This window comes from Streptomyces sp. NPDC001732 (genome assembly GCF_053596315.1).
Genome location: NZ_JBSFFY010000013.1, coordinates 1 through 57348, shown reverse-complemented (window position 1 = coordinate 57348; position 57348 = coordinate 1). Strand labels below are relative to the sequence as shown.

Sequence of the window (57348 nt, the reverse complement as noted above, 5' to 3'; positions counted from 1 at the left end):
CGCCTCCACCGGCAGCTCGTCGAGCGCGGTGGCCGGGTCCTCGCCCCGGTTGACGTGGTTGGTGTGCAGATTGGCGACGTCGATCAGCAGCCGGACCCCGGTGCGTTCTACCAGCTCCGCGAGGAACTGCCCCTCGGTCAGCTCCTCGTCGGGCCAGGAGATCAGCGCCGCGATGTTCTCCAGGGCCAGCGGCACCGGCAGCGCGTCCTGCGCGATGCGCACGTTCTCGCACAGCACGGCCAGGGCGTCCCGGGTGCGCGGCACGGGCAGCAGATGGCCGGCCTCCAGACCGGCCGAAGCGGTGCGCGGCCCCCCGGCCCGTACGAACGCGATGTGCTCGGTCACCAGGGGCGCCCCGAGCAGTTCGGCCCTGGCGGCGAGATCGGCGAGCCGGCCCGGGTCGGGGCGGTCGGCCCCGCCGAGCCCCAGCGAGACGCCGTGCGGGACGACGGCGACACCGCGTTCCCGGAGCCGCGCCAGCGAGTCGGGCAGATGGCCGACGCAGATGTTCTCGGCGACCGCCTCCACCCAGTCGATCCCCGGCAGCGCCTCGACGGCGCCCGCGATCTCCGGCCGCCATCCGATGCCGATTCCCAGCTTCATGTCGTCCCCCTCCTCCGCTCCGTGCAGGGCTGATGGCCCCGCCGGGCGGTGGTGAATCCGGGAAGGAGGACGTTCAGAGGATGATTTGAGGTTCCGGATCGGGCGAGGTGGGGGCAGCGGCCGGGCGTCGCCCGGCCACGCGGGATGGTTGGCGACCGCCTCGAACGACCCCTGGATTCCCTACCGGCTCCCCGGGACCGGCCGGAGCGCGACCCAGTAGCGCCGTGCGGGGCCGTGCTCGGTGTCCCGTACGCCTTCGAGGACGCCGCCGTGGCGTTCGATCGTCCTCGCCGACGCGAGGTTGTCGGCCGCGCAGACGATCAGCAACCGGTCCATGCCCCGTGCCCGCGCCTCGTCGAGCATCCGGCCCAGCGCCCAGGTGGCCAGTCCGCGCCGCCGCGCGGACGGCCGGATGCCGTATCCGATGTGACCGAACCGCGGCACGAAGCCATCGGGCCCGTGCCGCAGCGCGATTCCGCCGAGCACCCGGCCGTCCTCGACGATCCACCGGTACGTACAGCCCGGCCGGCCGGCCTCCGTCGTCCCGGCCGGAGCCGATTCCCCGGCCAGCCGCGCCACCCAGGCCGCGAACCCGGCCGGTGAACCGACCTCGTCGGACGGCTCCAGCCCGAACCCGTCCTCGTGGAGACCGGGACCCCACTCGCTCCGTGCCTCGGTCCAGGCGGAGTGCAGAAGGGCGGTGGGCGCGATCAGTTCGGGCATACGGCGACGCTACCGACTCCCGGGACCTCCCGGACCGCTCGGGCTCAGGTGTCGTAGTAACCGTCCCAAGGAGCGTGGAAGCCCAGGCAGTCGGGGTAGAACTCCGCCCGCACGACATCCGACTCCTCGTCCTTCTCCGGGACCAGGCCGAACAGGATGCCCTCGGACCGGACGGCGAAGGGGGCGATCGCGATGTCCTCGTAGCGCCGCTCCGGCAGGGCGTCCAGCCATTCGTCGAGCAGACACCGGGCGGCGGCGACCGCCTCCCGTTCGCCGTCCGCCGTGGTGCCGGTGACCTGGATGCGCGAGTCCAGGTGTCGGCCGGCCTCGTCGAACCGGTGGAGCACGGCGCACCAGTACTTCCGGGACTGCCAGTCGTCGCTGCTCCACTCCTCGGCCTCGGGGAAGGCCGCGGTGACCGAGGCGAAGAACTGGCCGTCCCGCCAGCGCCCGATGGTGCTCGTGCGGTAGTCGGCCTCGTGCTTGATCGGAACGATCTCGGGAACGGTCATGCGCGGAACCATAGGTGCCGCCTGTGACAACGGGCGGCGCTCAGCCGCGCAGCGCGGGGTGCTCGGCGACCACCGTGCACGACCCCGGGGCGATCTCGGTGAACCCGGCGTCACGCACCACCGGCAGCCCGCCCGCCGTCAGCTCCCGCCAGCGGCCCGGTTCCGCGGTGGCCACGGAGAGCGGGAAGCCCGCCTCGCGCCACGCCTTGCGCTCCGTCTCCGAGAGCTCCCACCAGGCGAGCTGCGCACCGTGCCCGACCTGCGCCATCGCCTTGCCCGCCGACATGTCCAGTTCCGGGTTCAGCCACAGCACCGGCTCCCCGGGGGCGGGCACGGGCGGCGGCTCCGGGTCTTCCAGGTCCGTTCCCGACACCTGGAGCTTCGCCAGCTCCTTCGGCCAGCCGTCCAGGGGCACCGGCGGGAAGACCCGCACCTCGGCGCCCTCGCCGGTCACCGTGATGCCCGGCAGCTCCGAGGCCCTGCGCCACTCCGCGCCGCGCGCCCGCCGCACCACCTTGCGGATCCGGGCGTCCTGCCAGTCCCGCATCGCCCGCGCCCACTCGCCCTCACCGGTCGAGCGTTCGTCGGAGAGCATCACGAGCACCGCGCGGGCAGCGGTCCGCAACGCGTCGGTACGGGCCGGGGGAGCCGTCTTCTCGATGTGCACGACCAGCGGCAGGACGTACTGCGGGGCCTCGTCGCGGTTCGTCCGCTCCGGCCGGAACGGGCTGTCCCCGGCAGGAGGGCGGTCCACCGCGGGAGGGCCGTCCGCCGCGGGCGGGTGGGAAATGGCCGGGGACTCGGGGATGTCATCGCTGCTCACCGCCCCAGTCTGCCAGCCGCCCGAGCCGCGTTTCTTGGCGGAAGGGGACGCTCCGGGTGAGGATGCACCGCATGAAGAGCGATCTCTTTTCCAGCGAGAACCTGGCACAGCAGGCGACGGTCCCCGGGATGACCCTGCAGAACGCCAAATCCATCAAGTACGCGGTCAACGGCGAAATGCACGCCCGCCAGGGGGCGATGATCGCCTTCCGCGGCGATCTGCAGTTCGAGCGCAAGGGCCAGGGCATAGGGGGCATGCTGAAGCGCGCCGTCACCGGCGAGGGGCTGCCGCTGATGGCGGTCCGCGGCCAGGGCGAGGCGTGGTTCGCGCACGAGGCCGCCAACTGCTTCATCGTGGAGATGGAGCACGGCGACGTCCTCACGATCAACGGCCGCAACGTGCTCTGCTTCGACCCCACGATCTCCTACGAGATCAAGACCGTGAAGGGCGCCGGGATGACCGGCGGCGGGCTCTTCAACAGCGTCTTCACCGGCTACGGCAAGCTCGGCCTGATGTGCGAGGGCCACCCCATCGTGATTCCCGTCACGCCGCAGCAGCCGGTGTGCGTCGACACGGACGCGGTGGTCGGCTGGAGCGCCAACCTGACCACCTCGCTGCACCGTTCGCAGAGCTTCGGCTCGATGATCCGCGGCGGTTCCGGCGAGGCCGTCCAACTGCGGCTGGACGGCGAGGGGTTCGTGATCGTACGGCCCAGCGAGGCCAAGCCCGAGAAGGCGACGGCCAACTGAGGCTGAACGGCGTCGGCCGGCGCTACGGCCTCGGCGGTCCCTGGGTGCTGCGTGGGATCGATCTCGACCTGCCCACGCACACCCTGATCCGGATCGAGGGGGCCAACGGCACCGGAAAGTCGACCCTGTTGCGGCTGCTCGCAGGGATCGACGCCCCCACGGAGGGCCGGATCACCGGCCGTCGGCCGCGTACGGCGTACGTCCCCGAACGCTTCTCGGCGGCGCTGCCGTTCACCGCGGCCGGCTACCTCGTCCACCTCGGCCGCGTCCACGGTCTGCGGTCCGCCGAGGCGGCGGACCGCGCGCGGGCGTGGCTCGACCGCTTCGGGGCCGCCGGCCACGCCCGCACCCCGCTGCCGGAGCTCTCCAAGGGCACCAGCCAGAAGGTCGCCGTGGCCCAGGCGCTCCTGGCCGAGCCGGAGTTGCTGATCCTGGACGAGGCGTGGACCGGGCTGGACACGGTGGCCCGCGACGAACTGGACCGGGCCGTGGCCGAGCGGGTCGCGGCGGGCTCCACCGTCGTCTTCGTCGACCACGACCCGCGCAGGCTCGCCGGGTCGGTCGACGCCGTCCACCGGGTGGAGGGGCAGGGACTCGTCGCCGTGCCCGCAGGGGGAACGGCGCAGACGGGGCCACGGGTACGGATCGAGGCGACGGGCCCGGCGGGGGCCGTGCTGCCCGCGGGACTGCCGGGCGCACCGGAGCACACACCCCTGGCCGACGGCGTACGGCTCACCGTCGTGGCGGCGCACTCCGACGCGCTGCTGCGCGCCCTGCTCACGGCCCGCCCGCCCTGGCACGTCCGCCACCTGGCCACCGTCGCCGACCCCGCCGGGCCCGACGACCCCGACACCGCCCCCGGCCGCCCCGTCACCGCACCCTCGTCCGGCACCGCCCCGCATCCCCACGGCCGTACGTCCCCCGAGGCATCATGACCGCGCTCCTCCGTTACCGGGTCGCCCTGCTGGTCCGCTCCCAGCACTGGCTCGCCCCCGTGCTGCTGTACGCGGCCTTCCTCGGCATCGGCGTGCAGTGGGGACAGCCCGTCCTCGACTCGCTCGGCTACGCCGCCGCCGGGCTGCTGCCCGTCACCGCCTGGCTCGTGCGGCTCTGCGTCAACCAGGAACCGCCCGCCGCCCGCACCGTCGTCGCCGCCGCGGCCGGACCGGCGCGGGCCCATCTGGCGGCGCTGCTCACCGCACTCGGCTGCGCCGGGCTGCTCGGCACGGCCGGCACCGCGATCGTGCTGGTGATCAGCAAGCCGGCCGGTGCCGACAACGCCGTCCGGGTGCCGCTGCTGCCCGCCGGGGTCGCCGGGCTGCTCGCCGCCGCCTGCTGCGCGCTGCTGGGGGCGGCCGTCGGCGCGCTGTGCACCCGGCCGCTGCTGCACCGGCGCGGCTGGTCCGTCGTCGCCACCGTGGCGGCCGTGCTGCCGGCCCTGGTGGCCGACGGCTCGCCCGCGAACTCCGCCGTGACGGGCCTGGTCACCGGCTCGCGGACGGGCGCGGTGCACATGCCGGTCCCGGCCGTCGTCGTCGCCGCCGCCCTCGCCGCCGCCGCGGCGGCGCTCACCTGCAGGCTCGCCCCGCTGCGCGACTGAGCGGGGGCTGTCCCGCGATGCCCGGCGGGACGGTCCCCGGGCTCCTCGGCCGGGGCCCGTCGGCCCGTCAGGAGGGGCGGGCCCGCATCAGCTCGGAGACCTTGACGAAGCGGTAGCCGCGCTCGCGGAGTTCCGGGACCACCCGGCGCACCGCCTCGTCCGTGACCGGCGCCGCGCTGCGGGTGCAGTGCATGACGACCAGCGACCCCGGCGCCACCCCGGCCAGCACCTGCTCGGCCACCGCGTCCGCGTCCGTCGCGAAGGCGTCGCCGCTGACGACGTCCCACTGCACCGCCGTCGTCCTCGCCGGGGCGAGGGCACGCAGTGACGCGTCGTCGTAACAGCCTCCGGGGAAGCGGAAGTACGGCACCGTATTGCGCACCCCGGCCCGCCGGAACGCGGCAAGGGCCCGCTCCACGTCGGCGCGCACGTCGTCCTTCGCCACGGTCGGCAGCCCGTAGCAGGGGGACGTGAAGGCGTAGTGGCTGTACGAGTGGTTGGCGACCTCGAACAGCGGATCGGTGCCGATCGACCTGGCCTGCTCCGGGTACTCCTCGGCCCATCGCCCCGTCATGAACACGGTCGAGGGCACCTTCAGCCGGCGCAGCAGCGCGATCAGCCCGGGGTTGTCGAAATGCTCGCCCGCCTTCGCGCAGGGACCCTCGTCGGCCGTCATGTCGGCGTCGAAGGTGAGGGCCACGACCTTGTCCGCGGTCCTGGGGCCCCGCTCGAAGACCGGCGTCCGCCCGGCCGCTTCCGGGGCCGGGGTGGGCGGCCCGGACGGGGCCGGGGTCGGCTTCACGGACGGCGACGGCGGAACCGGCGGGGGAGTGCGCTGCGGGGCATGGGCCCGGACGTCTGCCGCGCCGCTCCCCGTCACGGCGCCGCCCGTCCCGCAACCGGTCAGAACAGTGCCCAGTACGGCACCAAGAGCCGCCGTCACCGTAAGTCTTCGTGCAGAGTTGGTCACTTGCGGAACGTAGACGATCACCCGAGCCGTGGTCGCCGACGGCACTCCGGCCGGGGGCGGACAAACATGCCGCTACCCCCGGCCGGCCCAGTGCCTCCGTTCCGGACGGGCCCGTCAGCCCGCCGGGTCCGTCAGCGCCACGGCCCCGTCACCGCGAACGTCGTCCCCGGCGTGTAGCAGTTCACGAACATCGTCCCGCCGTCCGGGGAGAACGTGACCCCGGCGAACTCGCCCCACTCGGGCTTCTCCGGCGTCCCGATGTTCTGCCGGCCCCGCGCCATGGCGTACACCTCACCACGCCGCGTCAGCCCGAACACGTGCTGCGCGCCGTCGCCGTCCTCGCACACCATCAGGCCGCCGTCGGCGGCGAGACAGATGTTGTCGGGGGACTCGCCGGGCAGCTGGACGTCCTTGTCGGGGCCGAAGACGATCACCAGCGTGAGGCGGCGCCGCTGCGGTTCGTACCGCCACACCTGGCCGTGGTGGTCGGCGGCCGACCCCTCCGCGCTGCGCGCGAAACTGGAGACGAAGTAGACCGAGGACCCGCCCCAGTAGCAGCCCTCCAGCTTCTGCGCGTGCGTGATGCCCTTCGGGCCGAAGTCCTGGAACCGGATCGGTGTTTCGGCCGCCAGCGGGTCCGGTACGGGCACCCACTCGACGCCCTCGAAGCACGCACCGGTCTCCTGGATCGCCGAGAGGTCGGGGACGCCCGGCACGCGCATGGCCTCCAGACGGCCGCCGGCCCGCAGCGAGCCCGTACCGCCGAGCGGTTTCTCCGGCAGGAAGCGGTAGAAGAGCCCGAACGGCCTGTCGAACGCGTCCTCCGTCTCGTAGACGATGCCGTTCCCCGGGTCGATCGCGATCGCCTCGTGCTGGAAGCGGCCCATCGCGGTGAGCGGCACGGCCCCGGTGCGGCGCGGGTCGGCGCCGTCCACCTCGAAGATGAAGCCGTGGTCCTTGGCGTAGCCGTTGGTACCGGCCTTGTCCTCGGTCTCCTCGCAGGTCAGCCAGGTGTTCCAGGGGGTGCGGCCACCCGCGCAGTTCACCGCCGTACCGGCGATGGCGACGCGTTCGCCGAGGACGTTGTTGCGGCCGTCCAGTTCCAGGGCCGTGCAGCCGCCCTTGCCCATCGGGTCGTAGGTGAGGCCCTCGACGACCGGCACCGGGATCCTTCCCGTGACCCGGTTCTCGTGGTTGCGCACCAGGTGGACCCGTCCGTGACGGCCCGCGAAGGCGGCCATGCCGTCGTGGTTGCTGGGCACCCGGCCCTCGCCGGAGCGGAGCTGCTCGCCCTCCCGGGACAGGACCCGGTAGCGGAAGCCCTTCGGCAGGTCGAGCAGGCCGTCGGGGTCGGGCACGAGCGGGCCGTAGCCACTGTGCCCCCGGGCGGCGGCGGTGCCCGCGAAGAGTTCGGAGAACGCCCCCGTGAAGGCGATGGAGGCGACGGCCGCGCCGCTGCCGGCCAGGACCTGGCGACGGGTGGCGGACCGGCGTGACGTTTCTGATGACATGAGGCAACTCCCTGCTGGCGGACAGGAGAAGTGACCCGCATGTATCTATCACGCGCATTGCCGCGCGGGAACCATGCGGGTCACTGAGCCCCATGTGTGCCCCGGGCCGGAAGTGACCCCTGGGACGTCAGACCAGCGAGGCGGAGAGGGTGATCGTCGTGCCGGTCAGCGCCTGGCTGACCGGGCAGTTCACCTTGGCGTTCTCGGCCGCCGCGACGAAGCCCGCCTCGTCGAGACCGGGAACCTCGCCCTGGACGACGAGGTGGATGCCGGTGATGCCGGTGCCGGGCTGGAAGGTGACGTCGGCCGTGGTGGTCAGCTGGGTCGGCGGGGTGCCGGCCGCGGTCAGGCCGTGGGACAGCGCCATCGAGAAGCAGCTGGAGTGGGCCGCCGCGATGAGCTCCTCGGGGCTGGTCTTTCCGTTCGCCTTCTCCGCGCGCGACGGCCAGGAGACGTCGTAGGAGCCGATGCCGGAGGAGTCGAGGGTGACGACCCCCTTGCCCTCGACCAGGTTGCCTTCCCAGACCGTGTGCGCCTGACGCGTGGTTGCCATGCTGATTCCCTTCAAACGGTGTGCGCGGTTGATGCGGGAGCACCGGGGCGCCCTCGGGTGCCCCGGTGGTACGTCCCGAACCTACTTCGCCACCAGGTCCTTCGCGTCGCGAGCCAGCGCCGTCAGCCGCGAGATCGCCCGGAAGTACTTCTTCCGGTACCCGCCGTTCAGCATCTCCTCGCTGAACAGCCGGTCGAACGGCAGCCCCGAGGCGAGCACCGGGACCTCCCGGTCGTACAGCCGGTCCGCGAGGACGACGAGCCGCAGCGCGGTCGACTGGTCGGGCACCGGCTGGACCTCGGTGAGGCAGACCGCCCGCAGGTCGTCCGTCAGCGCGCCGTAACGGCTCGGATGGACGCGGGCCAGATGGTCGAGCAACGCGGGGAAGTCGTCCAGGCTGGCCCCCTCGGTGGCGTACGCGGCCCGGGTGACCTGCTCGTCGGAGTACGGGGGAGGGGCCTCGGGCAGCCCGCGGTGGCGGTAGTCCTCGCCGTCGATCCGCAGCGGGCGGAAGTGCGAGGACAGCCCCTGGATCTCCCGCAGGAAGTCGGCGGCGGCGAACCGGCCCTCGCCGAGCTTGCCGGGCAGGGTGTTGGAGGTGGCGGCGAGCGCGACCCCCGCCTCCACCAGCCTGCTGAGCAGCGACGACACCAGCACGGTGTCGCCCGGGTCGTCCAGCTCGAATTCGTCGATGCACAGGAGCCGGTGCCCGCTCAGCGTCTTCACGGTCTGCTGGAAGCCCAGCGCCCCCACCAGGTTCGTCAGCTCCACGAAGGTGCCGAACGCCTTCAGCGAGGGCTCGGCGGGCGTGGCGTGCCAGAGGGACGCCAGCAGATGGGTCTTGCCGACCCCGTAGCCACCGTCCAGATAGACCCCGAGAGGAGCGGACGGCGCCGACGACCTCTTCCCGAACCGCCCGCCCGTCGCCCGCCACCACCCCTCGAAGGATGCGCTTCGCGCTCTTCCGCTTTTGCCCGACCCACTCGCATGTGCCCCCCCGAGCCCGGCCGCGAAGCCGCTCAGGACCTTGACCGCCTCGATCTGGCTCCGCTGGTTGGGGTCCGGCACATAGGTGTCGAAGCGTACGGAGTCGAAGCGCGGCGGCGGCACCATCTCGGCGACCAGCCGGTCGGCCGGTACATGGGGCTCACGTGCACACAGGGACAGGGGAGCTGTTTCGGCTATGGGGCTCTGCCCCGAAAGGGCTGTGGAGGACGACACAACTCTCAACCTTAAGCGCCGTGCCAGACTGCAGGACATGCGACGCCTCTTCCCTGTGACCGACCTGACACCGGCCGACGACGAGGGGGAGTGGAGTCTGGACGCCCTGGCCGAGGCCTACGCCTACCCCGAGCAGGACGGCCCCTGGCTCCGCGCCAACATGGTTTCGACCCTCGACGGGGCCGCCCAGCACGAGGGCCGCTCGCAGCCGATCTCCTGCGAGAGCGACATGCGGATCTTCGGCACCCTGCGCGGCCTGGCCGATGTGATCCTGGTGGGGGCGGAGACGGTGCGGATGGAGGGCTATCGGCCCGCCAGGGCGCGCGAGGCCTTCGCCGCCCGTCGCGCCGCGGCCGGACAGGGGCCCGCCCCGGCGATCGCCGTGGTGAGCGGCAGTCTGGACCTCGACTTCTCGATGCCGCTGTTCACCGCCCCGCTCGTCCCGACCCTCCTGCTGACCGGCGCCGGGGCCCCGCCGGGCCGGATCGAGGAGGCGCGCACGGTCGGCGCCCACGTGGTGATCGCGGGCGAGGGGTCCCGGGTGGACCCGGTCAGGGCCGTGCGGGAACTGGCGGACCACGGGTTCCGGCGGCTGCTGACCGAGGGCGGCCCGAGGCTGCTGGGCCAGCTGGTGGCGGCCGGGGTGCTGGACGAGATCTGTCTGACCCTCTCGCCGATGCTGACCGCCGGGGACGCGCAGCGGATCGCCGGGGGTCCTTCGATGACCGTGCCGGAACGATTCGTCCTGGCTTCCCTGCTGGAGGAGGCCGGGTTTCTCTTCACTAGGTACCGTCAGGGCTGAAAAGAGCGGAATTACCCGTTCCGGTTAGCTTCGGGTGGGCACAATTACCTCGCAGCCCCCGTGCGAGCGCGGGGAAGGATGGTTTCAGCAGCGACCGGGGACGGTCACTGAAGCAGAAGGGCACCCGTGGTGTTCACCAGCGTTTTGATGATCGAGAAGCCCCTCACTTCCGGGGATGTCGACTTCGTCACCACCCTGCACGGGGAGGAGCAGATCTCCTTCGTCGTGCTCATGCAGCCCCGCGGTGACCAGGCCGACGTGCTGCTGCGGGCGATCGACGACCTGGCGATGGGCGAACTGAAGGAAGCCGTCCGCGAGGGCGAGGAGCCCGAGGGCAAGAACGCCAGACAGCCCGCCGAACTCGCGCTCGAAGTGTCGCTGGAGGCGCTGCGCCGGGCAGGTTCCGAAGCGGTGGGACAGGTGATCGAGGACCACCCCCTGGACAAGCTGAAGTCCGTGGTCGACGAGGCGGAGGCGGACGAGGTCATCGTGCTGACCGCGCCGCACTACGTGGAGGAGTTCTTCCACCGGGACTGGGCGTCCAGGGCCCGTCACAAGGTCGGCGTACCGGTGCTCAAACTCTTCGCGCACAGCGAATAGGCTGGGCGGGCACCTCGTACCGACTCGGGTACTCGTACCGACTTCTTGGGGAGACACACGCATGGCACCCGGTATTCCTGCCGCCATGGAACGGCCGCACTTCATCGGCATCGGCGGCGCCGGGATGTCGGGCATCGCGAAGATCCTCGCCCAGCGGGGTGCCAAGGTCGCGGGCAGTGACGCCAAGGAGTCGGGCACCGCCGAGGCGCTGCGGGCGCTGGGGGCGACCGTCCACATCGGGCACGACGCCGGGAATCTGGCGGACGACGCCTCGTGCGTGGTCGTCTCCAGCGCCATCCGCCCCGACAACCCGGAGCTGGTGCGCGCCGCCGAACTGTCGGTCCCCGTCGTGCACCGCTCCGACGCGCTGGCCTCCCTCATGGGCGGCCTGCGCGCCATCGCGGTGGCCGGTACGCACGGCAAGACGACCACCACGTCGATGCTGGCCGTCGCCCTGAGCGAGCTGAACCTCGACCCCTCGTACGCCATCGGCGGCGACCTCGCCGGTCCCGGTACCAACGCCACGCACGGCGAGGGCGAGATCTTCGTCGCCGAGGCGGACGAGAGCGACCGCAGCTTCCAGAAGTACGACCCCGAGGTCGCGATCGTCCTCAACGTCGAGCTGGACCACCACGCGAACTACGCCTCGATGGACGAGATCTACGAGTCCTTCGAGACCTTCACCGGCAAGATCGTCCCCGGCGGCACGCTGGTGATCTCCGCCGACCAGCCCGGCGCCGTCGAGCTGACGGAGCGGGTCCGCGCCCTCCCCTCGCTGAACGTCGTCACCTACGGCGAGGCCGAGTCCGCCGACGTACGCGTCCACCGGATCACCCCGCGCGGGCTGACCAGCGAGGTCACGGTCCTCCTGAACGGGAAGTACCTCACCTTCGCCGTCTCCGTGCCCGGCCGCCACTACGCGCTCAACGCGGTCGCGGCTCTCGCCGCCGGGGTCGCCCTCGGCATCCCGGCCCACAACCTGGCCTCCGCCCTCGGCAAGTACACCGGGGTCAAGCGCCGCCTCCAGCTCAAGGGCGAGGCGGCGGGCGTCCAGGTCATCGACTCGTACGCGCACCACCCCACCGAGATGACCGCCGACCTGGAGGCGATGCGCGGCGCCGCGGCCGACTCCCGGATCCTGGTCGTCTTCCAGCCCCACCTCTTCTCCCGCACCCAGGAGCTCGGCACCGAGATGGGCCGGGCCCTCGCGCTGGCCGACGCCTCCGTGGTCCTGGACATCTACCCGGCCCGCGAGGACCCGGTTCCCGGCGTCACCAGCGAGCTGATCATCGACGCCGCGAGGGCCGCGGGCGCCGACGTCACCCCCGTCCACGACAAGGCGGCGGTCCCCGGCGTCATCGCGGGAATGGCGAAGCCCGGCGACCTCGTTCTCACCATGGGAGCGGGCGACGTCACGGACCTCGGCCCGCAGATCCTGGACCACCTGTCGAGCTGAGGGAGCGCCGTGTCCTACGACATCGAGAAGCCGGACGAGCAGTGGCGCGAGGAGCTGACCCCGGCCGAGTACGCGGTCCTGCGCCAAGCCGGTACCGAGCCCGCCTTCGTCGGTGAGTACACCGACACCAGGACCACGGGCGTCTACTCCTGCCGCGCCTGCGGTGCGGAGCTGTTCGGCTCCGACACCAAGTTCGAGTCGCACTGCGGCTGGCCGTCCTTCTACGACCCGAAGGACACGGACGCGGTCGAACTGATCCAGGACCGCAGCCACGGCATGGTCCGCACCGAGGTCCGCTGCGCCCGCTGCGGATCGCACCTGGGCCACGTCTTCGAGGGCGAGGGCTACCCCACCCCGACGGACCAGCGGTACTGCATCAACTCGATCTCGCTGCGGCTGACCCCCACCGGGGACTGAGGGCCGCGCACCGGGCGGAACGACCCGGGCGGGGGCCGGTGCGGCCGGGCGTCAGCCCTCGTCCCCGCCCGGGTCCCCGTCCCCGGCGGTCTTCGGCCGCAGCAGCGGATGGGCGACGCCCGGGAAGACCACCGCCCGCGCGGCCGGCTCCCCGGCCCCGCCCGGGGCCGTCCCGGCGATGCCCCACGGCCGGCCGGGCAGCACCACGGTCAGGACGTACGAGGACGCGCAGCCCGTGCAGTCGTAACGGTCCGCCCAGGTCTCCACGTCCGTGACGCTGCCGGGGTACCGCGCCACGTGCCGGTGGAGGGCGTGGCAGCGCCCGCACCGCTCACCGGGCTCGCAGGTGCTGCCGCAGGGGCACGGCACGTCCGGCGAATCGGCGGGGTGCCAGCGCTGGGTGAGGACGGCCGCACGGGTGGCGCCCATGTCCTTCATCGCCTTCAGACGGCGCGCGGCGACGTTGTAGGACTCGCCGGTCGCGGCCATCCGGTCGCGGATGACGTCCTTGCGTCCGCGGTTCGTCGTCATCTGCTCCTCCTGAGGCATGTCACGCAGCCCGCCGGGAGCACACGAGATCGGTACGCCCCACGGTACCGGCAACTCCGCACCGGTCGGTGCGACCCCGAGGGGGGACCCCGGAGCCTGCCGGGTCCGGCGGGAACGAATCCGGCCCGCCACCGCGCATGTGCTACGAGCGCCGCACCCGTGCCGTCAGCCGACTGCCGAGCCGTCTGCCGAAACCGCCCGGCCGGCTCCACGCCCGGAACGCCTCCGCCGTGCGGCTGCTGCCGAGGTGCCCGACCGCCTCCTCCACCGCCGCGGCCTCGCCCGCGGACAGGCCGCGGACCACCGGCCGCAGCACCTCCTCCAGCAGCGCCGTCCGGACCTCGCCCCAGGCGGGACCCGCGTGCGGATGGGAGCTCCAGACCGTGAAGCAGTCGGCGACATAGGCCGGCTCGGAACGCAGCCGGGCCAGGACCGCGTCCCGGCGGGCGGCCCTGCCGTAGGCCGCGACGAGGTCCGCGTCGGCGTCGTGGACGAACGCGTACAGCTCCGCCTCCGGGCGGTCCGGGGACAGCAGCCGCTCCGCCAGCGCCCCGAAGGCCTGCTCACGGACGCCCGGCTCCACCGGCTCCGCCGCCGCGCACAGCCGCCGGGCCCGCTGCGCCCAGTCCGGCTCCGCCGCACCCGACCGCAGCTCCCGCGCGAACTCCAGGAGCAGCAGGGCACCGCGCGCCCGCGCATCGATCTCCCCGGGGAAACTGCGCAACAGATCGTGCGCCAGCTCGGCGGCCTCCACGTCGTCGCAGGGCGCACCGAGCGCCGCCGCCACGAGCGCGGACCACGTACCGGCCGCCCGGTGCGCGTCGGAGGTGGCCCCGCCCAGCAGCAGCCGCGCCTCGCCCGCCGTGGGCGTGCCGTCGCCCCAGACCAGCCCCATCGCCGTACGCAGCACCAACGGCTCGGTGAAGGGCGACATCCCGCCGGCGCGCAGCACCGCGTGCAGTGCCCCCACCCGGTCGTCGCCACCGCCCGCCTTGGCGTCCGGCGCCGCCGCGCACATCCGCAGATGCGGCAGCGCCTGCGCCCCGGTGAACGGCAGCGCGACCCCGGACAGCAGCCGCTCCGTCCCCGAGGGATCACGCGGAGCGAGCCGGTCCAGCTCGCCGAGCAGCGCCGTACGGACGTCGAACTGCTCGTCCAGGAGGTCGAGCAGCACCGGCCCGAAGTCGCCCGCCCCCTCGTCCAGCAGGGACCGGGCCATCCGGCCCACGACAGCGGGGAGCAGGTCCGCGCAGTCCACGTCGAGCAGCCGCGCGACCCGCAGCAGCTGCACCGCACGCGCCACGCCCCGGCCGGGCCCGGCGGGCGCACCGGGCGCCGAGGCCACGAGGGGCACGTCGGAGCCGAGCTCGGCGCGCAGCTCCTCGCCCAGCTCCGCGACGAGCGCCGCGGCGGCCCGCTCCCCGGCGGGCCCGGCGAAGACCGAACGCGCGGGCGGCTCCGGGACGACGCCGCCGCCGCGCACCGCCTCCGTCACCAGCAGCGCGCCGAGCGACGCGGCCACGGCCGCCGCACCCCGGCCGTCCAGGGCCGTCAACAGCCGTGACACACAGGACAGTTCGTCACCCGTGCGGTCGAGATCGGGGGCGGTCAGCGCATCGGTCAGCAGCCGCGTCCGCTCCTCGTCCAGCGCGTACGGCCGCTCGGCCGCCCAACTCGCCGCGGCGGCACGCCCCTCGGGCCCGAGCGGGACGCCCGCACAGAGCGCCGTGACGGCGAGCGGCCCGGCGGAGAAGGGCTCACCGGGCAGCTCCGCCGCCACCCGGAACAGTTCCGGGGCCCGGCCGCGCCAGATCCGGGCACAGGTCTCGGCCCAGGCGTCGTCCACCGGTCCCCGCGGGGGCGCCCCGGTGCAGTCGTGCACCCGGAGCCCGTCGTCGCACGCACCCGGCCCGGGGGCGTCGCCCGGGAGCACCCCGACGATCCGGTGCGGGGAGGCGGCCGGGCGGCGGGTGTACGTGGTGAAGGTCAGCCGGTGGGCGGTCTTTGGCGGGAGCACCGCCCCGGCCAGGGCGATCCACCGCGCGACATCGGCGCACCGCCGCTCCACGAGGACGATCCGCACCGGCGACGGCTCCTCGCCCACCCGGCGCAGATCGGCGAAGAACCCCGCCAGCCAGGGGCTCCGGGAGACCGCGAAGTCGTTCAGCGCCCCGGGCCCGAAGGCGGCGGAGGCGGGCAGCGCGGCCAGGCGGCCGGGCGTACCGCCGTCCGGCGCGGCCGAGGCCCAGCCCGGCGACCGCCAGGCCGTGACCGGCAGCGCGTCGCCCGGCAGCCGGTCACCGGCCGGAAGGTGCACCGCGTGCGCGTGGAAACGGCCGGAACCCGGCCCGCCGAGCGCCACCGCGCGGCTCAGCAGATGGCTGCCGTCGGAGAGTCGGCTGAAGCTGAACGCCTCGGGGAACGAACGGAGTTCGTCGGACGTGGGGTGGTAGGGGGAATCGGCCGGTGGCTCGTAGCCGAGCAGCTGCTCGGCCTCGGCGAGCACCGGCGTGGGTATGCCCGCGCCGACCGCCGTGAACCGTGCGCCGCCCCCGTCGTCCCCCGCGGAAGCAGAGGTGTAGTGCAACTGCGCGAGGCTCATGCGTCGGCCCTCTTCGTCCTTGCCGCGAACGTCCCCGTGCCGTCAGCACACCCGCTCCGTCGCCCGCCCGTCGGGGCAGGTCGTCCGGGCGCGGCGACGACCCCGGCGGGGAACGGTCCGCAATCGCGGGAGCGACGCTATCAAGGCGCGCCCTCCCGCACGCACCCCGTCGCGGTCCGTACCGGCGCGCGACGGCTCCGGCCGATGCGCCGCCATCACCCCAACGGCCCACGCACCGGACGTGCCTCCCGTCGTTGAGCGTCATCGGATTGCCCAATCCCCCGTGGGCTCGGCTCAGCGGGCTCAAGGGTCCTTCTGCGTACTGGAGTTACTCCGTTGAAACTCAAAACTCTCTCCGCGGCGGTGGCCGTCGCGGCCCTGGCCGGCCTCACCGGCGCGAGCACGGCCGGTGCGGCGCCCGGCACCGTCTCCGGCAACGGCGGCAACCGCATCGGCACCCTGCGCGTCAACGGCGACGCCTACGTGAAGGAGGGCGGGCTCAGCGCCACGTGGGTCAAGGAGTCCGGGAGCGTCAAGCAGATCGCCCTGTCCGGCAACCGCATCGGTGTCCTCACCGGGGACGGTGTCGCCTGGGTGAAGGAGGGCGGCCTCAGCGCGACCTGGGTCAAGGAGGCCACGGACGTCAAGCAGATCGCCCTGTCCGGCAACCGCATCGGCGTCCTGAAGGACAACGGCGACGCCTATGTGAAGGAGGGCGGGCTCAGCGCGACCTGGGTCAAGGAGTCCGTCAAGGTCAAGGAGCTGGAGCTGTCCGGCAACCGCATCGGCGTCGTCACCGGTGACGGTGTCGCCTGGGTGAAGGAGGGCGGCCTCAGCGCCTCCTGGGTCAGGGAGTCCGACAACGTCATCGGCATCGACCTGGCCGGGAACCGCATCGGCGTCCTCGTCGGCAACGGTGTCGCCTGGGTGAAGGAGGGCGGCCTCAGTGCCTCGTGGGTGAGGGAGGCCGACGACGTCGTCCAGCTCGAACTGTCCGGCAAGCGCATCGGCGTCCTGAAGGACAACGGCAAGGTCCACGTCAAGGAGGGCGGCCTCGGCGCCACCTGGGTGCACGAGTACGACCGGGCCGTCCAGATCGCCCTGTCGGGCAAGCGCATCGGCGTCCTCAAGGGCAACGGCGAGGCGCGGGTGAAGGAGGGCGGCCTCAGCGCCACCTGGGTCCTGGAAGCGGGCGCCGTGACGGAACTGGCCCTCTCCTGACCCCACCGTCCGGCGGATGACCGTGAGACCCGCCGCGCCGTTCACCAGCGCCGACTTCGGTGTGCGGCGCGGTGCCGTCCCCGGACCGCCGTTCCGGAGAAAATCGCTGGCCAGAGGTTTGCCGGTTCGGTAGGAAGGAGCCATGAGCACTTCCTCCCCGCAGGCCGCCCGGAACCCCGGTCCCGTCGACCGCAAGTCCTTCGTCCGCACCACACTCGATCTGGGGGACGTGGTACTGCGCCCCTGGAACCGGGAGGACGCCGCTTCGGAAGCCGTGCTGGACGGCCTGGTGGCCGCCGGGACGGATCCGGACATCGCCCTCTGGAACCCCCTGGCGACAGCGGACCGGGACGCGGCCCGCGCCTGGGTGGAAGCACGCGACGGAGTGTGGGAACGCGGCGCTGCCGCCCCCTTCGCCGCCCTGGACGCCACCGACGGCACCCTGCTGGGCGGTGTCAACCTGCGCTGGGTCGACCGCGAGGACGGACTGGCGATGATCGGCTACTGGCTGCTGCCGGCCGCCCGCGGGCGGGGCCTCGCGACCCGGGGGACCCGGGCGGTGACGAGCTGGGGCTTCGCGACGGCCGACGCCCGCCGCATCGAGATCGCCCACGCCGTCGGGAACGAGGCGTCCTGCCGGGTGGCCGACCGCTGCGGCTACCTCCCCGAGGGCACCCTGCGCGACTCCCACGTCTTCGGCGACGGCAAGTACCACGACGAGCACCTGCACGCCCGCCTGGCCACCGACCCGGAACCTGCCGGGGATTAGGGCCCAGTAGCCCGGACAACACCTCCGTACGCCGGTTCGGTGACGACAACTCCCATGCAAGGCAACCGACTTGTCGGACCGTCACCGACGCCGGCACCCGTCCGGGACCTCCGGATGTCTTGATGGCGCAACAGTTTCCCCGGGAACCGGCCGTGCCCCTTCCGCACTCATAGGATCGACGCGACTTCTGGGATGCGGGGGTGGCCGATCATGGCGTGCGGCGGGGCGATACGCGGGTTACGCGGGTACGGAGTCCTGGCGGCGGTCCCGCTGCTGCTGGCGACCGCGTGCGGCGGGGGCGGCGCAGGGGGCGGGGACGCGGCGAAGGGGCGGCCGAGCGCCTCCCCGTCCGCCGGTACCGCAACCGGGAAGGGCGGGAAGGAAACGCCCGGCGCCACGGGCGAGCCGGTCATCGACGCCGACCCGGCGCGGCTGCCCACCACACGGAAAGCGGCCCTCGACCTCATCGGGCAGGTCATCGCGGACCCCGAGGACTTCGGCCCCGGGGTCGTCCCGCGCACCCCGTACGAAAGCGGTCCGGACACCTGGCCGGTGCTCGACGCCGACTGCGTATGGCAGCAGCGCGAGCCGGGCCGCGGGATCCTCGCCACCCTCACCCGCTCCTTCGAGGTGCCCGCGGGCAAGGGCAAGGGGCCGCTGCGGCTCGCCGCGATCGTGACCGTCCACCGCACGGACGACGGCGCGCGGTGGGAGATGGCCGAATCGATCGAGGAGTCGATGCGCTGCCCGACGCAGCAGCTGCGCCAGGGCGAGTTCATCGGCGGGCTCGGCGCGGGCGCCCTGGCCCGGGGCGAGGCCAACCAGACCAACTCCGAGGACTCGCTGATGGAATCCGGCGAATACCGCAGCACCGAACTCGGCGGCCCCCACCCGTACTTCTGGGAACAGGACCAGATCCTCCGGTTCACCTTCGCCGTGACCTCCAAAGGCTCCAGGGGCTGGGCCGACGGCAAGGTCGGCGACCTCGCCGTCCGGGCCCAGAGCGCCATGCTGATACGGCTGGACGAGGCCGTCGGGAAGAAGGGCTGAGGGCACATGGAGGAGCTTCGGGCCTCGGACCCGTCATGGATCGGCGGACACCGGCTGCTGGGGCGGCTCGGAGCCGGTGGCATGGGCGCCGTCTACCTCGGCCGGACCGCCGACGGGGCGCTGGCCGCCGTCAAGGTGATCCTGCCCGAACACGCCGGGGACGCCGAGTTCCGGGTCCGCTTCCGGCGCGAGGCCGAGGCCGCGCGCCGGGTGGACAGCCCCTGGGCGGTCCGGATCACCGGGTCCGGCACGGAGGACGAACGCCCCTGGCTGGCCACCGAGTTCGTGCCCGGACCCGCGCTGTCCGAGGTGGTCGCCCGCTGCGGGCCGCTGCCCGCCCGGAGCGTCCGGGTCCTCGGCCGGCTGCTGGCCCGCGCACTGGCATCGGTGCACGCGGCGGGGCTCGTCCACCGCGACGTCAAACCCGGCAACGTCCTGCTCGGCGCCGACGGGCCCAGGCTGATCGACTTCGGCGTCGCACGGGTCACCGACGCCACCGCACTGACCGCGGCCGACCTGGTGGTGGGAACCCCCGGCTTCCTCGCACCCGAACAGGCCACCGAGGGCGCCGCCGCCGTCGGACCGGCCGGTGACGTCTTCTCGCTGGGCTGCCTCCTCGCGTACGCCGCGACCGGACGGCCGCCCTTCGGGAGCGGCGCCGTGGACGCCCTGCTCTACCGCACCGTCCACGACGAACCCGACCTCGAAGGCGTCGGCGAACCGGAACTGCGCGCCCTGCTCGGCGACTTGCTGGCCAAGGAACCCGAGGCGCGGCCCACCGCCGCCGCACTGGACGCACGGATCGTCGAGGACGCCCCGAACGGCTCGATCGACTGGCTCCCCGAGGACGTCGTACGGCTGATCGCCGAGCGGTCCGCCGCGCTCCTGGCCCTGCCCGGCATCGACGCCACGGTCGCCGACGACCCCGGGGCCCGCGCCCCCGCACCGGCCCGGCGCAGGCTGCTCCTCCTCGCGGGCGCCGGAGCGGTGGCCGCCGCGGCCGGCGGCGCCTTCGCCGTACGCGAGTGGCTGCGCGACGACGACACCGGGAGCTCCGGCGCGGCCGGGGCGGACGTGCGGACCTGGACCATCGGCGTGCAGGCCGACCTGTCCGGCCCCCGGGCGGCGGACGGGCGGGCCCAGGAGCGCGGGGTGCGGCTCGCGGTCGACCGGTTCAACTCCCGTACGGACAAACCGTTCACCCTCCGGGTGAAGGCGCTCGACGACCGGGGCGAGGCCGCCGCGGGCGTACGCGTCGCCGAGCGGTTCGCCCGGGACCGCGACGTGCTCGCCGTCGTCGGCCCCACCGACGACCCCGTCACCACCGCGGTGCTCGGCACCTACGACGAGGCGATGCTGCCGCTCGTCACCGTGTCGTCCCAGCAACTCACCTTCGCCGTACGGTCCATGAGGTCCTTCTTCCAGGCGGTCCCGTCCGACGCCGCGCTGGCGTACCCGATCCGCAACCGGCTGGTGCTCCGGCCCGACGTGCAACGGCTCGGCGTGCTCCTCGACCGGGCCGGCGGCCAGTCCGCGTTCATGATGAGCTACCTCCTGAACCGGACCGTCGTCAACACCACCGACGGGACCACCTACCCGCGCGTGGTGCCCGCCGGCACCCGCGACCTGGTCCCGGTCGTCGCCGACCTGCTCGCGCACCGCAGCGACGCCTTCTTCTACGCCGGGGACCAGGCCGGGGCCGCCCGTGCCGCGCGGGCGCTCGCCGCCACCTCCTACGCGGGCCCCCGCATGGCCATGCACACGGCCATGGGCGCCCGCTTCCTGAAGGACGCCGGGGCCGCCGCCGAGAAATGGGAGTTCGTCTCGCCCTGCATCGGCGCGACGGCCCCCGCCGCGAAGGAGTTCACCGCCGCGCACCGCAAGAAGTACGGCGGCGCCCCTGCCCCCTGGGCCGCCGAGGCGTACGACGCGGCCGGACTGCTCCTCACCGCCCTCACCGCCCTCGCCCGCAAGGACCGGCCGCCCGCCCGGTCCGCCCTGGTAGCGAAGATCGCCACCGTCACGTACCGGGGCGTCTCGCGCACCTACGCCTTCGGCGAGGACTACCGGCTCAAGGGGATGGCCGCCCATCTCCACGGGGTCCGCGACGGCGCGTTCCGCTACCTCGGCCCGGCCCCCGAGACCAAGAACTGACCCGGCATGCGACCACTCACCCCGGACGACCCCCGGACCGTCGGCGAGTACCGCACCCTGGTACGGCTCGGCGCGGGCGGCATGGGCGTGGTCTACCTGGCCCGTTCCGCCGGCGGGGCGCTCGCCGCCGTGAAGGTGATCCGGGCCGAGCACGCCACCGACCCCGGCTTCCGGGCCAGGTTCCGGCGCGAGGCCGAGGCCGCCCGCCGGGTCACCGGGCCCTGGGTGGTCCCGGTGACGGGCGCCGACGCCGAGGCCCGCGAACCCTGGCTCGCCACCGGGTTCGTCCCCGGTCCCTCGCTGGCCGAGGTCGTCGCCACCGAGGGGCCGTTGCCGGTCACGACCGTCCGGGCCCTCGGCGCCCGCCTGGCCGGCGCACTCGTCGCCGTGCACGAGGCCGGTCTCGTCCACCGCGACGTCAAGCCCGGCAACATCCTCCTCGCCCTCGACGGGCCCCGGCTCATCGACTTCGGCATCGCGCGCCACGAGGGCGCCACCGCCCTCACCGCGACCGACGCCGTGATCGGCACTCCCGGCTACCTCGCCCCCGAACAGGCGTCGGCGGGACCGGTCGGACCGGCCTGCGACATCTTCTCGCTGGGCTGCGTCCTCGTGTACGCGGCTACCGGGCGGCGCCCCTTCGGGGACGACGGGGCCGCGTCCGTGCTGTTCCGCACCGTGCACGAGCCACCGGATCTGCGCGGCCTGCCGCCCGAGCTGTTCCCGCTCGTCGAAGCCTGCCTCGCCAAGGACCCGGCGGACCGGCCCACCGCCCGCCGGGTCGAGGAACGGCTCGCCGACACCGCGCCCGCCCCCGATGCCTCCTGGGCGCCGCCGGGGCTCTCCGCCCTGATCGCCGAACGCTCGGCCACCGCCCTCGCGCTCCCCGTCCCCGAACCCCCGGCGACCGTCGAGGACCCCGCCCCGCCCCGCCTCTCCCGGCGCCGCCTGCTCACCGCGTCGGCCGCCTCCGTCCTGCTGGCGGGCGGCGGAACAGCGGCCTGGCTGGCGGGGCGACGGACCGACGGGGGGACGGAACCCCGCCCCCTCCCCGTCCACACCATCGGCCTGCACGCCGACCTGACCGGCCCCGGCAGGGCGGTCGGCGTGGCGCACCAATACGGCATGCGGCTCGCCGTCGACGACCACAACGCCCGCGCCGACATCCCCTTCCGGCTCGCCCTGCGCACCGAGGACGACGCCGGGGACCCCACCCGCGCGCTGCGCGTCGCCGACCGGCTGGCCGCCGACCCGAAGGTGCTGGCCGTCGTCGGCCCCACCGGGAACGTCGTCGCCGCATCCGTCGTCGAGCGCTACGAGCGGACCGGCCTCGCCCAGGCCGTCGTCGCGGCCGGCTCCACCACCGCCGAGATGGCGGCTGTCGAGACCCTCTGCGTGCTCCGCCCCTTCGACGACAACCTCTCCTTCGGCATCCAGCACTACCTGGTCCAGGTCCGCCCGGCCCGGCGGTTGGCGGTCGTGGAGGACGGCGCCGACCCCGAGGGCGCCTGGGCGATCACGGACACCTTCCGCAACGCCCTGCCCAAGGGGGCGAAGACGACCGTCCACCCGGTCGCGGCGGGCACGGACGACTTCGGCCCGGTGGCCCGCGCGGTGGTCGCCGCGGGCGCGGACGCCGTCGTACTCGCCTCGACGTCCCCCGCCCGGGGCGCCCGCTGCGGGGTGGCCCTGGCCGACGCAGGGTTCACCGGCACCCGCGCGTCCACCGGGCCCGTCCTGGCGCCCGCCTTCCTCGGCGGTGCCGGGAAGGCCGCCGAGGGGTGGGTGTTCGCCCAGGCGTACAGCGACCCGTCCGGGCTCCCGGCCGCGAAGGCGTTCACCGCCGCGTACCGGAAACGGTTCGAGGCACCGCCCGCCCGCTGGGCCGCCGAGGCGTACGACGCGGTCGGGCTGATCGCCCGCGCGGCCCGCTCCACCAGCGCCACCGGGGCGGAACGCGAAGGCATCGCGCAGCGACTCTTCCTGACCACCCACCCCGGCATCACCCGGACCCTGTCCTTCCGCGCCAGCCGGCAGGTGCGGTTCGAGAAGGGGATCTTCCTCTACCGGGTCGAGGGCGGCCGGGCCCGCTTCCTGGGGCCCTACTTGAAGGTGTGAACCGGGGCCATGCACGGGAAGCCCCGCCCGGCCCACGCGGCGACCCGGCGACGGCCGGGCGGGGGACGTACGGAGGGACGTGCGGGGGACGTGCGGCGACGGCATGAAGTGGAGCTGCGGGCGCGTTTAAGAAAACCTCGATGGACCTGTGGCGCGGGGTGCGGCAGATTTCATCCGTGACGGCAGAGGATGGTGCGCGGCAGCCGGTCGACGCGCGCTGCCACGGAACCCGTCCCCCCTCATTCCTCCCCGGGCCGCAGGCTTGCCCATGGCCGCCTCCGGCCCGGGGCACTCAACGCCGTACCAGCGCAGGGAGCCACCGCCGTGAAGGCACTCGTGAAGCAGAAGGCCGAGCCGGGACTCTGGCTCATGGACGTGCCCGAGCCGGAGATCGGCCCCTCGGACGTCCTGATCAAGGTCCTCCGCACCGGCATCTGCGGCACCGATCTGCACATCCGCGCCTACGACGGCTGGGCGCAGCAGACCGTGCGCACCCCGCTCGTCCTCGGACACGAGTTCGTCGGCGAGGTCGCGGCGACCGGTGCCGACGTCGTCGACATCAACGTCGGCGACCTGGTCAGCGGCGAGGGCCACCTGGTGTGCGGCAAGTGCCGCAACTGCCTGGCCGGCCGCCGTCACCTGTGCCGCGCCACGCTCGGCCTCGGCGTCGGCCGGGACGGGGCGTTCGCCGAGTACGTCGCCCTGCCCGCGTCCAACGTCTGGGTGCACCGGGTCCCCGTCGACCTCGACATCGCCGCGATCTTCGACCCGTTCGGCAACGCCGTCCACACCGCGCTGTCGTTCCCGCTGGTCGGCGAGGACGTGCTGATCACCGGAGCCGGGCCGATCGGCATCATGGCCGCCGCCGTCGCCCGGCACGCGGGCGCCCGCAACGTCGTCATCACCGACGTCAGCGAGGCCCGGCTGGAACTGGCCAGGAAGGTCGGGGCCAACCTCGCCCTGAACGTCGCCGAGGCCACCATCGCCGAGGGACAGCAGCGCCTCGGCCTGCGCGAGGGCTTCGACGTCGGCCTGGAGATGTCCGGCCGGCCCGAGGCGATGCGCGACATGATCGCGAACATGACGCACGGCGGACGCATCGCCATGCTCGGACTGCCGTCCGAGGAGTTCGCGGTGGACTGGTCCCGGATCGTGACCTCGATGATCACCATCAAGGGCATCTACGGCCGCGAGATGTACGAGACCTGGTACGCCATGTCCGTGCTCCTGGAGGGCGGCCTCGACCTCGCCCCCGTGATCACCGGCCGCTACGACTACCGCGACTTCGACGCGGCCTTCGACGACGCGGCGAGCGGCCGCGGCGGCAAGATCATCCTCGACTGGACCTCCTGACCGACGCCCCGCCCCGCCCCGAAGCCCCGTGGGCGGCGAGCCCTCTCGACCAGCTGGGAGACACCCTCATGTTCGATTCCGTACGCGACGACCTGCGCACCACCCTCGAGGAGATCGAGGCCGCCGGACTCCACAAGCCCGAGCGGGTGATCGGCACCCCGCAGTCCGCGTCCGTCGCCGTCACCGCGGGCGGACGCCCCGGTGAGGTGCTCAACTTCTGCGCCAACAACTACCTGGGCCTCGCCGACCACCCCGAGGTGATCGCCGCCGCCCACGAGGCCCTGGACCGCTGGGGCTACGGCATGGCCTCGGTCCGCTTCATCTGCGGCACCCAGGAGGTCCACAAGGAGCTGGAGCAGCGGCTCTCCGCGTTCCTCGGCCAGGAGGACACGATCCTCTACTCCTCCTGCTTCGACGCCAACGGCGGTGTCTTCGAGACCCTCCTCGGCCCGGAGGACGCGGTCATCTCCGACGCCCTCAACCACGCCTCCATCATCGACGGCATCCGCCTCTCCAAGGCCCAGCGCCTCCGCTACGCCAACCGCGACATGGCGGACCTGGAGAAGCAGCTCAAGGAGGCGTCCGGCGCCCGCCGTCGCCTCGTCGTCACCGACGGCGTCTTCTCCATGGACGGCTACGTCGCCCCGCTGCGCGAGATCTGCGACCTCGCCGAGCGCCACGACGCCATGGTCATGGTCGACGACTCGCACGCCGTCGGCTTCGTCGGCCCCGGCGGTCGCGGCACCCCGGAGCTGCACGACGTGATGGACCGCGTCGACATCATCACCGGCACCCTCGGCAAGGCCCTGGGCGGCGCGTCCGGCGGCTATGTCGCGGCCCGTGCCGAGATCGTCGCGCTGCTGCGCCAGCGCTCCCGCCCCTACCTCTTCTCCAACTCCCTCGCCCCGGTCATCGCGGCGGCCTCGCTCAAGGTCCTCGACCTGCTGGAGGGGGCCGGCGACCTGCGCGAGCGGCTCAACGCCAACACCGCGCTCTTCCGCTCCCGGATGACCGAGGAGGGCTTCGACATCCTGCCCGGGGACCACGCCATCGCCCCCGTCATGATCGGGGACGCGGCGAAGGCGGGCCGGATGGCGGAACTGCTCCTGGAACGCGGTGTGTACGTGATCGGGTTCTCGTACCCGGTCGTCCCGCAGGGCGCGGCCCGCATCCGCGTCCAGCTCTCCGCCGCCCACTCCACCGAGGACGTGAACCGGGCCGTGGACGCGTTCGTCGACGCGCGCGCGGCGCTCGGGGAACAGTGACGGAGCGGACGGGGCCGCTGTCCGGGGCCCCGTCCGTCCATCCGCCCGGGGCCTCACCCGGGCGGCCGGGCCACCTCCGTGACCTGGGACAATGGGGACATGATCGACTCACGGCGGCTGCGCGTCCTGCGTGCGGTGGCGGACCATCGCACGGTGACGGCAGCAGCCGCCGCGCTGTACCTCACCCCCTCCGCGGTCTCCCAGCAGCTCGCCGCCCTGGAGCAGGAGACCGGGCACCGGCTGGTCGAACGCGGCGCGCGCGGTGCCCGGCTCACCCCTGCCGGGGACATCCTGCTGACCCACACCAACGCGGTGCTGGCCCAGCTGGAACGGGCCGAGGCGGAGCTCGCCGCATACGGCTCGGGGGAGGCCGGTACGGTCACCGTCGCCGCTTTCGCCACCGGCATCGGCCTGGTCCTCGCCCCCGCGATCGCCGCGCTGACGCTCACCGCACCCGGCATCCGGGTCCGCGTCCAGGACGCGGAGGGCGATGCGAGCGTGCCGATGGTGCTCGACCGGCAGGTCGACGTGGCGGTCGCCGTGGAGTACCGGGGCGCGCCGGGCGAGGACGACCTGCGGCTGACCCGGGTCCCGCTGTACTCCGAGCCGTTCGACGCGGTGCTGCCGGTGGGGCACCGGCTGGCAGACCGGGAACAGGTGGCGATCGCCGACCTGGAGAAGGACCCGTGGATCGGCCCGTACCCGGGCAACCCCTGCCACGACGTGGTGGTGCTGTCCTGCGAGTTCGCCGGATTCCAGCCGAGACTGGAGCACTCCTCGGACGACTTCCGCGCGGTGGTCGCGCTGGCCGGAGCGGGGGCCGGGGTGGCGCTGGTGCCGCGGTCGGCGTTGCGGGGGATGGAACTGACCGGGGTGGTGGTGCGGCCGGTGCAGGGCAGCGCACCGACCCGCCGGGTCTTCGCCGCGGTGCGGCACGGGGCGGAGGCGCATCCGCTGATCGCGCCGGTGCTCGACGCGCTGGCCGCGGCGGCGGTACGGGAGGCGGCGCTGCCGCTGCCGGCTTCGCCGTGACGCGGGCCCCGGGGGCGGGGGCTCTGGTCGCGGCGACATCGAAATGCGGCTCGGTTCGCCTCCTGCTCCGTCTTCACCGCAACTCCCTCACCTGCTTGCGGAATTCGCTTGAGGCGGGTTCGCTGCTGCGATCCAAACCGACGAGATCCGAACGGACGATGCATTCCTGGGTGAGTTCTGCGCAAAGTGCAGTGACCATGTCTCACTCGCCGAGCGCCCGGCCCTGAACAGTTCACGTTCAGGGCCGGGCACTCGGCCATGTCCGACGGTGCGGTACGGGCTCAAACCCGGTGTTTGAGGACGAAGCGGCCGCCGGAGGACCCGGGCCATACCGCCCCCGCCCCCGCCGCCACGACCACGGCCAGCACCAGCGCCCCGTATCGCACCGGCGGCAGATACGGCACCGAACCGGCCACCGACACCGCGAACGCCACCAGCGGGACCGCCGCGACCAGCGTGCCGATCGCCAGGCCCGTCACCGCCACCAGCCCCGTCTCCAGGACCAGCATCCGCCTCACCTGGCGGCGGCCCGCGCCGACCATCCGGAGCAGGCGGAACTCGGGACGGCGGCCCACCGTGATCAGGGACAGCGTGCTGATCACCGCGAGGAGCGCGAAGCCGCCGATCACCCCGACACCGATGACGATCAGGGCGTCGTCCTGGTCCGACGACACCGGGGCGATCCGCGCGTCGTCCGCTGTCGCGGTACGGACCTGCGCATCCGTGTACGGGGCGAGGGCGCGTCGGACCGCAGCGGCCGCAGCCGGGCCGCCGTGCTCGGAGCGGATCAGGATCTGCTGGTCGCGCGGTGCCGAGACATGTCCGGCCAGGGCCTCGTGCGGCAGCATGAACTCGCCCAGTCCCAGCGCCCGCTCGTAGAGCGCCACCACTCGGAGCCGTACCTCCGTACCGTCACCGAGGCGGAGCTTCACCGTGTCGCCGGTGCGGATGCCGAGGTCGTCGGCCCGGTCCTTGCCGACCGCGACCGTGCCGTTGCCGGTGAGGTCAGCCAGATCACCGGCCGTGACGCGCGGATCGAGCGTGCCGGGCAACTGATCGGCCGTCACACCCATCACGGGGAACCGGTCCAGTTTCGGATCGCCCATCTCGCGATGGGCGAGGACGACGCCGGAGCGCAGCACACCGGTCGCCGCCATCACGCCGGGGGCCCTGCGCACCGCCCGCGCCGCATCGGCCGGCAGCCCGGTGGCCGGACCCGTGACCACCAGGTCCGCCCGGAGAGCGGCAGCGGCCTGCCGGTCGGCGGCCCGCTCCATCGTCGAACCGGCCGCCAGCTGTACGCAGACGAACGCGACGACCAGCACGATCGGGGTGATCGCCGCACCGAGGCGCCGATGGTGCGCGGCGGCGGACCTGGCGGCCAGGAACCCGGAGACACCGCCCGCACGCCGTAGCGGTGCACCCAGCACCCGCATCGCCCCCCGGGCGATCCACGGACCCAGCAGCGCCACCGCGATGATCAGTGAGGTCGCCGCACCCGAGGCGGCCACCGCGGCGGCCTGCCCCCCCTGTGCCGTTGCGGCCCCCGCCGAACCGACCCCGGCGACGGCCAGCCCCACTCCGATGACGGTACGCAGCCGGCCGGGCTCGCCCGGCTCGGGCGCCCGAGCCGCGCCCAGCGCCGCTGCGGGCCGCAGCCGGGTGATGGACCTGGCCGCGAGCATCGACACCGGACGCGCCGCCGATGCGACGAGCACCACGGCCGTGGCGCCCGCGGCGAACGGCAGCCATACCGGCACGGGCAGCGGCAGCGGGTCCGTGGTCAGCAGCGAGCGCATCAGCAGCCCCAGCGGGACGGCCCCGACCCCGCCCAGCACCGCGGCGGCACCGGCCACCCGGCTCACCTCACGGCCGACGGCCGACCGGAGCTGCCGGGGCGACGCCCCGACCGCGCGCAGCAGCGCCAGTTCACCGGAGCGCTGGTGGACCGCCTGGGAGAGGGTGGTGGCGATCACCAGGAGCGCCACCATGAGGACCGTCCCCGCGATGGAGGCGAGCAGCGGGAGCAGATCGCCGCGCGCGCCGAGCGCGTCGACGTACTCGGCCTGTCCCCGCTCCGGACCGGTGAGGATGCGGACCCCGCGGTCGCCGTGTGTGCGGTCGGGCAGCGCGGTCTCCAGCGACGCCCGCAGTTCGTGGGCCGGGACGCCCTTCTCGGCGACGATGCCGATGGCGTCGACCGTGTCGGGGTGTCCGGCCAAGGCGGTCAGCCGCTGCTCGGTGAAGAAGACGGCGGGGGAGGCGCCCCGGTGACCGGTGTCGGCCACACCGCTGACCGTGTAGCGACGGGGCGGCCCGTCGCTCTGCAGGGTCACATGGTCACCGGGCCTGCTCCCGGCCGCGGCCGCCAGCGCGCTGTCGATGACCACCTCGGTGGACGTCCTCGGCGCGTGCCCGTCCGTCAGCCGGTACGGAGTGAGCGCGGCGGAAGCCCATGAACGGCCGACAGCCGAAGTCCCGCCGGCCCCGGTACCGGCGCCCGCGCCGCCCACGGCCACCGGGACCGAATCGTCCGCGACGGCCTTCGCGACGCCGTCGGCAGCGGCCGCCCTCGCCACCGCGGAGCGGTCCAGGCGGACCCGTTCGGGCAGATACGCCGTCGCGGTCTGAGGCTCGCTGCCCCACGGCTTCGCCGTGTACGTCACCTTCTGGTCGACCGCCACCACCGCGTCGGCCCCGGCATACCGTTCCACCGGCGGCTGTGCCAGCAGCAGCGAACCGAGAACGAAGGCGAACGCACCGATCAGCGCGGCCGCGGCCGTCGTCGCCGCGAACACCGCCGCCCAGGCCCGGCGATGATGCTTCAGCGAACGCAGGGCGAGGAACGCCGACGCCCGTCGCACCCCGTGCCGCCCATCTGTGTGAGGCCTCAGCGTGCCCGTACCGGTACTCATCGCAGTCGGCCGCCGTCCATCGTCAGCACGGTGTCCGCCCAGCTCGCCGCCACCGGATCATGGGTGACCATGACGACCGTACGGCCGTCGACCCGTACGGCGTCCCTCAGCAGGCCGAGCACCAGCGCCGCCGACTCCGGGTCCAGGGACGCCGTCGGCTCGTCCGCGAAGATCACCTCGGGTTCGGTCACCAGCGCCCGCGCCACCGCGACCCGCTGCTGCTGGCCGCCGGAGAGCGTCGCGGGGCCCTGCGCGCCGCGATCCGCCAGGCCGACCCGGGCCAGCAGTTCCCGGCCACGGGCCAGTACCCGCTCGTCCGCCGGATCGGCGCCCGCCAGCACCAGCGGCAGCACGACGTTCTCCTCGATGTTCAGCGACGGCACCAGATTCAGGGCGTGCGACTGGAAGACGAAGCCGATCCGGTCCCGGCGCAACCGGGTCAGCGCGGCCTCGGACAGCGAGCCGAGATCGGTGCCCCCGACCCGTACCGTCCCCGACGTCGGACGCTCCAGGCCCGCCGCACACTGCAGGAACGTGCTCTTCCCCGATCCCGAGGGGCCCACCACCGCGGTGAAACTCCCGGCCGGGACCGCGCAGCTCACCGCGTCGAGCGCAATCGCCTTCCGGCCGCCGCTCTGCCCGTAGTGCCGGCTCACCGACTGAAGACTCAGCGCGGTCGCCCGCACCGCTGTGACCGTGCCCACCGTCGACTCCACTGTTTTTTCTCCGCTCGGCGCTTCGTACCTTCTGGCCTCCATGAACGCTATGAGGATGAAAACGCCCGGACGAGGGTGCGGGCTTCCGGACAGGGGTGCAGCCGGATACACCACGCTCAGGGGGAGGGCCCCACTCCTGCCGCGGGCGGACCCCCGTAACGTGATGCGTCATGAGCACCACTTCCCTCCCGCTGACGATCGCCATCCGGCGTTCGTGGGATGCGTCGCGCTATCTGGCCATCGGGATTCCGGTAGCGCTGCTCGCATATGTGGGAACGTTCCTGGTGGTGGCGGCCCTGATGTTCGCCGTCGTGATCATCGGGTTGCCCGCCCTGCCCGAGGCCGCCAAAGTGCTGCGCCGGTTCGCGGAGTTCGAGCGCCGCAGGGCGGCCGCTCGGCTCGGTGTGCCGTTCACACCGACGCCGTATCCGCCGCTGGACGGCGGCGAACTCTCCGAGCGGGTCCGGCGCGTACTCACCGATCCGACGGTCTGGCGCGACGCGCTCTGGCTGCCGATCCAGGCGCTCATGGGCAATGCCGTCGGCTACCTCGCGATGGTGCTGTGGCCGGTCGGGCTCCTCGTCGACGGGGCCGCGCTGCCCGTCCTGCACCTGCTGGACCGGCGGGCCTTCGACGAGTACGGGACGCCGCTCCCCGTGCGCCGGGGCTGGGTGCTGCGCTGGCACTCCGTGCTCGCGGATCTGTCGGCGAGCTGGACCCGCTCCCTGCTCACCTCCTCGCCGTCCACCGCACTCGCCGACCGGATCGCCCAACTGACCGAGAGCCGGGCCGGTGCGGTCGAGGCGCACGGCGCCGAACTGCGCCGCATCGAACGGGATCTGCACGACGGGGCCCAGGCCAGGATCGTCGCCCTGTCGATGCGTATCGGCCTCGCCAAGCAGCTCCTCGACCGCGACCCGGCCGCCGCGCGCATCCGCCTCGACGAGGCACAGGACGGCGCGGAGGAGGCTCTCGCGGAACTGCGGCACGTGGTGCGCGGCATCCATCCACCCGTACTGACGGACCGCGGACTCGCGGGTGCGGTAAGGGCGTTGGCCGCCGATGCCGGCGTGCCCGTCACGGCAGAGCTCGCCGGTGTCGAGGACGGGCGACGGCTCCCCGCCGCGATCGAGGCCGCTGCCTACTTCGTCATAGCCGAGGCCCTCACCAACATCAGCAAACACAGCGGCGCCACGGCCGCGACCGTACGCATCGACCGGCCCCCCGGCACCCTGCGGGTGGCCATCGGCGACGATGGTCACGGCGGAGCGGACGAACGCGCCGGCAGCGGGCTGGTCGGAATCAGGCGAAGGATCGCCGCCCTCGACGGCACCACCCGCATCAACAGCCCCATCGGGGGGCCGACGGACATCGAAGTGGAGCTGCCGTGCGGATCGTGATCGCCGAGGACAACGCGTTGCTGCGGGAGGGCCTGATCCTGCTGCTCAGCACCTCGGGCCACGAAGTGGTGGCCGACGCGGCGACCGGGCCCGAGGTGCTGCCCGCGCTGCTGGAACACCGCCCGGACGCCGCTGTGCTCGATGTACGGCTCCCGCCCACCTTCCGCGACGAGGGGCTGCGTGCCGCGCTCGCCGCCCGCGCCCGGATGCCCGAACTGCCGATCCTGGTCCTCTCGCAGTACGTCGAGGAGACGTACGCCGCCGAGCTGCTCGCCCAGGGTGCCCAGGGCATCGGCTACCTGCTGAAGGACCGGGTGGGCCGGGTCGACCAGTTCCTCCAGGCGCTCGACCGGGTGGCGGGCGGCGGCACGGCGCTCGACCCCGAGGTCGTGACCCAGCTGCTGACCCGCAAGTCGTCGGCCGAACCCCTGCAGAGCCTCACTCCGCGCGAGCGCGAGGTCCTGGAACTGATGGCGCAGGGCAAGGCGAACGGCAGCATCGCCACCGAACTGGTGGTGACGGAACGGGCCGTGAGCAAGCACATCGGCTCGATCTTCGCCAAGCTTGGCCTCGAACCGGACGACGGCACGGTGCACCGGCGGGTGCTTGCGGTGCTCGCGTACCTGGAGGGCAAGGGCACGCGCTGACGCGTGTCTGCGCCGGGTTGACGGGCGTACTCGTCCGGCCGGGCCGGCTGCGTACGTTCCGGCCGGGGCCGGGGCCGGGGTGACCACCGGCACCTCGGACGGCGGTGCCGGAGCTCAGGGCTGCGAGGGCTGGAGCAGATCCCAGCGGTTGCCGTACAGGTCCTCGAAGACAGCCACCGAACCGTATGCCTCGTGCCGCGGCGCCTCCAGGAACCGCACACCGGCGGCCAGCATCCGTGCGTGGTCGCCCGCGAAGTCCTCGGTGTGAAGGAAGAAGCCGACCCGCCCGCCCGTCTGGGCACCGACGCATCCCCGCTGCACCTCGTCCTTGGCACGGGCCAGCAGCAGCCCGGTCCCCTCCGTGCCGCGCGGCCGCACGACCACCCAGCGCGAGCCGTCGCCCCGGTCGGTGTCCTCCACCAGCTCGAAGCCGAGGGCGTTCGTGTAGAAGGAGACGGCTTCGTCGTAGTCGCGGACGACCAGGGTGACCAGGGCGATGTGCGGCATGAGGTTCCTCGTGCGGGGGGCGGGTCGTGGGCCCGCGAGTCAGTACGTCATACGTAACACTACCCGTCTCTGCGGGAACTGCGCCCGATCCGCCACCGTGACGCCCTTCGGCCACGCACCAGGACAATGCACCCCATGGACATCAGCGACCTCACCGAGCTGACGGCCCGCGCCCTGCGCCTCGCCGCCCCCGGCCACCGCCGCATCCTCGGCATCGCGGGACCGCCCGGAGCCGGGAAGTCGACCCTGGCCGCACAGCTCGTCGAGGCCCTCGAAGGACTCGCCGTCCTCGTGCCCATGGACGGCTTCCACCTCGCCCAGGCCGAGCTGGAACGGCTCGGCCGCGCCGGGCGCAAGGGAGCCCCCGACACCTTCGACGTCGCCGGGTACGCGGCCCTGCTCCGCCGCCTGCGCCTCCCGGAACCTGGAACCACCGTGTACGCCCCCGCCTTCGACCGCACCCTGGAGGAGCCGATCGCCGGAGCCGTGCCCGTACCCCCGGACATTCCGCTGGTCGTCACCGAGGGCAATTACCTCCTGCACGACGAAGGGGCCTGGGCGCCCGTGCACGGGCTGCTGGACGAGGCGTGGTTCCTGGACGTCGAACCGGACCTGCGGGTGCGCAGGCTCGTCGACCGGCATGTGCGGTTCGGCAAGCCCCGGACATACGCGGAGCGCTGGGTGGCCGACTCCGACGAACCGAACGCACGCCTGGTCGAACGGGGCCGCTCCCGCGCCGCCCTCGTCGTACGGCCGCGCCCGGAATCCTGACCCCCCTCGCGTGGACGGTCGCGCACGGGCAGGATGCTGTGTGCCGTGTCGCGTCGCCAGGAGGTCCGCATGTCCAGCCCGAACCAGCCCGTACCGTTCACCGCCGACGACTACCGGGCCCGTATGACGCGGGCGGCCGATGCCGCCGCCGAGGCCGGGCTCGCGGGGGTGCTGGTCGCACCCGGCCCCGACCTCGTGCACCTCACCGGCTACCGGCCCGTGAACACCGAACGCCTCACCGTCCTCGTCCTCACGCCCGGCCGGGACCCGGTGCTCGTCGTCCCGACGCTGGAGGCCCCGGACGCCGAGAGCGCCGTCGGCGCACCGGCCCTCACCCTCCGGGACTGGACCGACGGCAAGGACCCGTACGCCGTCACCGCCCCGCTGCTCGACGGCCGGGGCCGGTTCGGGGTCAGCGACAACACCTGGGCGATGCATCTGCTCGGGCTGCAGCGGGCGCTGCCGGACACCTCGTACGTCTCCCTCACCGAGGCCCTGCCGATGCTGCGCGCGGTGAAGGACGCCCCCGAGCTGGAGCGGCTCGCCGCCGCCGGGGCCGCCGCGGACGCCACGTACGGCGAGATCCTCAAGGTGCGGTTCTCGGGCCGCAAGGAGACCGACATCGCCGCCGAACTGGCCGATCTGCTCAAGCGGTTCGGGCACTCCCAGGTCGACTTCACCGTCGTGGGCTCGGGGCCGAACGGCGCCAACCCGCACCACGAGGCGGGCGACCGCACCATCGAGCACGGCGACATGGTCGTGCTCGACTTCGGCGGCCTCAAGCACGGCTACGGCTCCGACACCTCCCGCACCGTCCACGTCGGCGAACCCACGGCCGAGGAGCAGCGGGTCCACGACATCGTGCGGGAGGCGCAGGAGGCGGGATGCAACGCGGTCCGGCCGGGCGTCGCCTGCCAGGAGGTCGACCGGGCGGCCCGCGCCGTCATCACCGAGTTCGGCTACGGCGAACGCTTCATCCACCGCACCGGCCACGGCATCGGCGTCACCACCCACGAACCGCCGTACATGATCGAGGGCGAGGAACGGCCGCTGGTGCCCGGGATGTGCTTCTCCGTGGAGCCCGGAATCTATCTGCCGGGCCGGTTCGGGGTCCGCATCGAGGACATCGTGACCGTGACCGAGGACGGCGGCCGCCGCCTCAACACCACCGAGCGCGACATGGCGATCGTCGAGTAGCCGAGTGGCCGAGTGGCCGGGCGCGGGGCGGGGGTGCGGGCCGGGGTCCGTTTCCCGGGCCCGTGACCCGGCCGGATCAGTCGTCCGCCAGTACGACGCACGACTCCGACGGCAGATGCAGCAGCCCGTCGCGGCCCGGTGCCGCCACCGGCTCCCAGGCCGCCACCACCCTGCCCGCCCCGCCCCGCCGCCGGCCGTCGCCCAGCGGGATCGTGGCCGGCTCCCCGGCGAGATTGACCGCGACGCGCAGATCGCCCCGCCGGTACGCCAGCCAGCGCGCCCGCTCGTCGTACGCGGTGCGCACCGAGGCCAGGTCCGGATCGGAGAGGTCGGGCAGGGTGCGGCGCAGCGCGATCAGCTCGCGGTACCAGGCGTGCAGCCGGGCGTGCGGTTCCCTCGCGGGCTCGTCCCAGTCCAGGCAGGAACGGTTCCGGGTGGCCGGGTCCTGCGGGTCCGGCACCTCGTCCGCCGCCCAGCCGTGCGCCGCGAACTCCCGCCGCCTGCCGTTGCGGACGGCCTCGGCGAGGGCCGGATCGGTGTGGTCGGTGAAGAACTGCCAGGGGGTCCGGGCGCCCCACTCCTCGCCCATGAACAGCATCGGAGTGAAGGGACCGGTCAGCACGAGCGCCGCGGCGCAGGCCAGCAGACCGGGGGAGAGCGTGGCGGAGAGCCGGTCGCCCAGGGCCCGGTTGCCGATCTGGTCATGGGTCTGGGCGTAGCCGACGAACCGGTGGGCCGGGGTGTTGACGAGGTCGACGGGACGGCCGTGGGTCCGGCCGCGGAAGCCGGAGTACGTCCCGTTGTGGAAGAACACGCTCGTCACGGTCTTGGCGACGGCGGCCAGCGGGGCGACGGCGAAGTCCGCGTAGTAGCCCTGGGACTCACCGGTGAGCGCGGTGTGCAGCGCGTGGTGGAAGTCGTCGTTCCACTGGGCGTGCAGGCCGAGGCCGCCGGATTCGCGCGGGGTCGTCGTCCGCGGGTCGCAGAGGTCGGACTCGGCGATCAGCGAGAGCGGGCGGCCGAGCTCGGCCGCCAGCGCGTCCGTCGCCGCGGACAGCTCCTCCAGGAAGGTCAGCGCCCGCCCGTCGGCCAGGGCGTGGACCGCGTCCAGCCGCAGCCCGTCGAGCCGGTAGTCCCGCAGCCAGGCGAGGGCGCTGCCCAGCAGATACGCCCGCACCTCGTCCGACCCGGGGGCGTCGAGGTTGACCGCCGCGCCCCACGGGGTGTGACGGGTCTCGGTGAAGTACGGGCCGAAGGCGGGCAGATGGTTGCCGGACGGGCCGAGATGGTTGTGGACCACGTCCAGCACGACCGCGAGCCCGAGACCGTGCGCGGCGTCGACGAAGCGCTTGAGCCCCTCCGGCCCGCCGTACGGCTCGTGCACCGCCCAGAGCGACACGCCCTCGTACCCCCATCCGTGGGTGCCGGGGAACGGGCAGACCGGCATCAGCGACACATGGGTGATCCCCAGCTCGGCGAGGTGCCCGAGCCGCTCGGCCGCGGCGTCGAAGGTGCCCTCGGCGGTGTACGTACCGATGTGCAGCTCGTACAGCACGGCGCCCGGCAGCCCCCGGCCCGCCCAGCCGTCGCGCCACTGGAACAGGGAGTGGTCGACGACGGCGCTCTCGCCGTCCGGCCCGTCCGGCTGGCGGCGCGAACGCGGATCGGGAAGCACCCGCCCGGTGCCCCCGGCCCCGGTTCCGTCGCCCCCGGCCCCGTTCAGCACGAAGCCGTAGCGGTCCCCGTCCGACGCCTCCGCCTCGGCCGTCCACCACCCGGCCCGCGCGGCGTCCCGCTCCATCGCCCGCGACTCACCCGCCAGCCGCAGCCCGACCGAGTCCGCATCCGGTGCCCACACCTCGAACAGCATGCAACGCTCCTCGTCTTGTCGCCGTCCCCGCGTTCCGCGTCCCGAGCCGGGCCCGCGGCCGCGATCACCGGCCCACGACACTGGATCGAGCCCGTTACCGGCGGTTAAGGTCTGGTTCTGATCATTGCCCCGTCAGATTCCGCTCAATACGCACTCGCTCTTACGGCTGTGGAGGCCGAGATGAATGTGCCGCCGTTCCCGCCGGGTTTCCTCTGGGGAGCCTCCGCGTCCGCGTTCCAGACCGAGGGCGCGGTCGACACCGACGGGAAGGGGCCCTCGGGCTGGGACGCCTTCGCCGCCCAGCCCGGACGGATCAAGGACGGCACCGACACCACCCGCGGCACCGGCTTCCACCAGCACTACCGCGAGGACGTGGCCCTGCTGGCGGGCCTCGGCGCCGACGCCTTCCGGTTCTCCGTCAGCTGGCCGCGCGTGGTGCCCGGCGGCAGCGGACCGATCAACCCGCAGGGCCTCGACTTCTACGACCGCCTCGTCGACGAACTCTGCGCCCACGGCATCACCCCGGCCCCCACCCTCTACCACTGGGACACCCCGCTCCCGCTGGACGAGGAGGGCGGCTGGCTCAACCGGGACACCGCCTACCGTTTCGCCGAGTACGCCGGCATCGTCGCCGAACGCCTCGCCGACCGCGTACCGATGTGGATCACCATCAACGAACCGGCCGAGGTGACGCTGCTCGGCTACGCGCTCGGCGAGCACGCACCGGGCCGCGCCCTCCTCTTCGACGCCCTGCCCGCCGCCCACCACCAGCTCCTCGCCCACGGCCTGGCCGTGCGCGCCCTGCGCGGCGCGGGCGCGGACAACATCGGCGTCGCCGTCTCGCACACCCCCGTCTGGACCGCGGGGGACTCCGACGAGGACCGGCTGGGCGCGGAGCTGTACGACACGATCACCAACTGGATGTTCGCCGACCCGATCCTCACCGGCCGCTACCCCGACGAGAACATCGCCGCGCTGATGCCGGGCCCGGTCGAGGACGACCTGGCCACCATCTCCACCCGGCTCGACTGGTACGGCGTCAACTACTACAGCCCCACGCTCGTCGGCGCCCCCGTCGCGGACGCCCCGGAGGACTTCTCCGGCTTCCGGATGCCCGCCGAACTCCCCTTCGGCATCCGGGAGATAGAGGGCTACGAGAAGACCGACTTCGGCTGGCCCGTCGTGCCCGACGGCCTGCGCGAGACCCTCGTCCAGCTCCACGACCGCTTCGGCGACCGGCTCCCGCCGCTCTACATCACCGAGAACGGCTGCGCCGTCGACGAGCCCGCCGCGGACACCCGCCGCATCGCCTACCTGGAGGGGCACCTGCGGGCCCTGCGCTCGGCCATCGACGCGGGCGTCGACGTGCGCGGCTACTTCACCTGGTCGCTCACCGACAACGTCGAATGGATCGAGGGCGCCAGCAAGCGGTTCGGCCTGGTCCACATCGACTACGAGACGCTGCGCCGGACCCCCAAGGACTCGTACGCCTGGTACCGCGACCTGATCCACGCACAGAAGGCGGCCGGCCCGGCACACTGACCCGGGCCGGCGTACCGGCCGGTGCCCGGGAACGGGGGCCGGGGCCTTACGAACGGCCCCGGAATGATCAATACTTCGCGCCATGGTCGCTTCCTGGTGGTCCCGGGCCGGACTGGGCATCCTCGTGCACTGGACGCCCGCCTCCGTGCCGGGCTGGGCCCCGCCGCACGTCCCGGTGGACGAGCTCCCCCTGGCGGGGCGTCGCGCGCCGCTCGGCTGGACGTCGCGCGCCGAGTGGTACGAGAACGCGCTCCGCTTCCCCGGCAGCCCCGTCTCGGCCCACCACCGCGCGACCTACGGCACCCGCCCGTACGCCGCGTTCGGGGGCGACTTCAACGACGCCCTGCACGCCTGGGACCCCACCGAATGGGCCCGCGCCTTCCGGGCGGCGGGGGCCCGTTATGCGGTGCTCGTCGTCAAGCACCACGACGGCTTCTGCCTCTGGCCCTCCGCGATCCGCAACCCGCACCGGGGCGGCTGGCACACCCGGCGCGACGTGGCCGGCGAATTCGCCGAAGCGGTCCGGGCCGAGGGAATGCGCTTCGGCGTCCACTACTGCGGCGGACTCGACCGGACCTTCGACGGCCGTCCCGTCGCCAGGAGGGCCGACCTCGTCCGGGCGGTCCCGCGCGGCGGCTACCCCGACTACGCGGGCGCCCAGCTGCGCGAACTGATCCGCCGTTACCGCCCGGACGTCCTGCGCAACGACCTCGCCTGGCCCGGCACCCGAGCCGACGTCCGACACCTCGTCGGGTACTACCGGTTCACCGTCCCGCACGGCGTCGTCGACCGCCCGGTACCGGCCCCGCCGATACGCCACGCACTGCGGCTCCCCGGCGCCGGGACGCTGTACGACCGGTGGGCGCGCCGCGCCGACGCCCGGGACGGGGGACGCGCCGCGCACGGGCCCGGGGACCACGGCCTCCGCACCACGGAGCCCACCCGGCGCACCGCCCCCGGCGCCCGCACCGGCCCGTACGAGATCACCCGCGGCATCGGCCCAGGCGCCGGTTACAACCGCGCCGCGCCGCCCGAGGCACATCTCGGCCGGGAGGAACTGGAGAGGCTGGTCCGGGGCACGGCCGCCGACGGCGACAACCTGCTGCTCACGGTGGGCCCGCGCGGCGAGGACGCTGCGATCCCGGCCGAACAGCGGCTCCGCCTGGACTGGCTGGCGGAGCACTCCCGGCACTCCCGGGTCGCCGTGACGGCGGGGGAGTGATCCGGGGCGCCCTTCCGCCCGGACGGCACGGGGCCGCGGCCGGCCTCAGTCCCAGACCATGTCGAAGGAGCGCTCGAAGTTCACGTATCCGAGGCGGGCGAAGGACTTCGCCATCGGGACGTTGCCGAGGTCGGTGGAGGCCCGGATGCGCACCACGTCGTCCCGCGCGGCCAGCACCCGGGTCCCCTCGGCGAGGATGTCGTCGATGTAGCCGTGGCCGCGCCGTGCGGGCAGCACCCCGATGTAGGCGATGATCGGGTTGTAGTCGTTGCGCGCCGGGATCACGAACCCGACCGGTTCACCGTCCGGGAGTTCGGCGATGCGCCACCACTCCCGCGGGGTCGTGTACCCCGCCAGCTCCTCGTCGTAGTGCTTCTCGGCCGCCTCGCGGGCGCTGAGCCCGGACGCCAGGTCGGCCCGTCCGTGGGCGTCGAGGGTGCCCTCCATCACCGGGGCCATCAGCGCGAGGAGGTCCTCGCGCCCCTCGACCGGGCGGAACCGCAGCCTCCCGCTGTCGGCCGGGACCGGCGTACCCGCACGCCACTCCAGGCGCAGCCGCTCGACCAGCAGCCGGGCCCCGGAACGCTCCATCACCCGCATCCGGGCCTCGACCGCCTCGCGCACCGCCGCGTCCTCGCGCCAGTCCGGCGGGACGAACCGCCCGTACTCGGGCCGCTTCGCCCCGGCCGGGACGACCGCCGCCGTCGCCGTCTCCAGCAGCCGCAGGCCCACCTCGCCGCGTTCGGGCTCCGGCAGGGTGTCGTCGAGGTCGAAGCAGTCGAGCAGCAGGGGGACGTCACCGTCCCGGCTCCACCACGCGAGCCGCGCCACCACACGGTCGCCGTACAGCGCCACCCACATCCACCCGGGGCGGCGGCGCCCGCTCTCCAGGTCGTCGGCGAGCTCGTGGTCGAGCACGTACGAGAGCCGCCGGAAGAGTCCGAGTTCCTGCGGACCGGCGAGCGGGCGTACGGTCAGTTCCTGCGGAGCATGGGGCACACGGTCTCCTCGAAGGGCGTGAAGGACCGCCAGGCGGATGCCCGGCGGCGCGCGGCGGCAGACCCTAGCAACCCGGTCCCGGGTTCCGCGCGGGAATTCCGGTGCGGCTCTTCCCGGTTGCGGTACCCGTGCGCCGCGCGCGGGCCGGGACGGGGGAGCGGGACCGTTCTGGACACTCCGGGGCGGTCGGACCGACAATTGGTTCCGTGACGTCTTCCTTCGAGTCCCACACGTATCCCGTGCGGCTGTCCGACGCCCAGCGCGACCGTGTTCTCGGCGTACTCAGAGACGGCGCCGCACAGGGCAGGCTGTCCCACGACACCTTCATGCGGCGCATGGAACTGGCCCTCACCGCCCGGCGCCCCGAGGACCTGGAGTCGCTCACCGCCGACCTGGAGGGCGAAGGCCGCTGGTCGCGGCGGATCCTCCGGATGGTGGGCGGGGTGTCCGGCTTCCCCGGCCGGGTGCGACGCGTCTGGCAGACCGAACGGCTCCCGAAGCTCCTGCTGCCCGCCCCGAGCCCGCACCCCCTGCTCATCGGCCGCGATCCGGGCAACGGCCTGCGGCTCAACCACGAGACCGTCTCCCGGCTCCACGCGGAACTCACCGTGCGGGACGGCCGGTGGCTGCTGCGCGACCTCGGCTCGACCAACGGCACCTGCGTCAACGGACAGCGGGTCACCGGCACGGTCCCGGTCCGCGAGGGGGACCAGGTGAGCTTCGGGCAGATGAGCTTCCGCCTCTCCGCGCCCGTCGTCGGCCCCCCGGCCTGAGGCCCTTCGGCGTCCCCGCTCCCCGCCGACGGCCCCGTGACCACCCGGACGGCCGTACTCCGAATGCGCCGCAACCGGGTCGATGGTCCCCTGGGTGGAACCGCGCCGCACACCGGCGCCCTGAGCCCCGGGGGTCCGGATGCAGGCCGACGCGCCGCAAGACATATCTCTCCCGGCCCCCGGCCGCACACCGCGCGGACCCCGCACCGCCCCCAGCCTGCTCGCCCCCGGAGCGGCGCACGACCCGCACCGGCTGTACCGCGTCCTGCGCGAGGAACACCCGCTCGTCTACGACGCACCCCTGGGCGCCTGGCTGATCAGCCGGTACGCGGACGTGGCCGCCGCCCTCACCGACCCCCGCTTCACCGGCTTCCCGCACGACGCCGCGCCCGGCGGCGGCCCCGCGCCCCTCGGGCTCTGCCACGGCAGCCCCCAGTGCACCCCCGGCCGGCGGCCCGGCCCCACGGCCCCGCCGCGCCACACGGCCGAGCGCGTCGAGCGGACCGCATACGTGCTGGCGCGCCGCATCGCCGGACGCCGGAACGTCGATCTCGTCACGGAGTTCTGCCGTTGGCTGCCCGCCGGCGCCGCACCGGGACCGGGCGCCCGCCCGTACCTTCCCCGGACGCCCCGTACGGCGACGGGCCCCGCCGCCACGCCCTGCACCCGGCACACCGGCCTGCGCGAGACGGCGCTCGCCTCCTTCCTGGCCAACCTGCTGGACGCCCCCGATCTGCTGGCCGCCCTGGGCACCGAACCCGCCCTGGCCGAGCGGGCCTGGACGGAGACGCTGCGCCGCGACCCGCCCGTCCAGGTCGTGCTGCGCCGCACCGTCACCGAAGTGACCCTCAGCGGCGGCACACTGCCCGCCGGGGCCCCCGTCGCCTGCCTGACCGGCTCGGCGGGCCGCGACCCCGAACGGTTCGCCGCACCCGACCGCTTCGACCCCTTCCGCCGCGACCAGGGCCGCTCCCTCACCGGCCCCGCGGACTGCCCCGCAGTCCTGCTCGGCCGACTGGAGGCCCGGCAGGGCGTGCGCGCACTGCTCGACGCCATGCCGAGGCTCCGCTGGGCGGACGGCTTCCGTCCCGTCGTCAGCGGCCTGCTCACCCGCGGCCCGCGAAGCCTCGTCGTCAGGCCCGGCTGAGCAGCGCCACCGGGGTCGCGCGCGGACGGCTTCCGCCCTGTGGTCAGCGGCCTGCTCGCCCGCGGCCCGCGAAGCCTCGTCGTCAGGCCCGGCCGAGCAGTGCCACCGGCCGGTCGGCGAACAGCTCGGCGAGTGCGACCGACGCCCCGGTGAACTTCCGGCCCGGCGTCAGCAGATCGGTCCACGGCCCGTCGTCCGGCAGCACCAGCTCCGTGCCGCGCCAGCCCCCCGACTCGGCCAGCCGCAACGACAGCCTGGTCACCGCGGTGACCGCCGCGCCCCCGCGGCAGAACGCCAGACAGTGCGCGGCCGCGGGCCCCCGCGCGTCCAGCGGGGCGTACGCGCCCGACGGGCCGAACACCTCCGGCCGTTCGCGCCGCAGCCGCAACGCCGCCGCGGTCAGGCCGCTCTTCTCGTCGGCCGGGCCGCCGTCGGACGGGGCCCGGAAGGGCCGCCGGTTGTCCGGGTCGACCAGTGCCACGTACTCCCGCTCCGTGCCCTGGTACAGATCCGGCACGCCCGGCATCGTGAGGTGCACCAGCGCCGCCCCCAGCACATTGGCCCGCACGTACGGGGCGAGCGTGGCCGAGAACCGGTCCAGGAGCTCGCGCACCGCACCGGCAGCGGCGGCCGGACCGGCCGCCACGAAGTCGGTCACCGCCCGCTCGTAGCCCGGATCGGGTTCGGTCCAGCCGGTGTGGAGCCCCGCTTCGCGGACCGCCTTCAGCAGCGCCGGTTCCAGCCGGCCCGCCGCCTCGCCGGCCGGCAGCTTCGCGCAGCCCACCGCGGTCTGCCAGGCCTGCCAGGCGAACTGCGCGTCGGGAGCGGCGGCGGGAACCGCCCGCCCCACCTCCGTGAGCAGCCCGGACCACTTCTCCGGGCACTCCGTCAGCACCGCGATCCGGGCCCGGACATCGGCGCTCCGCTTGGTGTCGTGGGTGGTCAGCACCGTGCCGCCGGCCGACCGGTCGGCCACCGAGCGGGCACAGAAGGCATGGAACTCCTCCGGCGCCACCCCGGGCCGCCCCGGATTCCCGCCCACCTCGTTCGCCGAGATCAGCGGCAGATACCGGTAGAACGCGGCGTCCTCGACCGACTTGGCGCGCAGCGCGGACGCGGTCTGGGCGAACCGGGTGCAGAACGCCTCCCGCTCCGGCCCCGCCCCCAGCCGCCCCAGCGCCAGCTCCCGCACCACGTCGACGGCCGACGCCTCCTCCGGGACGGAGAACGTCGCCCTCGCGTCCCGTACGGCCGATTCCGGAAGCGTCGCCGCGGCCTCCTGCGAACAGACCCCGCCGGCCGTCACGTACGGGCGGTAGACGGGCATGCGCACGAGCAGTTCGCACACGGCGGCGTGCAGGGTCCACGGGGCGTGGTCGCGCAGCGCCGGGTCGGCGGCGCAGACCCGCACGGCGAGCCGGGTCAGCAGCTCCGTCTCCGCGGCCAGTTCGTGCGTCACCACCCCGTACGCGGCCCGGCGGACGGTCGACGTCCAGTCACCGCCGAGATCGCCCGCGGGCCCGGCGTACTCCCGGTAGCGGCCGACCAGCTCCGCCGCGCCCATCGGGTCGACGAACAGGCCGTCGATCCGGTGCAGCGCGTCGTACCCGGTCGTCCCCGCGACGGCCCAGTCGGCGGGCAGCCGCTCGGCGGGGCCGAGGATCTTCTCCACCACCGTCCACCGCCCGCCGGTCGCCGCCGCGAGCCGGGCCAGATAGGCCGCCGGATCGGCGAGCCCGTCGGGGTGGTCCACGCGCAGTCCGTCGACGACCCCGTCCCGGACCAGTTCGAGGATCTTGGCGTGGGTGGCGGCGAAGACCTCGGGGTCCTCCACCCGCACCCCGATGAGGTCCGAGATCGTGAAGAACCGCCGGTAGTTCAGCTCGGTACGGGCCAGCCGCCACCAGGCGAGCCGGTAGTGCTGGGCGTCCAGCAGTTCGGGCAGCGGCAGACCGGCGGTGCCGGCCCGCAGCGGGAACTCCTGCTCGCCGTGGCGCAGCACGTCCCCGTCGACCCGGAACCCGTCCGTCTCGTCGCCGATCCGCCCGGCGAGCACCGGCAGCAGCACCTTGCCGCCGCCCGCCGCCCAGTCGATGTCGAACCAGCGGGCGTACGGGGATTCGGGGCCCTCGCGCAGCACCTCCCGCAGGGCGTGGTTGTGGCGGGGGTGGGCGGCCATGTGGTTCGGCACGATGTCCAGGACCAGCCCGAGACCGTGCGCCCGCGCCGTGCGGGCCAGCTCCCGCAGCCCCTCCTCGCCCCCGAGTTCGGCACGCACCCGGCTGTGGTCGACGACGTCGTAGCCGTGCCGGGAGCCCGGCACGGCCTCCAGCACGGGGGACAGATGGAGGTGGGAGACACCGAGTCCGGCGAGGTACGGCACGGCACGTCCCGCTGCCGAGAACGGGAAGTCGGGCTGGAGCTGGAGGCGGTAGGTGGCGGTGGGCGTCATGCGGACGTTCGTACCCGGCCGGACGGCTTCTGTGTCACCGAACGCCGCAAAGGGCTCGACCGGCGGTGTCCCGGTGGCGGGACGGCCCGGCCGCCCGGCCCCGGCAGCCCCGGTCCCGGCCCCGGCAGCCCCGGTCCCGGCCAGGCGGGACTTTCGAAACACGCCCCAGGTGTCACGCGGGCCGCTGCAGCACCGCCATGCTCCGCCCGACCAGCGTCACCCGATCGCCCGCCGCCACCTTCGGACCCGAGCCGGGCAGCACCCCGACCGGGCGGGCCGTGTCGACGACCACCAGCCACTGCCGGCCGTGATTGACCGGGACGGAGAACTCCAGTGTCTCGGCACTCGCGTTGAACATCAGCAGGAACGAGTCGTCGGAGATCCGCTCGCCGCGCGGCCCCGGCTCCGAGATCGCGTGCCCGTTCAGGAAGACCGTCAACGCCTTGGCGTGCGCGGCCTGCCAGTCCCGCTGCGTCATCTCGTGGCCCTCCGGCGTGAACCACGCGATGTCCGAGAGCTCGTCGTGCGTGCCCTCCACCGGACGGCCGTGGAAGAACCGGCGGCGCCGGAAGACCGGGTGGTCGCGGCGCAGCCACACCATCGCCCGGGTGAACTCCAGCAGACTGCTGCCCGCCGTGCTCCCCCCGCCCCCCTCCGTCCCGTCCGCGCCGTCCCGTGCCGTGTCCGCCGGGTCGGGCCAGTGCACCCACGACAGCTCGTTGTCCTGGCAGTAGGCGTTGTTGTTGCCCCGCTGCGTCCGCGCGAACTCGTCGCCGTGGCTCAGCATCGGCACGCCCTGCGACAGCATCAGCGTGGCGACGAAGTTCCGCATCTGCCGCATCCGCAGGTCCAGCACCTCCGGCCGGTCCGTCTCGCCCTCGACCCCGCAGTTCCAGGACCGGTTGTGGCTCTCGCCGTCCCGGTTGCCCTCCCCGTTCGCCTCGTTGTGCTTGTCGTTGTACGAGACCAGGTCGTGCAGGGTGAACCCGTCGTGGCAGGTGGCGAAGTTGATGGAGGCGAGCGGGCGCCGCCCGTCGTCCTGGTACAGGTCCGACGAGCCGGTCAGCCGGCCGGCGAACTCGGCGAGGGTCCTCGGCTCGCCCCGCCACAGGTCCCGCACCGTGTCCCGGTACTTGCCGTTCCACTCGGTCCACAGCGGCGGGAAGTTCCCCACCTGGTAGCCACCCTCGCCCACGTCCCACGGCTCGGCGATCAGCTTCACCTGGCTGACCACCGGGTCCTGCTGCACCAGGTCGAAGAACGACGACAGCCGGTCCACCTCGTGGAACTGCCGGGCCAGGGTCGCCGCCAGGTCGAAGCGGAAACCGTCCACGTGCATGTCCGTGACCCAGTACCGCAGCGAGTCCATGATCAGCTGGAGCACGTGCGGCGACCGCATCAGCAGGGAGTTCCCGGTCCCGGTGGTGTCCATGTAGTACCGCTGGTCGTCCGCCAGCCGGTAGTACGAGGCGTTGTCCAGCCCCCGGAAGGAGAGCGTCGGGCCCAGGTGGTTGCCCTCGGCGGTGTGGTTGTAGACCACGTCGAGGATCACCTCGATGCCGGCCTGGTGCAGGGCCCGTACGGCCTGCTTGAACTCCAGCACCTGCTCGCCCCGGTCGCCCCAGGAGGCGTACGCGTTGTGCGGGGCGAAGAAACCGATGGTGTTGTAGCCCCAGTAGTTGGCCAGCCCGGCGTCGGCCAGCCGGTGGTCCTGGACGAACTGGTGCACCGGCATCAGCTCGATGGCCGTGACCCCCAGCTCCGTCAGATGGGCGATCACCTCCGGATGGGCCAGCCCCGCGTAGGTGCCGCGCAGTTCCTTCGGCAGCCCCGGATGGAGCATCGTCAGACCCTTCACATGGGCCTCGTAGATCACCGTGCGGTGGTAGTCCGTACGGGGCCGCCGGTCGTCCCCCCAGTCGAAGTACGGGTTGACCACCACCGAGGTCATGGTGTGCGGCGCCGAGTCGAGGTCGTTGCGCGCGTCGGGCCGGCCGAACGGGTAGCCGTACACCTCCTCGCCCCACCGGATCTGCCCGGCGACCGCACGGGCGTACGGATCGAGCAGCAGTTTCGCCGAATTGCACCGCACGCCACGCTGCGGTTCGTACGGCCCGTGGACCCGGAACCCGTATCGCTGACCGGGCATCACCCCGGGCAGATAGGCATGACGGACGAAGGCATCGGTCTCCCTGAGCTCCACCGCCGTCTCGGAACCGTCGTCGTGCAGCAGACACAACTCGATTCGGTGGGCGGCCTCCGAGAAGACCGCGAAATTGGTCCCGGCGCCGTCGTACGTGGCGCCGAGGGGGTACGCCTGTCCCGGCCAGACCTGCATGGATTCGACTCTTCCCCTTCTGATCCGGGGGTTTGGGGCTTTCGGGCTGTTTGTGTCAGATCTTTCCCGAAATCTTCCCCGAAAGAAGTGCGGCTGCCTAGGACGTCGCGCGGTCCGGTCAACATCGGGCCCCTTTGTGTCGCCCGGAACCGCGATGCGCACCCGGCCGGATCGCGCACCCGGTGCGGAGGGCGACAAGGGGGCACAATCACTATGAATCCCCTCACTGCGGCAGATCTTGCCGTCGAGAACCGGCCCGCACCGGTGGGGAGTTGGTGAAGCAGCATGCGCATCGGGCTGCACCGGCTCCCGCTCGCGGAGTACCCTTCCTTGATCGTTGGTGGGGGAGTGGAAGGCGGTGCGTGGGTGAGCTCGGGAGGGATCGAGCTGCCCCCGGGTGACACAGGTCACGAGGGGGACTCCGGCGACGTCCCGCCAGGGGCGGTATCACTTGCACGGCCCATGGAGATCGGCGCGGAACTGGACTGGGGCGCGGACGCCTGGAGCGAGGTGCGCACGCGCGCCCAGCGGGCCGGACGCGCCTACATCTGGCTCAACCTGGTGGAACAGCGGCTGCGCGCGGTGGTCGCCGCCGTGCTCCGGCCCATCTACGAACCGGTCCACGGCGAGGACTGGGTGGTGGCCGCCGCGGGCCCCGCCGGGCAGGAATGGGTGCAGCGCGCCGTCGCCGTACGGGAGGTCTCCCGCCGCAAGGGCTATCTGCTGGACCCCGCCGACGACAACGTCCTCAGCTTCCTCACCCTGCCGCAGCTGCGCGAACTGATGGTCCAGCACTGGCCGTGCTTCGAGCCGTACTTCGACGACCGGCGCGAGGTGGAGCTGGCGCTCGACGAACTGGAGGTCGCCCGCAATGTGGTCTCCCGCAACCGCGCCCTGAACAAGGCGGTCCTCGCCCAGGCCGAGCGGGCCTCCGCCCGGCTCCTGGAGATCCTGGGCAGCGGCGCCGCGGTGCCGTCGGCCGACCGGCTCCCGGTCGACGCCGTCGAGGAACTGGTCGGCGACCGGTACGCGGACGTGGTCTCCGTCCACGCCGACCGGGTGCGGCTCCAGCGCCAGCTGCCGGCCGAGGACCTCTTCGGCGGTTCGCGCCGGCTGGACGCGATCGGCATCGGCCTCAACCTGCTGGTGCAGAACTTCTCCGGCCGCAGGCTGATCCGGCTCGCCGAGTCGGGCTGCCGGGTGCGGCTGCTCTTCATCAACCCGGCCAGCAGTGCGGTCAAGCGCCGCGAGCGGGAGCTGGGGCTCAAGAAGGGCGAGCTGAGCCGGTCGGTGGAGATGAACATCCTCCACATGCGCCGGGTCCGCTCCAAGCTCCGCGACCCGGGCGCCTTCGAGATCCACGTCTTCGACGAGACACCGCGCTTCACGGCCTATCTGGTGGACGGCGACGGAACGGACGCGGTCGGGGTCGTGCAGCCCTATCTGAGGCGCGCACGAGGCATGGAGGCGCCCGTACTGGTGCTGCGCGGCGGCGGGCGCGCCGTGGTCCGGGCGGGGCAGGCCAGCGAGCACGGACTGTTCGAGACGTACCGCGAGGAGTTCGAGTCCGTGTGGACGGACTCCCGGCCCGTCTCCTGAGGGGCCGGGTCCGCGTTGTCAGTGGTGCGTGCGAGGGTGGACACACCTGGGGGAGAGCACCACGAAGGAGGTACGGGATGAGCTGGCACCGGGAGGCGCTGGTCGGCTTCGACCTGGAGACGACGGGTACGGAGCCGCTGGAGGCCCGGATCGTCACGGCGGCGGTCGTCGGTGTCGACGGCCGGGACGGGGAGCCGGTGCGGCAGCGCACCTGGCTGGCGGATCCGGGTGTTCCGATTCCCGGACCTGCCTCCGCGATCCACGGCATCAGCAGCGAACGGGCGGCGGCGGAGGGCCGGCCGGCGCGCGAGGTGGCCGACGAGATCGCCGGGACGCTCACGGAGTACTGGCGCCGCGGCGTGCCGGTCGTGGCGTACAACGCGGCCTTCGACCTGACCCTGCTCACGGCGGAGCTGCGGCGCCACGGACTGCCGTCGCTGAGCGACCGGCTCGACGGGGCGGGCATCGGCCCGGTCGTCGACCCGTACACCATCGACCGGGCCGTCGACCGCTACCGCAAGGGCAAGCGCAACCTCGAAGCGGTCTGCGTCGAGTACGGCGTGGTGCACGGCGGCGCCCATGACGCGGGGGCGGACGCACTGGCCGCGGTCCGGGTGGCGTACGCGATAGCCGAACGGCACGCCTCGGTGGCCGGACTGACCGCCGCCGAGCTGCACGAGCGCCAGGTGGAGTGGTACGCGCAGTGGGCGGCGGACTTCCAGCAGTTCCTGCGCCGCAAGGGCACGGCGGACGCGGTGGTCGACGGCCACTGGCCCCTGCGGGAACCGGCCGGCATCCCGGGGTAGACGTCCCCGGCCGGGCGTCCGAGGCGGGCGGTCACGCCTCGCGGACGGTGCTCAGAACGGGTACCACCGCACCGCCGGGTCGCCGTCCCGCAGTGACGCCACCCGGCGGCGGAATTCCGCGAGTGCCCGCGGGTTGGACGGGGCGTGCTGGGACACCCACGCGCAGCTGGCCGTCTCCCGCGCCCCGCGCAGCACCGCGCAGCCGTCCCAATCACGGACGTCCCAGCCGTACGCGGCGGTGAAGGCGTCGTACGCCTCGGGAGCCAGGCCGTACCGGTCCCGGGACAGTGCCAGTACGACCAGGTCGTGCTCGCGCAGATCGGCGGAGAAGGTCTCCAGATCGACCAGCACCGGCCCGTTTGGACCGACGTGGACATTACGGGGAAGGGCGTCCCCGTGGATCGGCCCCGGCGGCAGATGGGGCACCAGCGCCGCCGCGGCCGCCGCGAAGCCGTCGCGCCGCTCGCGCAGATAGTCGGCGTCGGCCGGGTCGATGGCGTCACCGGCGAGCCGCAGCCAGCGCTCGACCCCGCCCAGCAGTTCGCGGCGCGGCAGAAAGAGCCCGTCCGGGGTGGGCAGCGCGTGCACCAGGGCGAGCAGTCCGGCCAGATCCCGCGGCTCGGCGGGGCGCACGGCCTCGGGAAGCCGGTGCCAGAGCGTCACCGGGTGGCCCTCGACCAGACGCGCCCCGGGCTCGGCGGCGCGCACGGCCGGCACCCCCGAGGCGGCCAGCCACCGGGCGACGGCCACCTCGCGTTCGGCCCGGTCCCGCAGTTCCGGGTGCCGCACGGCGTCCCGGCCGACCTTGACCACCAGGTCGCCGTCGGCGAACACCGCGTTCTCGCCCAGCGCGAGCAGCTCCGCCCCGCCGGACAGCCCGGCAGCGGCCAACACCTCGCGCGCACGCATTTCGTTCATGGATCCGATTTTCGCATCCGTGCAGGTCTGCTTGACGAACCGACGGGCCGTCAGCACGATGACGGGGGCCACCTGAGCGGCCAGAACGGTATGAAACCGATCGAATGACGCAAGGGGGCGATTTCATGACATTGGCAAATGCAACCGTACATACCCGGAAGAAGAGCCCACCCGGTGGCCCGCCCGGCAGACGGTCCCGGCCGGTCAACCGGAACGCCGGAGCCTGGTTCCTGGTGCTGCCCGCGCTGATCCCGATCCTGATCCTCAGCGTCGGCCCCCTCCTCTACGGCATCGCGCTGGCCTTCACCGACGCCCAGTCCGGCCGCACCCGCTCCACCCAGTGGGTGGGCGGACTCAACTTCCAGGACCTGCTCCACGACACCCTCTTCTGGGACTCGTTCCGGATCGGGCTGCTGTGGGCGGTCGGCGTCACCGTCCCGCAGTTCGTCCTGGCCCTCGGCCTCGCCCTGCTGCTCAACCAGAAGCTGCGGCTGCGCTGGCTGGCGCGGGCCCTGGCGATCGTCCCGTGGGCGATGCCCGAGGTGGTCGTCGGCATCATGTGGCGCCTCGTCTACAACCCCGACGCGGGCGTCCTCAACGAGACCATCCGCGACCTCGGCCTCGGCGACGGCCGGGACTGGCTCACCGGACTCGCCACCGCCCTGCCCGCCGTGATCGTCGTGGGCGTCTGGGCCGGCATGCCCCAGACCACCGTCGCCCTGCTCGCCGGACTGCAGAACACCCCGCACGAACTCCACGAGGCGGCGGCCCTGGACGGGGCCGGTGCCTGGCGCCGGTTCAGGACCGTCACCTGGCCGGTGCTCAGACCGGTCGCGCTCGCCATCACCGCGCTCAACTTCATCTGGAACTTCAACTCCTTCGCCCTGGTCTACGTGCTGACCAACGGCGGGCCCGGCGGCCGCACCCGGCTGCCGATGCTCTTCGCCTACGAAGAGGCCTTCCACTACGGACAGTTCGGATACGCCGCCGCCATGGGCTGCGTGATGGTCGCGGTGATCTCCGTGATCCTCGCGGTGTACCTGGCCGGCCGGATCGGGGGAGGCGAGGACCGATGAGCCTGCACACCAGCGGACCAGCACGCGCCGGACAGTACCTCGCACTCCTCGGGTACCTCGTCTTCCTGGCGTTCCCGTTCCTGTGGCTGATCTCCACCGCCTTCAAACCGGCACGCGAACTGGGCTCCCTGCACCCCACCTGGATCCCCGAGAACCCGACGCTCGACAACTTCCGCAAGGCGTTCGACGAACAGCCGCTGCTGCAGGCCGCCGCCAATTCCCTGCTCGCCGCGCTCTGCGCCGCGTTCCTCGCGGTCCTCGTCGCCACCCCCATGGCCTATGTGATGGCCCGGCACCGCTCCAGGCTCTCGACGGCCGCCACCGGATGGGTCGTGATCAGTCAGGCGTTCCCGATCGTCCTGATGATCATTCCGCTCTTCCTGATCCTGAAGAACCTCCATCTGATCAACACCCTGTGGGGGCTGATCATGGTGTACGTCGTCTGGGCCCTGCCGTTCGCGCTCTGGATGCTGGTCGGATACGTACGGGCCGTGCCCGTCGAACTGGAGGAGGCCGCCTCGGTGGACGGCGCCGGCCGGCTGCGCACGCTCGCCTCGGTCACCGCCCCCCTGCTGGCCCCCGGCATCGTCGCCACCGCGCTCTTCGCCTTCGTCACCGCGTGGAACGAGCTCTTCCTCGCGCTCGTCCTGCTCAAGACGCCGGAGAAACAGACCCTTCCGGTCGTGCTGACCCACTTCATCGGGGCGGAGGGAGCGGCCGACCTCGGACCGCTGGCCGCCGCCGCGTTCCTCGCCACCCTGCCCTCACTGGTGATCTTCGCGATCATCCAACGGCGGATCACGGGCGGCATGACGGCCGGGGCGGTGAAGAGCTGATGCGCGCATCCCTGACGAGGACGGTGGCCGCCGCGGCCGCGGCGCTGGCCCTGCTGCTCACCGGCTGCGCCGGACCGGACGACGGCGGGGACGGCAACGGAAGGATCGAGCTCACCTTCCAGTCCCTGGCCTGGCAGAAGGAATCCGTCGACGCCAACAGACAACTGGTGAAGGAGTGGAACGAGACCCACCCGGACATCCGCGTCAGCTACGTCCAGGGCAGCTGGGACACCGTCCACGACCAACTGCTCACCTCCTTCGAGGGCGACGAGGCGCCGGACGTCATCCACGACGCCTCCGACGACCTCGCCGACTTCGCGTACGGCGGCTATCTCGCCGATCTGCGCGGGCTCCTCCCCGACCGGCTGACCGCCGACATCCCCCGGGAGAGCTGGCGGACCACCACCTTCGGCGACGGCGTCTACGGGGTGCCGTTCCTCCAGGAACCCCGGGTCCTGATCGCCAACACCAAGCTCCTGAAGGAATCGGGGGTCCGCATCCCGACCCCCGAACACCCGTGGAGCTGGGACGAGTTCAGGCAGGTCACCGAGGAGCTGACGGGGGAGGGCAGACACGGCGTCGCCTGGCCGCTCAAGGAACCGGTCTCCGTCACGCTGAACCTCGGCCTCTCCGGCGGCGGCAGGCTCTTCCACCGGGGTACCGACGGCAGGGTGACCATCCGCGCGGACGAGGGCGACCAGATCGTCCCCGGCACCATCCACGACCAGGTCAACACCGACCACAGCGCCTCGCGCACCGCACTCGGCATGGGGGGCTCCGACACCCTTCCCGGGTTCTTCGGCGGCAAGTACGCGATGGTCCCGCTGGGGTTCTCGTACCGTCAGCAGGTCGTCGAGCAGGCGCCCGAGGGCTTCGACTGGACGGTCCTGCCGGCTCCCGCGGGCAGTGGGGGACTCGCCCAGGGGGTGAGCCCGCAGACCCTCTCCGTCTCGGAGGCCAGCCCGCACAAGAAGGCGGCCGCGCAGTTCATCGACTTCCTGCTCCGGCCGCCGAACATGGTGCGCCTGGCCAAGGGCGACTGGATGCTCCCGACCGGCACCGCGGCACTCGCGGACCCGTCCCTGCACACCGCCGAGAACGGCTGGGCGACCGGTGTCGCCGTCGCGAAGGAACTGCGCCCGGCCCCGGCCCAGTCGGTGCGCGGCTACCCGGAATGGAAGGACAAGGTCGCCACCCCCGCCCTCCAGGAGTACTACAGCGGTGCGATCGGGGCCGAGGAGCTGAGGAAACGTCTGGTCGACGACGGGAACCGGGTCCTGGCCCGCTACCAGCGCTGAGCCGCCGCCCCCCGCCCGGCACGACGGCGCAAGGCCGCCCTCCGGCGGTCCCGTCGCCGTGCCGGGCAAACCTCCGCCGGTCCCACGGAGGTGTGCCAGGACCTTCCGGTTCAATGGTCCAATCGGTTTTTCCGGTGGCCGGACCCCGGATTACCGACCGGTACGTTTTCTTGGTTCCGTCACCCGTCGTTTCCGGTGGTCGTCCAGAAATCAAGAGTCCGGATCAGAGCATTTTCCGATGTCGGCGATTCAGACATTCGGGAGGTTGAATTCGGCTCTTCAGGCACTTGTGTGCACGTGTCGACAGGAGTATGGCGATCGGATGCGCCCACATCGTTTGCGCCGGTCGGAGCTGTCGGAAGGGTGGGATGGATGCCCTCCCGGGCCGGGTTCACAAGTTCTCCGCCCCGTCCGGTCGTTCGCGGATTTTCCCGGCATTCGCTGCGAGTCGGACACGGCGCGAAAAGAAGTCATTGACAATTCCTTTCGCGCTGGGATTCACTCTTTTCGGCGGTGAACGGATCGGCAATTACCTGCCCAGGACGGGGGGTTGTCGTCGCGAACAGCCCAAGTCATGCCCCCGTGAATGTAAATTCAGAGTAAAGGATGGAGGCACTGTTATGAAGTTCCTTTTCTTGCTCAAGGACAAGCTGACTCCGGAGAAGAGCCTGAAGGCGTACGCCTGGTACCACTGGTACTGAACCGGCAGAACGGTCCGTCGTCACGAGGGACACGGTCGGCCGATTCGGGCCCGTGTCCGGCCAGGCCTCATCGGCCCGCCGGGCGCGGGCCCTTCCCGCTTCTTGGAGACCACCGATGCACACGTCCGGTACCGGCAGCCGCGCCCGGGAAGTCGTCTTCGCGCCGAGGCTCCAGGCGCTCCTGCGGGACCACCGGGGCGAGGAGGTCTTCCGTCTGGACCCCGGTACCGTCGGCGTGGCCGGGGCCGCCCTGACCGATCGGATCCTCGCCGCCAGGCCGGCCGCCGAGGACGAACGCCCCACGTTCAAGCCCCTGCACGGGCGGTCCATTCCGCGTACCGAGGCGTCGACGGTCATGCGGGCCATCGGCAAGGACGTGCGCACGGCGCTGAAGAGGCCCGTCGGGGCGGTCGACCTCTCCGGCGAGTGGCCGCACGTCGGCCATGTGTTCCTGCGCGACCTCGTCCTGGGCGACGACCCCTACCGGCTGCGCATCCTCATGGACCGCGCCCTGGAGCTGACGCCCAAACTCACCTGGACGGTCATCGCCACGGGGGCGGCGCTGCCCGGCCGGCTCCGCCCCGGCGCCCCCGTCTCCGCCATCGCGGGCCTGACCGCCGAGGCGGAGGGCTACGGCGACCGCCGCTACGCGATGGGGCTGTACCGACGGGCGGCTGCCCCGGTCTGCTTCACCGTCTCGACGCTCGTCGCCAACGCGCTCTGGCTCGGGGCGCCCTTCGACGACGACACCTCGAACCGGAACATCCTGTACGAGGCCATGCGGCTGCTGCCGCCGTCCTGGAACATCCTGCGGAAGGCGTCGCCGGAGTACCCCGCTCTCGACTCCCGCATCGGCGCGGCCGACGACGTCCTGATCCTGCCGCTGCTCAGTCATCGCGACCCCGCGCTCTGGGAGGACCCCGAGGAGTTCCGCCCCGAACGCTGGGACGACCTCGACCCCGAGGACCACCCCGGATACCTCCCCTTCGGGCACGCCTCGGAGCGCTGCTGGGGCCGGCACATGGTGATGCCGCTCGCCGAGATGCTGCTCGACCGGCTGCGCGCCGACGACCTGACGGTGAGTCCGGAACAGACCGTCGCGAAGGTGCCCCTCGCCGGGCTGATGGGCGTCTGCGAGGTCCGGGTCGTGAAGACCTGAGTCCGGGGCGTGAGGGCCCGGGTCCGCTTCATCACGTCGTGAGGGCTCTGTGAACATGGGGGGCGGATTCAAGCCGCCCCCGCCTTCACGAACGCCCTCCGGCGCACCCCGCCTTCCCGCCTGCGAAGCGGGCCGGTGGCGCCTGACGTGGGCGGCAAGTCCCGTGTGTGCGGCGGACGTTGCGGTGGTGCTGCCCGACTTGGGTGCGGCTGGCCGGTTTCTTATTACGAAAGTTTGTTGAGTAAGTCACAGCCGCATGAAGGTCTTGATCTGGGCGCGTCAATCGGTCAGGGTTTCGAGCCAGCCCCCGGAGATCTTCCGGCCGGGGGCCAATCCCCCCACAAAGAATGACGAGGAGATCCCTCTTCATGGCAATTCACAAGCGCGCACGCCGGATCAAGCTGACCGCAGCGATAACCGCGGTCGCCGCAGCGGCCGGTGTCACCCTGCTCAACACCTCGCTCGCCGGTGCCGCACCCGCTCCCAGGACGGGCGTCGTCTACGGCGCGGACGCGGCGAACGCCGTCTCCGGCAGCTTCATCGTCATGCTGAACGAGAAGGCCGACAAGGCGAAGCTCGCCAAGGAGTACGGCGGCAAGCTGAAGCGCAACTACAGCTCCGCCATCAACGGCTTCTCCGCCAGCGGCCTCTCGCTCGCCGAGGCCAAGCGCCTGGCGGCCGACCCGGCCGTCTCCAAGGTCGTCCAGAACAAGAAGTTCCACATCAGCGAGACCCAGGAGAACCCGCCGTCCTGGGGTCTGGACCGGATCGACCAGACCGAGACGGCCGGCGACAACGCGTACACCTACCCGGACAGCGCGGGCGAGGGCGTCACCGCGTACGTCATCGACACCGGTGTCCGCACCACGCACGAGGAGTTCGAGGGCCGGGCCAGCTCGGGCTACGACGCCGTGGACAACGACGACAGCGCCGACGACGGCAACGGCCACGGCACCCACGTGGCGGGCACCATCGCCGGTGCCACCTACGGTGTCGCCAAGAAGGCCAAGATCGTCGCCGTCCGCGTGCTCGACGACTCCGGCTCGGGCACCACCGAGCAGGTCGTCGCCGGCATCGACTGGGTCACCGAGAACCACGAGGGCCCCTCCGTCGCCAACATGAGCCTCGGCGGCGGCGCGGACGAGGCGCTCGACGCCGCGGTCCAGAAGGCCATCGCCTCCGGCGTCACCTTCGCGGTGGCCGCCGGCAACGAGTCCACCGACGCGAGCGGCAGCTCCCCGGCCCGTGTCCCGGAGGCCATCACGGTCGCCTCGTCCACGGTGGACGACGAGCAGTCGTCGTTCTCCAACTACGGCTCGATCGTGGACATCTACGCCCCGGGCTCGGACATCACCTCGTCCTGGAACGACAGCGACGACGCGTCCAACACCATCTCCGGTACGTCCATGGCGACCCCGCACGTCGTCGGTGCCGCCGCCGTCTACCTCGCCGGCCACCCGGACGCCACCCCGGACGAGGTCGCCACGGCGCTGACCGAGGGCGCCACCCCCGACGCGATCTCCAACGCGACCGAGGGCACGCCGAACAAGCTGCTGAAGGTCGTCGAGTAACCGACCCCGCAGCCGTGACCGGGTGAACGCCGTCCGGCACGACGGAACCGAAGGCCGCCGTGCCCTCCCCCACGGGGCGCGGCGGCCGCACGGCGCGAAGAGCTCGTCCTAAGGGCTGTCCCGTAATCCCTGGCGGGCGTGCGACGACAGCCACGGCACCTCGCCGCGTTGTCGGAACGCCCGAATACGTCCAGTATTCGGGCGTCCCTCCGCCTTGCGATGCACCGCGTCTGAC

The 57348-nt window shown here is 73.0% G+C and carries 49 protein-coding genes (1 of these 49 only partly in view); 31 read left to right on the top strand and 18 right to left on the bottom strand.

Annotated elements, in window-relative coordinates; translation table 11 throughout:
* From ACWCXX_RS16000 to ACWCXX_RS15985, 4 genes are all read right to left on the bottom strand, one after another.
* A protein-coding gene (locus ACWCXX_RS16000; RefSeq protein WP_451127506.1) for a multinuclear nonheme iron-dependent oxidase crosses the window boundary here: on the bottom strand, positions 1–603 show its start. Its footprint begins 750 nt before the window's first position; 603 of the gene's 1353 nt are visible here — the first part of the coding sequence; it begins with the start codon at positions 601–603; the stop codon falls past the left edge of the window.
* A gap of 180 nt (positions 604–783) precedes the next feature.
* Complete coding sequence (locus tag ACWCXX_RS15995) at positions 784–1326, bottom strand: GNAT family N-acetyltransferase (protein WP_451127504.1); 543 nt, start codon at positions 1324–1326, stop codon at positions 784–786.
* Positions 1327–1370: 44 nt separating this feature from the next.
* Positions 1371–1838: a hypothetical protein gene (locus ACWCXX_RS15990; RefSeq protein WP_451127502.1), complete on the bottom strand. Its 468-nt coding sequence runs from the start codon at positions 1836–1838 to the stop codon at positions 1371–1373.
* Between the two features lie 40 nt (positions 1839–1878).
* Entirely contained in the window at positions 1879–2661 is a 783-nt protein-coding gene (locus ACWCXX_RS15985) for a peptidyl-tRNA hydrolase (protein WP_451127500.1), read from the bottom strand.
* Between the two features lie 71 nt (positions 2662–2732).
* Here ACWCXX_RS15985 and ACWCXX_RS15980 point away from each other — a divergent pair, with 71 nt between their 5' ends.
* The 3 genes from ACWCXX_RS15980 to ACWCXX_RS15970 are packed head-to-tail and all read left to right on the top strand — an operon-like array spanning position 2733 to position 5010.
* The gene (locus tag ACWCXX_RS15980) at positions 2733–3410 is read left to right on the top strand and encodes an AIM24 family protein (protein WP_451127498.1); all 678 of its coding nucleotides are present in this window, start codon (positions 2733–2735) and stop codon (positions 3408–3410) included.
* Between the two features lie 44 nt (positions 3411–3454).
* Positions 3455–4345, top strand: coding sequence for an ATP-binding cassette domain-containing protein (locus ACWCXX_RS15975; RefSeq protein WP_451127496.1), 891 nt, complete (start codon positions 3455–3457; stop codon positions 4343–4345).
* A complete protein-coding gene (locus ACWCXX_RS15970) occupies positions 4342–5010 on the top strand; it encodes an ABC transporter (RefSeq protein WP_451127494.1) in 669 nt (222 codons plus the stop codon). The genes ACWCXX_RS15975 and ACWCXX_RS15970 overlap by 4 nt, the downstream gene beginning before the upstream one ends.
* Before the next feature lie 67 nt (positions 5011–5077).
* On the opposite strand, the gene ACWCXX_RS15965 is transcribed toward ACWCXX_RS15970, so the two are convergent.
* From ACWCXX_RS15965 to zapE, 4 genes are all read right to left on the bottom strand, one after another.
* Positions 5078–5929 (bottom strand): polysaccharide deacetylase family protein, encoded by an 852-nt coding sequence (locus tag ACWCXX_RS15965; protein ID WP_451127671.1) that lies wholly within the window; start codon positions 5927–5929, stop codon positions 5078–5080.
* 182 nt (positions 5930–6111) lie between these two features.
* Positions 6112–7491 (bottom strand): alkaline phosphatase PhoX, encoded by a 1380-nt coding sequence (locus ACWCXX_RS15960; RefSeq protein ID WP_451127492.1) that lies wholly within the window; start codon positions 7489–7491, stop codon positions 6112–6114.
* Positions 7492–7618: 127 nt separating this feature from the next.
* Complete coding sequence (locus ACWCXX_RS15955; protein ID WP_451127490.1) at positions 7619–8044, bottom strand: OsmC family protein; 426 nt, start codon at positions 8042–8044, stop codon at positions 7619–7621.
* Between the two features lie 81 nt (positions 8045–8125).
* The gene (gene zapE, locus ACWCXX_RS15950) at positions 8126–9265 is read right to left on the bottom strand and encodes a cell division protein ZapE (RefSeq protein WP_451127488.1); all 1140 of its coding nucleotides are present in this window, start codon (positions 9263–9265) and stop codon (positions 8126–8128) included.
* Between the two features lie 37 nt (positions 9266–9302).
* Between zapE and ACWCXX_RS15945 the strand changes: the two genes are divergently transcribed.
* The 4 genes from ACWCXX_RS15945 (at position 9303) to msrB (ending at position 12540) form a co-directional block, all read left to right on the top strand.
* Entirely contained in the window at positions 9303–10067 is a 765-nt protein-coding gene (locus tag ACWCXX_RS15945) for a pyrimidine reductase family protein (protein ID WP_451127486.1), read from the top strand.
* A 147-nt stretch (positions 10068–10214) separates the two neighbouring features.
* On the top strand, positions 10215–10667 hold the full coding sequence (locus tag ACWCXX_RS15940) for an indole-3-glycerol phosphate synthase (protein WP_148840020.1): 453 nt from the start codon (positions 10215–10217) through the stop codon (positions 10665–10667).
* A 61-nt stretch (positions 10668–10728) separates the two neighbouring features.
* Positions 10729–12123, top strand: coding sequence for a UDP-N-acetylmuramate--L-alanine ligase (gene murC / locus ACWCXX_RS15935; RefSeq protein WP_451127484.1), 1395 nt, complete (start codon positions 10729–10731; stop codon positions 12121–12123).
* Positions 12124–12132: 9 nt separating this feature from the next.
* A complete protein-coding gene (msrB, locus tag ACWCXX_RS15930) occupies positions 12133–12540 on the top strand; it encodes a peptide-methionine (R)-S-oxide reductase MsrB (protein ID WP_451127482.1) in 408 nt (135 codons plus the stop codon).
* Positions 12541–12591: 51 nt separating this feature from the next.
* Here msrB and ACWCXX_RS15925 read toward each other — a convergent pair whose 3' ends face one another.
* Both ACWCXX_RS15925 and ACWCXX_RS15920 read right to left on the bottom strand, forming a co-directional pair.
* Complete coding sequence (locus tag ACWCXX_RS15925; RefSeq protein WP_451127480.1) at positions 12592–13071, bottom strand: hypothetical protein; 480 nt, start codon at positions 13069–13071, stop codon at positions 12592–12594.
* 160 nt (positions 13072–13231) lie between these two features.
* Positions 13232–15691, bottom strand: coding sequence for a GTPase-associated protein 1-related protein (locus ACWCXX_RS15920; protein ID WP_451127478.1), 2460 nt, complete (start codon positions 15689–15691; stop codon positions 13232–13234).
* A 336-nt stretch (positions 15692–16027) separates the two neighbouring features.
* Between ACWCXX_RS15920 and ACWCXX_RS15915 the strand changes: the two genes are divergently transcribed.
* From ACWCXX_RS15915 to ACWCXX_RS15880, 8 genes are all read left to right on the top strand, one after another.
* Positions 16028–16912, top strand: coding sequence for a peptidase S1 (locus ACWCXX_RS15915; protein ID WP_451127476.1), 885 nt, complete (start codon positions 16028–16030; stop codon positions 16910–16912).
* A 142-nt stretch (positions 16913–17054) separates the two neighbouring features.
* Entirely contained in the window at positions 17055–17681 is a 627-nt protein-coding gene (locus ACWCXX_RS15910) for a GNAT family N-acetyltransferase (protein ID WP_451127474.1), read from the top strand.
* 210 nt (positions 17682–17891) lie between these two features.
* Complete coding sequence (locus ACWCXX_RS15905) at positions 17892–18731, top strand: hypothetical protein (protein ID WP_451127472.1); 840 nt, start codon at positions 17892–17894, stop codon at positions 18729–18731.
* 6 nt (positions 18732–18737) lie between these two features.
* Entirely contained in the window at positions 18738–20885 is a 2148-nt protein-coding gene (locus ACWCXX_RS15900; RefSeq protein WP_451127470.1) for a bifunctional serine/threonine-protein kinase/ABC transporter substrate-binding protein, read from the top strand.
* A gap of 6 nt (positions 20886–20891) precedes the next feature.
* Positions 20892–23003: a protein kinase domain-containing protein gene (locus ACWCXX_RS15895; protein ID WP_451127468.1), complete on the top strand. Its 2112-nt coding sequence runs from the start codon at positions 20892–20894 to the stop codon at positions 23001–23003.
* A 324-nt stretch (positions 23004–23327) separates the two neighbouring features.
* Positions 23328–24356: an L-threonine 3-dehydrogenase gene (gene tdh / locus ACWCXX_RS15890; protein WP_451127466.1), complete on the top strand. Its 1029-nt coding sequence runs from the start codon at positions 23328–23330 to the stop codon at positions 24354–24356.
* A 68-nt stretch (positions 24357–24424) separates the two neighbouring features.
* The gene (locus ACWCXX_RS15885) at positions 24425–25621 is read left to right on the top strand and encodes a glycine C-acetyltransferase (RefSeq protein WP_451127464.1); all 1197 of its coding nucleotides are present in this window, start codon (positions 24425–24427) and stop codon (positions 25619–25621) included.
* A 99-nt stretch (positions 25622–25720) separates the two neighbouring features.
* Positions 25721–26653: a LysR family transcriptional regulator gene (locus tag ACWCXX_RS15880; RefSeq protein ID WP_451127462.1), complete on the top strand. Its 933-nt coding sequence runs from the start codon at positions 25721–25723 to the stop codon at positions 26651–26653.
* 281 nt (positions 26654–26934) lie between these two features.
* Here ACWCXX_RS15880 and ACWCXX_RS15875 read toward each other — a convergent pair whose 3' ends face one another.
* Together ACWCXX_RS15875 and ACWCXX_RS15870 are read right to left on the bottom strand one after the other, a co-directional pair.
* Positions 26935–29568 carry an FtsX-like permease family protein gene (locus tag ACWCXX_RS15875; protein WP_451127460.1) on the bottom strand — a complete coding sequence of 878 codons (2634 nt, stop codon included), beginning with the start codon at positions 29566–29568 and terminating at the stop codon, positions 26935–26937.
* Positions 29565–30284: an ABC transporter ATP-binding protein gene (locus ACWCXX_RS15870; RefSeq protein WP_451127459.1), complete on the bottom strand. Its 720-nt coding sequence runs from the start codon at positions 30282–30284 to the stop codon at positions 29565–29567. Before ACWCXX_RS15870 ends, ACWCXX_RS15875 begins: the two co-directional genes overlap by 4 nt.
* A 170-nt stretch (positions 30285–30454) precedes the next feature.
* Between ACWCXX_RS15870 and ACWCXX_RS15865 the strand changes: the two genes are divergently transcribed.
* Both ACWCXX_RS15865 and ACWCXX_RS15860 read left to right on the top strand, forming a co-directional pair.
* A complete protein-coding gene (locus tag ACWCXX_RS15865; protein ID WP_451127458.1) occupies positions 30455–31684 on the top strand; it encodes a sensor domain-containing protein in 1230 nt (409 codons plus the stop codon).
* On the top strand, positions 31672–32331 hold the full coding sequence (locus tag ACWCXX_RS15860) for a LuxR C-terminal-related transcriptional regulator (RefSeq protein WP_451127456.1): 660 nt from the start codon (positions 31672–31674) through the stop codon (positions 32329–32331). The genes ACWCXX_RS15865 and ACWCXX_RS15860 overlap by 13 nt, the downstream gene beginning before the upstream one ends.
* Before the next feature lie 114 nt (positions 32332–32445).
* Here ACWCXX_RS15860 and ACWCXX_RS15855 read toward each other — a convergent pair whose 3' ends face one another.
* Complete coding sequence (locus ACWCXX_RS15855; protein ID WP_451127454.1) at positions 32446–32838, bottom strand: VOC family protein; 393 nt, start codon at positions 32836–32838, stop codon at positions 32446–32448.
* Between the two features lie 135 nt (positions 32839–32973).
* Between ACWCXX_RS15855 and ACWCXX_RS15850 the strand changes: the two genes are divergently transcribed.
* Together ACWCXX_RS15850 and ACWCXX_RS15845 are read left to right on the top strand one after the other, a co-directional pair.
* On the top strand, positions 32974–33609 hold the full coding sequence (locus ACWCXX_RS15850; protein WP_451127452.1) for a nucleoside/nucleotide kinase family protein: 636 nt from the start codon (positions 32974–32976) through the stop codon (positions 33607–33609).
* A 69-nt stretch (positions 33610–33678) separates the two neighbouring features.
* Positions 33679–34806: an aminopeptidase P family protein gene (locus tag ACWCXX_RS15845; RefSeq protein ID WP_451127450.1), complete on the top strand. Its 1128-nt coding sequence runs from the start codon at positions 33679–33681 to the stop codon at positions 34804–34806.
* A gap of 76 nt (positions 34807–34882) precedes the next feature.
* Here ACWCXX_RS15845 and treZ read toward each other — a convergent pair whose 3' ends face one another.
* Positions 34883–36676, bottom strand: a complete 1794-nt coding sequence (gene treZ, locus ACWCXX_RS15840) for a malto-oligosyltrehalose trehalohydrolase (RefSeq protein ID WP_451127448.1) — start codon at positions 36674–36676, stop codon at positions 34883–34885.
* 180 nt (positions 36677–36856) lie between these two features.
* On the opposite strand from treZ, the gene ACWCXX_RS15835 reads away from it, so the two are divergent.
* Complete coding sequence (locus ACWCXX_RS15835; RefSeq protein ID WP_451127446.1) at positions 36857–38218, top strand: GH1 family beta-glucosidase; 1362 nt, start codon at positions 36857–36859, stop codon at positions 38216–38218.
* Positions 38219–38300: 82 nt separating this feature from the next.
* The gene (locus tag ACWCXX_RS15830) at positions 38301–39440 is read left to right on the top strand and encodes an alpha-L-fucosidase (protein WP_451127444.1); all 1140 of its coding nucleotides are present in this window, start codon (positions 38301–38303) and stop codon (positions 39438–39440) included.
* A 45-nt stretch (positions 39441–39485) separates the two neighbouring features.
* On the opposite strand, the gene ACWCXX_RS15825 is transcribed toward ACWCXX_RS15830, so the two are convergent.
* On the bottom strand, positions 39486–40439 hold the full coding sequence (locus ACWCXX_RS15825; protein ID WP_451127442.1) for a GNAT family N-acetyltransferase: 954 nt from the start codon (positions 40437–40439) through the stop codon (positions 39486–39488).
* A gap of 206 nt (positions 40440–40645) precedes the next feature.
* Here ACWCXX_RS15825 and ACWCXX_RS15820 point away from each other — a divergent pair, with 206 nt between their 5' ends.
* Both ACWCXX_RS15820 and ACWCXX_RS15815 read left to right on the top strand, forming a co-directional pair.
* Positions 40646–41212 carry a DUF1707 and FHA domain-containing protein gene (locus tag ACWCXX_RS15820; protein WP_451127440.1) on the top strand — a complete coding sequence of 189 codons (567 nt, stop codon included), beginning with the start codon at positions 40646–40648 and terminating at the stop codon, positions 41210–41212.
* 139 nt (positions 41213–41351) lie between these two features.
* Positions 41352–42359, top strand: coding sequence for a cytochrome P450 (locus ACWCXX_RS15815; RefSeq protein ID WP_451127438.1), 1008 nt, complete (start codon positions 41352–41354; stop codon positions 42357–42359).
* An 82-nt stretch (positions 42360–42441) separates the two neighbouring features.
* Here ACWCXX_RS15815 and treY read toward each other — a convergent pair whose 3' ends face one another.
* Together treY and glgX are read right to left on the bottom strand one after the other, a co-directional pair.
* Complete coding sequence (gene treY / locus ACWCXX_RS15810) at positions 42442–44811, bottom strand: malto-oligosyltrehalose synthase (RefSeq protein WP_451127436.1); 2370 nt, start codon at positions 44809–44811, stop codon at positions 42442–42444.
* A 172-nt stretch (positions 44812–44983) separates the two neighbouring features.
* On the bottom strand, positions 44984–47149 hold the full coding sequence (gene glgX / locus ACWCXX_RS15805; protein WP_451127434.1) for a glycogen debranching protein GlgX: 2166 nt from the start codon (positions 47147–47149) through the stop codon (positions 44984–44986).
* A gap of 366 nt (positions 47150–47515) precedes the next feature.
* Between glgX and ACWCXX_RS15800 the strand changes: the two genes are divergently transcribed.
* Both ACWCXX_RS15800 and ACWCXX_RS15795 read left to right on the top strand, forming a co-directional pair.
* Positions 47516–48748: an SAV2148 family HEPN domain-containing protein gene (locus ACWCXX_RS15800; RefSeq protein ID WP_451127432.1), complete on the top strand. Its 1233-nt coding sequence runs from the start codon at positions 47516–47518 to the stop codon at positions 48746–48748.
* Between the two features lie 77 nt (positions 48749–48825).
* The gene (locus ACWCXX_RS15795) at positions 48826–49554 is read left to right on the top strand and encodes an exonuclease domain-containing protein (RefSeq protein ID WP_451127430.1); all 729 of its coding nucleotides are present in this window, start codon (positions 48826–48828) and stop codon (positions 49552–49554) included.
* A 51-nt stretch (positions 49555–49605) separates the two neighbouring features.
* Here the strand turns inward: ACWCXX_RS15795 and ACWCXX_RS15790 are convergent, their stop codons facing one another.
* Positions 49606–50472 (bottom strand): phosphotransferase enzyme family protein, encoded by an 867-nt coding sequence (locus tag ACWCXX_RS15790; RefSeq protein ID WP_451127428.1) that lies wholly within the window; start codon positions 50470–50472, stop codon positions 49606–49608.
* A gap of 125 nt (positions 50473–50597) precedes the next feature.
* Between ACWCXX_RS15790 and ACWCXX_RS15785 the strand changes: the two genes are divergently transcribed.
* The 6 genes from ACWCXX_RS15785 to ACWCXX_RS15760 all read left to right on the top strand — a co-directional run bounded on the left by ACWCXX_RS15785 (position 50598) and on the right by ACWCXX_RS15760 (position 57113).
* The gene (locus tag ACWCXX_RS15785) at positions 50598–51548 is read left to right on the top strand and encodes a carbohydrate ABC transporter permease (protein WP_451127426.1); all 951 of its coding nucleotides are present in this window, start codon (positions 50598–50600) and stop codon (positions 51546–51548) included.
* Positions 51545–52384, top strand: a complete 840-nt coding sequence (locus ACWCXX_RS15780; protein ID WP_451127424.1) for a carbohydrate ABC transporter permease — start codon at positions 51545–51547, stop codon at positions 52382–52384. The genes ACWCXX_RS15785 and ACWCXX_RS15780 overlap by 4 nt, the downstream gene beginning before the upstream one ends.
* The gene (locus ACWCXX_RS15775) at positions 52384–53682 is read left to right on the top strand and encodes an ABC transporter substrate-binding protein (RefSeq protein WP_451127422.1); all 1299 of its coding nucleotides are present in this window, start codon (positions 52384–52386) and stop codon (positions 53680–53682) included. The genes ACWCXX_RS15780 and ACWCXX_RS15775 overlap by 1 nt, the downstream gene beginning before the upstream one ends.
* Before the next feature lie 311 nt (positions 53683–53993).
* Positions 53994–54383 (top strand): tryptorubin family RiPP precursor, encoded by a 390-nt coding sequence (locus tag ACWCXX_RS15770; RefSeq protein ID WP_451127420.1) that lies wholly within the window; start codon positions 53994–53996, stop codon positions 54381–54383.
* Between the two features lie 115 nt (positions 54384–54498).
* Positions 54499–55542 (top strand): cytochrome P450, encoded by a 1044-nt coding sequence (locus ACWCXX_RS15765; protein WP_451127418.1) that lies wholly within the window; start codon positions 54499–54501, stop codon positions 55540–55542.
* A 368-nt stretch (positions 55543–55910) separates the two neighbouring features.
* Positions 55911–57113, top strand: coding sequence for a S8 family serine peptidase (locus ACWCXX_RS15760; protein ID WP_451127416.1), 1203 nt, complete (start codon positions 55911–55913; stop codon positions 57111–57113).
* Positions 57114–57348: the final 235 nt, after the last annotated feature.

Coding starts and splice junctions, on each gene's coding strand:
- ACWCXX_RS15765 (WP_451127418.1), top strand. CDS start 54,499: ATGCACACGTCCGGTACCGGCAGCCGCGCCCGGGAAGTCGTCTTCGCG.
- ACWCXX_RS15770 (WP_451127420.1), top strand. CDS start 53,994: ATGGCGATCGGATGCGCCCACATCGTTTGCGCCGGTCGGAGCTGTCGG.
- ACWCXX_RS15835 (WP_451127446.1), top strand. CDS start 36,857: ATGAATGTGCCGCCGTTCCCGCCGGGTTTCCTCTGGGGAGCCTCCGCG.
- ACWCXX_RS15990 (WP_451127502.1), bottom strand. CDS start 1,838: ATGACCGTTCCCGAGATCGTTCCGATCAAGCACGAGGCCGACTACCGC.
- ACWCXX_RS15960 (WP_451127492.1), bottom strand. CDS start 7,491: ATGTCATCAGAAACGTCACGCCGGTCCGCCACCCGTCGCCAGGTCCTG.
- ACWCXX_RS15885 (WP_451127464.1), top strand. CDS start 24,425: ATGTTCGATTCCGTACGCGACGACCTGCGCACCACCCTCGAGGAGATC.
- ACWCXX_RS15775 (WP_451127422.1), top strand. CDS start 52,384: ATGCGCGCATCCCTGACGAGGACGGTGGCCGCCGCGGCCGCGGCGCTG.
- ACWCXX_RS15995 (WP_451127504.1), bottom strand. CDS start 1,326: ATGCCCGAACTGATCGCGCCCACCGCCCTTCTGCACTCCGCCTGGACC.
- murC (WP_451127484.1), top strand. CDS start 10,729: ATGGCACCCGGTATTCCTGCCGCCATGGAACGGCCGCACTTCATCGGC.
- ACWCXX_RS15900 (WP_451127470.1), top strand. CDS start 18,738: ATGGAGGAGCTTCGGGCCTCGGACCCGTCATGGATCGGCGGACACCGG.
- ACWCXX_RS15815 (WP_451127438.1), top strand. CDS start 41,352: ATGCAGGCCGACGCGCCGCAAGACATATCTCTCCCGGCCCCCGGCCGC.
- glgX (WP_451127434.1), bottom strand. CDS start 47,149: ATGCAGGTCTGGCCGGGACAGGCGTACCCCCTCGGCGCCACGTACGAC.
- ACWCXX_RS15910 (WP_451127474.1), top strand. CDS start 17,055: ATGAGCACTTCCTCCCCGCAGGCCGCCCGGAACCCCGGTCCCGTCGAC.
- ACWCXX_RS15955 (WP_451127490.1), bottom strand. CDS start 8,044: ATGGCAACCACGCGTCAGGCGCACACGGTCTGGGAAGGCAACCTGGTC.
- ACWCXX_RS15980 (WP_451127498.1), top strand. CDS start 2,733: ATGAAGAGCGATCTCTTTTCCAGCGAGAACCTGGCACAGCAGGCGACG.
- ACWCXX_RS15795 (WP_451127430.1), top strand. CDS start 48,826: ATGAGCTGGCACCGGGAGGCGCTGGTCGGCTTCGACCTGGAGACGACG.
- ACWCXX_RS15790 (WP_451127428.1), bottom strand. CDS start 50,472: ATGAACGAAATGCGTGCGCGCGAGGTGTTGGCCGCTGCCGGGCTGTCC.
- ACWCXX_RS15845 (WP_451127450.1), top strand. CDS start 33,679: ATGTCCAGCCCGAACCAGCCCGTACCGTTCACCGCCGACGACTACCGG.
- ACWCXX_RS15880 (WP_451127462.1), top strand. CDS start 25,721: ATGATCGACTCACGGCGGCTGCGCGTCCTGCGTGCGGTGGCGGACCAT.
- ACWCXX_RS15895 (WP_451127468.1), top strand. CDS start 20,892: ATGCGACCACTCACCCCGGACGACCCCCGGACCGTCGGCGAGTACCGC.
- ACWCXX_RS15780 (WP_451127424.1), top strand. CDS start 51,545: ATGAGCCTGCACACCAGCGGACCAGCACGCGCCGGACAGTACCTCGCA.
- treY (WP_451127436.1), bottom strand. CDS start 44,811: ATGACGCCCACCGCCACCTACCGCCTCCAGCTCCAGCCCGACTTCCCG.
- ACWCXX_RS15920 (WP_451127478.1), bottom strand. CDS start 15,691: ATGAGCCTCGCGCAGTTGCACTACACCTCTGCTTCCGCGGGGGACGAC.
- ACWCXX_RS15830 (WP_451127444.1), top strand. CDS start 38,301: ATGGTCGCTTCCTGGTGGTCCCGGGCCGGACTGGGCATCCTCGTGCAC.
- ACWCXX_RS15855 (WP_451127454.1), bottom strand. CDS start 32,838: ATGCCGCACATCGCCCTGGTCACCCTGGTCGTCCGCGACTACGACGAA.
- ACWCXX_RS15970 (WP_451127494.1), top strand. CDS start 4,342: ATGACCGCGCTCCTCCGTTACCGGGTCGCCCTGCTGGTCCGCTCCCAG.
- ACWCXX_RS15785 (WP_451127426.1), top strand. CDS start 50,598: ATGACATTGGCAAATGCAACCGTACATACCCGGAAGAAGAGCCCACCC.
- ACWCXX_RS15850 (WP_451127452.1), top strand. CDS start 32,974: ATGGACATCAGCGACCTCACCGAGCTGACGGCCCGCGCCCTGCGCCTC.
- ACWCXX_RS15940 (WP_148840020.1), top strand. CDS start 10,215: ATGATCGAGAAGCCCCTCACTTCCGGGGATGTCGACTTCGTCACCACC.
- ACWCXX_RS15905 (WP_451127472.1), top strand. CDS start 17,892: ATGGCGTGCGGCGGGGCGATACGCGGGTTACGCGGGTACGGAGTCCTG.
- ACWCXX_RS15760 (WP_451127416.1), top strand. CDS start 55,911: ATGGCAATTCACAAGCGCGCACGCCGGATCAAGCTGACCGCAGCGATA.
- ACWCXX_RS15865 (WP_451127458.1), top strand. CDS start 30,455: ATGAGCACCACTTCCCTCCCGCTGACGATCGCCATCCGGCGTTCGTGG.
- ACWCXX_RS15875 (WP_451127460.1), bottom strand. CDS start 29,568: ATGAGTACCGGTACGGGCACGCTGAGGCCTCACACAGATGGGCGGCAC.
- treZ (WP_451127448.1), bottom strand. CDS start 36,676: ATGCTGTTCGAGGTGTGGGCACCGGATGCGGACTCGGTCGGGCTGCGG.
- ACWCXX_RS15925 (WP_451127480.1), bottom strand. CDS start 13,071: ATGACGACGAACCGCGGACGCAAGGACGTCATCCGCGACCGGATGGCC.
- ACWCXX_RS15945 (WP_451127486.1), top strand. CDS start 9,303: ATGCGACGCCTCTTCCCTGTGACCGACCTGACACCGGCCGACGACGAG.